This is a genomic window from Scandinavium sp. (genome assembly GCF_032012665.1).
Classification (GTDB): domain Bacteria; phylum Pseudomonadota; class Gammaproteobacteria; order Enterobacterales; family Enterobacteriaceae; genus Scandinavium.
On the sequence record NZ_DALZVG010000007.1, the window covers coordinates 56433 to 112430 of the forward strand.

The following is a 55998-nucleotide window of genomic DNA, read 5'->3' on the forward strand; positions in this document are numbered from 1 at the left end:
GTGCCCTGCACCAGACCTTCAGCGCTCAGGCCGAAGAGGTTGGTCACCAGCACGCCGACCAGCGCAGAAATCAGCGTGGTGAACAGCAGGGTGCCGATGGTCAGGAAGCTGATTTTACCCAGCTGGGACGCGTTATGCAGACGTGCCACCGCGCTAAGGATAGAGGCGAATACCAGCGGCATAACGATCATCTGCAGCAGCTGGACGTAGCCGTTACCCACAATGTTGAACCACTGAATTGAGTCTTTCAGTACTGCGCTGTCCGCACCGTAAACCAGCTGCAGCGCCAGGCCAAAGACCACGCCCATTGCCAGGCCGACCAGCACTTTTTTAGCCAGGCTCCAGTTTTTGTGTCGTGTCTGTGCCAGAGCAAAAAGTAATACCGCGAACACCACAACGTTCGCTATAAGTGGAAAATTCATCCCCGTTCTCCTGATGTCGTTATACGGCCCAGAATCAGGCCGACTGTAATGCCGCAAAGAGTAGCAGAAGTGTGATGCGCATCTTATATCCAAATGGAATGGGTTATGCCAAAACAGCCATGATTGCCGGTTTAGTGGCCGCTTTGCTGATTTATAAAGCGATCGAAGCGCCACTGCAGCGAACTGATAAGGCCAGATGACCAGCGTACGGCGCTGTTATCGGTGACCGACTGCGGCATCCAGACGGCATAAACGAACAGGACCATGCAGAGCACGCGCTCCAGCTGATTGCCTTTGCGTGGTGCGAGGATGGGCAGACGAAACCGCCAGCGGCAGGGCCACAGCAGCGGCACGCCCGCAGGCGTGAGCATGTCCGCAAGGATATGACTCAGGTAGCCGAGCACCATTCCCTGAATAGCATCGGCAGGAACAATCCAGCTTTCCGGAACTTTGAGATAAAACAGCGTCAGGCCGCCGAACACCGCCAGAAGGCTATGGGTAAAGCCACGATGGCCACACATTCGCGCTATGGGTTTGGCTATCCAGCTTAGCCGCTGACCAAGGAAGGACCTGGGGTGATCGATGTCCGGCAGCAGGCAGGTGAGTACCGCGGCGGGCACAATATGCCACCAGTCACCCTGTGCCAGAACCGGGGTCAGCTCGGCATTTTTGGCAAACACCGCACAGGCAATTGAAAAGAGCAGGTGACCTTCCGCCGTCATGATAACACCCGTAAAACTGTCAATTCATACAGTATAGGGTTTTTATACAGTAGGTGGAAGAGGTGACGGTGTAACTCTTTGTCACAACCCGACGTTCAGCCGGGTTGTGCGGGAGAGGATTCAGCCAAGAAGATGCGCGGAGGTGAGTTGTTCGAGAGAGGACAGTTTTGCCTCCGCCAGCACATAGCGCGGGTCGGCAAAATTCGTATGTTCGGGCACAACGATGGAGCGCATCCGCGCAGCCTTACTGGCGATCATGCCGTTAACAGAGTCTTCCAGCGCCACGCAGTTAAGCGGAGATACGCCAAGCTTCTGCGCGCAGTCGAGATACACCTGCGGATGCGGTTTGCTGTAGGGCAGCTTTTCCGCCGAGGCAAGGGCGTCAAATTGATCGCGCAGACCGAACATCGCCAGCACTTTTTCCAGCATATGCAGCGGAGAGGCCGAAGCCAGACCCACTTTCAACCCCTGAGCCTTGCACAGCGCAATGGCTTCACGTACGCCTGGCAGCAGCGGGCGTTCTGCTTCAACCAGGGAAATGGCGCGGTTGATTATCAGGTCGGTCACTTCCGTGCGGCTCGGGCCGCTCCAGGGTTGATGGGCGAACCACAGTTCGACGACCATATCGATACGCAGGCCAAGGGTATCCGGCAGTTCGCTACGGCGGCTGATGTCGACGCCGATTTCAGCTAAAACGCCCAGCTCAGCGCGATCCCACAGCGGCTCAGAGTCAATCAGCAATCCGTCCATATCGAAGATAGCGGCAACAATTTGTCGCGAGGCTGTCATAATGCAACTCCTGTAAGGTAATAGGCCAGCGCCAGGGGCTTCATCCTACATCATATCGCTGTTAAAACGCAGGCGAAAAGGGGTAACTCAGGGTAGACTTACGGCGAAACATCAGCGCGTCTGAACAAGGGGAATCCATGACGTATCAACAAGCTGGACGCATTGCCATACTAAAACGCATTCTGGGCTGGGTTATTTTCATCCCGGCGGTGATTTCAACACTTATCTCACTGTTCAAATTTATGTTTGAACACAGTGAAAAGCAGCCAGGTATCGACGCAGTGCTGCTGGATTTCGCCCACGTGATGATTGAAATGATCCGTTTCAATACGCCGTTCCTGAACGTGTTCTGGTTCAACTCACCGCTGCCGGATTTCCACCGCAGCCTGAATATCGGCTTCTGGATTATCTTTGCGCTGGTGTTTATTGGCATGGCGTTACAGGCTTCCGGGGCGCGAATGGGCCGCCAGGCGAAGTTTCTGCGTGAGGGCGTGCAGGATCAACTGATTCTGGAGCAGGCGAAAGGGCCCGAAGGATTAACCAAAGAGCAAATTGACGCGAAAATTGTGGTGCCGCACCACACTATCTTTTTGCAGATATTCCCGCTGTACGTGCTGCCCGCGATCGTGATTGTGGCGGGGTATTTCTTCTTTAAGCTGTTGGGCTTTCTTTGAAGCGTACCTGATGGCGCTGTGCTTACCCGGCCTGCTTGATTCGCAGGCCGGGTCAGGCGAAAGCCGCCACCCGGAAAGGGATTACGGCTTAGGGAAAGGTCTTGGTTTGCCTTCGCTGTCTACCGCGACATAGATAAACAGTGCTTCAGTGGCTTTATAGCGCTGCCCGATAGGTTCGGACGCCACTTTCTTCACCCAGACTTCAATGTTTACCGTAATCGACGTTGTGCCACGTTTGGTGCAGCGGGCATAGCAGCACACCACATCACCCACCGCGACCGGCCGCAGAAACGTCATGCCGTCCACTCGAACCGTGACAACGCGGCCCTGGGCAATCTCTTTGGCCATGATTGCGCCGCCGAGGTCCATCTGCGACATGATCCAGCCGCCAAAAATATCGCCGTTGGCATTAGTGTCAGCGGGCATAGCCAGCGTGCGAAGAACTAAATCGCCAACTGGCGCATCACTGCTCGTACTCATTTACTCTCGTCCTGCGGCATGTGGCGGTAGATGTATACGCCGCTCAGCAGCGTGAAAATCAGGGTCAGCGCGGTTAAACCAAACACTTTGAAGTTGACCCAGATGTTCTGCGGCAGCCAGAAAGCGATATAGATGTTTGCCAGCCCGCACAGGATAAAGAACAGCGCCCATGCGATGTTGAGACGAGACCACACGAACTGCGGCAGCGTTAACTCTTTGCCGAGCATGCGCTGGATCAGCGGCTTTTTCATCACCCACTGGCTGACCAGCAGGGCGATGGCAAACAGGCCGTAAATGACGGTGACTTTCCATTTGATAAATTCATCGTTGTGGAAGAACAGCGTCAGGCCGCCGAACACGGCAACGATGACAAAAGTGATCAGCGCCATCTTCTCGACTTTGCGATAGCGCACCCAGCTGTAAATCAGCACGATGGCGGTGGCAACGATCAGCGCCGTGGTCGCAGCGTAGATGTCGTAAAGCTTATAGAAAGCAAAGAACACCACCAGCGGTAAAAAATCCAGAAACTGCTTCATACATCGGTTCCGTATTTCAGTAAGGGCCCGGGCATGCCGGGCCTTGAGGGGATCAGTTACGAATAAGCATATACAGGCGGAATAAATAGATCAGCAACAATGCGGAAATGAGATTGCTGATGCAGTTCACCACCACCGCGCCAACGTTTGGCGTCAATACGGCAAAGTTCGGCGCGAACATCAGCAGCGCTGTTTTCGCCAGCAGCCAGGCCATCACCGGGGTGGCGACGAGGCGCATATTGCTCCACGTCAGGCGCATACTGTTACGCATTGAGGCAAAGATCCCCATTTTGTCCTGCACCAGCATGATCGGTGCAAAGGCCAGCACGATGGCCAGCAGCACGCCCGGAACGACCACCAGCATTACGCCCATCTGTACCAGGAAAGTGGTAATGAAGATGAGGAGTAACAGCTTCGGCAGGACCGGCGCACTGGCACCGATCGCACGCAGGGCGCTGACGCGCTGCCCGGCAGAGATCATCTGAATCATCAGCAGTACGCCGCCCGCGAGAATGGCGTTGCCAATCAGTCCGGAAAACGTGGACGCCGCCGACGCCCGTAGCAGGATTTGCTGCTGCTCTGGCGTCATGTTCTGCACCAGTTCAAACAGGCCCGCGCTGCCCGCGAGATTATCGCCTTCTTTCAGAACGGCGAGCTGCTCGTCGCTCGGTGAGAACGCATGGCCAAGCACCACCGTGATAAACGCACACAACAACGCAATCAGCAGTATCGTAACGAACTGATTGCGAAAAAAATTACCCGTGTCACGGTAAACCGACTTAGCCGTGATAGACATGCACTCTCCTTGAGTCTGGCTGGTATGAATAAGCCAGCAATTGTAACTCACCCGACGCCAAAGTGGCAGCATCAACACCTGTATGCAAAAGCATATCTTTGTAAAGAGGCGGTAAGCCGTAAAAGGTCAGGATTGGGTGAGTACTGCGTGCGCTGCTTATTTTGTCACGAAGAAAAGACAGAAAATTGATATGGATATGCTTTTCCCTTAATGCAATTGCTACGAAAAATTAATCCAGATCAATGAATGTTAAATCTCAGGATTGAATGTGATCTGAGTTGGATCGTTTTTACTCTTTTGTGGGTATATTCATCGCGCTTATAAAACCATAACGAAGGAGTGGATATGAAAAAGTTAGCAGTGGCAGCGCTGGTTTTAGGCAGTCTTTCTGGCGGAGCCTGGGCGCATGAAGCGGGTGAGTTCTTTATTCGTGCGGGTACGGCCACCGTCAGACCAACGGAAGGCGCGAACGGTACCCTCGGGAGCCTCAATGGCTTTAACGTCAGCAATAACACACAGCTCGGGCTGACCTTTACCTACATGGCGACCGATAATCTCGGTGTTGAACTGCTGGCAGCAACGCCGTTCCGCCATAAAATTGGCACCGGCGCGACCGGCGATATCGCCACGGTACACCAGCTTCCGCCAACGTTAATGGCGCAGTGGTACTTCGGTGAGGCTACCAGCAAATTCCGCCCTTATGTTGGGGTTGGGGTTAACTACACCACCTTTTTTGATGAGAAATTCAACGACAACGGTAAAGATGCAGGTCTTTCCGATCTGAGCCTGAAGGATTCCTGGGGCGTTGCCGGGCAGGTGGGCGTGGATTATCTCATTAACCGCGACTGGCTGCTCAACGCCTCCGTGTGGTACATGGATATCGACACCAAAGCGCGCTACAAGTCCGATGGTTCGGTTCTCCCGGCGCAGAGCTATAACGACAAAGTCCGTATCGATCCCTGGGTGTTTATGTTCTCCGCAGGCTATCGCTTCTGATAACGAGATGAGTGGCCGCTTTGCGGTCACTCTTTATAAACGATAAACACGCTATCCTGAAATTTATTATTAAATTTCCTATAGTTACGCCTATTGCTTCTCTCGCATCATTTTGCGCTCTGCCTAAACCAGGCCGCCCGAACACGGACCTCAATCGATAATTTTCCCGATGTCGACAACGCCGTCGTCGTTTTTTTGCTTCGCAGTCTTTCCCGTATTCATTATTGCTCAGCGGATCGTCTGATTTGCCTGCGCTTTACGCTTCTGTAAGTTTTGCCTGCTACCCTCAGGGGGCATATCAGCGAACGGAACAGGAGGTTCCATGAGCAAAAAACTCAATGAAATCGATAAACTGATTGGTGATTTGAACCTGGCCGTTGAGGCGCATTATCAGTGGCTGGTGGAGGTATTCCGCTATATTTCAGTGCGTGACAGGGAACAGCCAGCCATTACTTACCAGGCGTCGCATAATCTTTGTGCTTTCGGTAGCTGGATCAACGGTTAGCTGAGCGAAAACTCCGACACAGGGGATTCGTACTGGCCATACCTCAGCGCCATGAAGAGACGCATAACGTCTGCCGTGAGCTGGTCACTTCCATCGTCAATAGCGACTTAAGCTGGCTCTCTTTGATGTCCTCAAGCAAGCTTTGCAGCGGCTACGATGCGCTGACGGAGCTGCAACAGATGCCGCATTCTTGATGAATCCTTCGACAGCCATCTTCCCGAAGAAAACGGCGACAACGTGTATGTGCTGATCATCGACGTCGATCATTTCAAGCAGGTGAACGATACCTGGGGACACATGACGGGCGATGTGGTGCTGCGTGCACTGGCGTTAAAGCTGCGTGAATGTACCCGTAGCTATGAGCCACCGTACCGTTTTGGCGGTGAGGAGTTCATCACGCTGCTGAAGGCAAGAAACGACCGGGATGCCTGTCACGCAGGGTTGTGCATCAACGAAGCCATTGCGGCACACCGCATCCGATTTGGCGCAGAGCAGCTGTCGATAACCGTCACCTCAGGGCTGACGCGAGCCCATCAGGGCGAAACGCTGCATCGGGTGCTGGAGCGGGCAGATTGCGCTATGTATCGCGGAAAACAGAGCGGAAGAAATCGCTGCATGTTTGTAGACAGGGCACTGAACGTGAATCAGGTACAGTTCTGAGAGGCAAAAAAAGCCCGCGCAAGGCGGGCAAACAATACTGGAAGCAATGTGAGCAATGTCGTGCCGAATACCTGAGTGATTTGCTCAACTATTCGGTGTTGAGAAAGATAATACTTCTCATTAAGAAGTTCAACCCCTTCTTTTCTGGGGATGTTAGCCAATCTGGAAAACGGTACGATTCTGGCTGTCATCCAGTGGCCAGGCCTCCGCAACGTCGGCCAGCAGCGCCGTGCGGTGGGCGATGGAAAAGCTGCCTGCTACCGCCGCATTGAGCATCTCGCCGGTGGCTTTCACCAGCGCGGGCAGGGAAAGGCCCCCAATCCCGCTGCCCATCAGCTGAATGGGGGAGGATCGCAGCACGGCGCCCGGCAGCGTAATCTCCTGCCCGGCCAGCGATCCAACCTGGACATAGCGCACGGGAGCTGTACCCGGCACATGTTTTGCCAGCGCCTTCAGCAGCAGTTCGGCGCTGCGGCCCCACAGATAATCAATGACCACGTCAATTTGCCCGGCGGCATGTGTCGCGAGGGTTTGCGCCAGCACGCTTTCATCTTCGGTCAGCAAAACGGTGGCATCGGCGTTGAGCGAGGCCAGTGCCTGTGGGTTACGCCCGGTGGCGATGATCTTTTTAGCGCCAAGATGGCGGGCGATTTGTACCGCTAACCGTCCGGCGCTGCCCGTCGCACCGTTTATCAACACGGTTTCACCTGCCTTAAAGCCAGCACGGTTAACCAGCGCGGCCCAGGCCGACATACCAGGATTTGCCATTGCCGCAGCGGTGGCATCATCCAGCCCGTCCGGCAGCGGCAGGCAATGAGCAACATCGACAGGCGCAAGCTGCGCCATGCTGCCCCAGGGCGTTGGCGGGAATACGAAATAAACGCGCTGACCGTCCCGGGTGACGCCAGTGCCGTCGATCCCGGCGATAAACGGGAGCGTGCCGTCAAAACTGTAATGCTTACCGGATGCCCGGCTTTTCACCACGTGGCTGATTGCCGACGCGGTAACCTGAATCAACTGCTGATTTTCAGCGGCAACCGGTTCAGCAAAATCGGCATAAACCGGCCCCTGTGAGGGATCAAATACTACGGCTGCTTTCATCCTGTTTCTCCTTAATCGGTTTTATGTGTAAAATGCACATAATTAATAAGGCCACTCTACGCCGAAGAGAAATTATATGCAATATGCACATAAACAATATGACGTGACGGATTTTCACGGCGCTTTGCTCGACATCCTGAGCGTGATGAATCAGCCGAAGCGCGATGAAACGCTGCTGGCGGCGGCAGACGTCAAGCTGGATCAGGTGCTGTTCCCGCTATTGGTCACAATTGGCCGCTATGGGCCGGTGGGCGTGGTGGAACTGGCGGACAGCCTCGGGCGCGACTACACCACGGTCAGTCGTCAGGTGAAGAAGTTGCAGGAGCAGGGGCTGGCGCTAAAGCAGCCTGCCGAACGGGACAAGCGTATCAGCGAAGTGACGCTCTCAGAGCAGGGCAAAGCGCTGACGAACGCGATTGACGGCGCAAGACAAAAGCTGATGAATGCAATTTTTGCCGAGTGGCCGGAGGAAGACGTGAAGGCGTTATTTCGTCTGGTAAGGCAATATGCGGAAAGTGTGAAGGGAAAAACGCCGTCTGACTGCTAGCCAGACGGCGGAATGTTATGCGCTGTGGGTCGCGGCTTTCATGTTCTGCACGAACGTTTTCAGCTCTGCCAGCATTGCCGGGTGATTATCGACGTTCTTCTCGATAATTTTGACGATAGCCGAACCGGAAATTGCGCCTGCGGCACCCGCGCCAATGGCGGCGGTCACCTGATCTGGCGCGGAAATGCCAAAGCCCTGCAACGGCGGGGCGGCATGGTATTCACTCAGCTTCTCAATCAGATGATGCAGCGGCAGTGCTGCCTTGTTTTCCGCACCCGTTACGCCAGCACGGGAAAGCAGATAGGTATAACCGCGACCGTGGGAAGCTATCTGACGCAGCAGTTCATCATCGGCGTTCGGTGGGCAGATGAAGATCGGCGCCACGTTATGGCGCATTGCCGCCTGACGGAATTCGGCAGACTCTTCCACCGGCACATCTGCCACCAGAACGGAATCCACGCCCACGCGCTCGCATTCGGCATAGAAGCGATCGATGCCGCGGCTGAAGACCAGATTGGCATACATCAGCAGGCCAATCGGCATGGTCGGGTGCTTCTGGCGAATCGCCGCCAGCATTTCGAAACACTGGGTCACGGTAACGCCCGAGGCGAACGCACGCAGCGTCGCGCTTTGAATGGTCGGGCCGTCGGCCAGCGGATCGGAGAAGGGAATACCGAGCTCCAGGGCATCTGCGCCTGCTTCAATCAGCGTATCAATGATTTTTAGCGACTGTTCCGGGTTGGGATCGCCCAGCGTCACGAAGGGAACAAACGCGCCTTCCTTGCGGTTTTTCAGCTCAGCAAACAGGTTGTCATAGCGTTCCATCAGATTTCCCCTCGTGCTTTCAGGATGTCATGTACGGTGAAGATGTCTTTATCGCCGCGGCCGGAAAGGTTAACCACCAGCAGCTGCTCTTTATCCGGATTTTCGCGCATCATTTTCAGCGCGTGAGCGAGGGCGTGGGAAGACTCCAGCGCCGGGATGATCCCTTCATGGCGGCAGAGCGCCTTAAAGGCGTCCAGCGCTTCGTTGTCGGTGACAGAGACGTAGTCCGCACGGCCCGTGCTGTTCAAAAACGCGTGCTGTGGCCCAACGGACGGGAAATCCAGGCCCGCCGAAATGGAATAAGATTCTTCAATCTGGCCTTCATCGGTCTGCATCATCGGCGATTTCATGCCGAAATAGATGCCAACGCGACCGTGCTTAAGCGGCGCGCCGTGCTCGCCAGTTTCGATACCGTGTCCGGCGGGCTCTACGCCGATCAGGCCGACGGAGGTTTCATCAATAAAGTCCGCAAACATGCCGATGGCGTTGGATCCGCCGCCGACGCAAGCGATAACCGCATCCGGCAGACGGCCTTCTTTTTCCTGAATCTGCACTTTGGTTTCTTCGCCGATCATGCGCTGGAATTCACGCACGATGGTCGGGAACGGGTGAGGGCCTGCTGCGGTGCCGAGCATATAATGCGCGGTTTCGTAGCTGCCGGACCAGTCACGCAGCGCTTCGTTACAGGCATCTTTCAGCGTGGCGGAGCCGCTGTGTACCGGGATCACTTCCGCGCCCATCAGACGCATACGGAACACGTTTGGCGACTGGCGCTCAACGTCTTTTGCGCCCATATAGATGCGGCATTTCAGACCGAGCAGGGCGCTCGCCAGGGCGGAGGCTACGCCGTGCTGGCCTGCGCCGGTTTCGGCGATGATTTCAGTTTTGCCCATGCGCTTCGCCAGCAGCGCCTGGCCCAACACCTGGTTGGTTTTATGCGCGCCACCGTGGAGAAGATCTTCACGCTTAAGGTACAGCGTGGTTTTGGTGCCTGCGGTCAGGTTCTGGCATTTGGTCAGCGCGGTCGGACGACCCGCATAGTTCTTCAGTAAATCGGTAAACTGGGTCTGGAACTCAGGATCTTTCTGCGCGCTTACGAACGCTTCTTCCAGCTGGCGCAGGGCGGGCATCAGGATCTGCGGCACGTACATGCCGCCAAATTCACCAAAATAGGGGTTCAGTAATGTCTTCATGTCCATTTCCTTAATATGCACGCAGCGTCTGAAAAACCGAGGCCAGCTTGCCGGCGTCTTTGATACCCGGTTCAGATTCTACGCCTGAATTGAAATCGAGCCCCGCGCAGCCGCTTTTCGCCGCTGCCACACAATTATCCGGGCTAAGGCCACCTGCCAGCAGGACGTTGCTTAAGTCCTGTCCATTCAGCAGTGACCAGTCGAAGCTTTGGCCTGTGCCGCCCTGGCCGTTGTCGAACACGTATTTGTCGACATGATTCAGCGTGCGGGCAGGCAGCGTCTCTTTTACGCTCAGCGCTTTCCATATTTGCACGTTCTCAGGCAGGGCAACGCGAAGCGCGTCGATATACGCCTGATCTTCATTGCCGTGCAGCTGTACCGCCGCCAGCTTCAGGCTTTCTGCTTTGGCGACGATATCCGCCAGGTCAGTATCCCGGAACACGCCAACGTAGCTTAGCGGTGCGCTGTTGATGACGTCGCGGGCCTGCGCTTCATTGACGTAGCGGGGAGAGGAAGGCACAAAAATCAGCCCGCCATAAAGAGCGCCAGACTCGAAGGCGGCCTGCGCATCCTGGCTGCGCGTCAGCCCGCATACTTTGTTTTCGCCAAGCAGCACGCGACGCACGGCAGCATTAAGATCGTCGTGCGCCATCATCGCTGAGCCAATCAGGAAGCCGTTGGCGAAATGACTCAGTTCACGGACCTGACCATAGGTGTTAATGCCGGATTCGCTGATCACCGTGACGCCTGCGCCCAAACGCGGGGCGAGCTGGCGGGTACGATTGAGATCGATTGAGAGATCGCGCAGGTCGCGGTTATTGATGCCGACGACTTTTGCGCCGAGCGCAATAGCGCGCTCCAGCTCTTCTTCATTGCTGACTTCCGTCAGCACGCCCATGCTCAGGCTGTGCGCCACGGCTGAGAGCTGACGATATTCGTCATCATCCAGCACCGACAGCATCAGCAGGCAGGCGTCGGCCTGATAGTAGCGGGCCAGGTAAATCTGATACGGATCGACGATAAAGTCTTTGCACAGAATAGGCTGCGGCGCGATTTGGCTGACGATGGGCAGAAAATCGAAGCTGCCCTGGAAGTATTTCTCGTCCGTCAGCACGGAGATAGCGGACGCATAGTGTTTGTACACCCCGGCGATACGCGCCGGGTCAAAATCTTCACGAATGACGCCTTTCGACGGCGACGCTTTTTTGCATTCGAGGATGAATGCGGTGCGTGCACCCTGTAGCGCATCATAGAAATGGCGCTGGCTCGGCTGAACCTCATTCTGGAAGCTGGCTAACGGTTGCTGCGCTTTGCGGTCTTCAACCCAGATACGCTTATCGGCAACAATTTTGGCTAAAACGGTCTGCATTTCTTATCCTCTTGCCGCTAATGCGGTTACGCGATCGTAGGCTGCACCGCTGTGCAGAACATCCATTACCTTTTTCACGTTGGCTTTTAAATCTTCATGGCCGTGAAGGCGCATCAGCATGGCGACGTTGGCAGAGACTGCCGCCTCGTGGGCACTCTCACCTTTACCCTGGAGTAAACGGGAAAGAATGTCACGGTTTTCTTCCGGGGTGCCGCCTGCCAGCTGCTCCTGACGATATGGCGTCAGGCCAAAGTCCTCGGCGGTCAGCTGATAGCTGTGAATTTCGCCGTCTTTCAGTTCCGCCACCACGGTTGGCGCATGCAGGGAAACTTCATCCATTCCGCCGCTGTGTACCACGGCGGCACGCTGATAGCCGAGCACGCGCAGGGTTTCAGCTATCGGCAGCACCAGCTCCGGGCTGTAGACGCCAATCAGCGCCAGCGGTGGGTGCGCCGGGTTGATCAGCGGCCCGAGCACGTTGAACAGCGTGCGGGTTTTCAGCTGCTGACGAACCGGCATCGCGTGGCGGAATCCGGTGTGGTATTTCGGCGCGAACAGGAAGCAGACGCCAAGCTCATCCAGCGCTTCCCGGGATTTATCGGCGTTCATGTCCAGATTAATGCCGAAGGCCGCGAGTAAATCGGAGGAACCGGACTTGCTCGATACGCTGCGGTTGCCGTGTTTCGCCACTTTCATTCCACAGGCCGCCGCCACAAAGGCGCTGGCGGTAGAGATATTGATGCTGTTGCTGCCGTCGCCGCCGGTGCCGACGATATCGGCAAACGCATATTCAGGGCGCGGGAACGGCGCGGCGTTTTCCAGCAGCGCGGTGGCGGCCCCGGCAATTTCCTGCGGCTGCTCACCACGCACTTTCATGCTGACCAGCGCGGCGGCCAGCTGCTCCGGCTTCACCTCACCACGCACAACGGCGGAGAAGAGCTGGTGGCTTTCCTGCTGGGTCAGGGTTTGCGCCTGATACAGCTTTTCCAGAATCGGCTGCAGCAGATTGGCCGGCTCCAGCTTTTTCAGCGCCCATTCCAGAGTCTGTTCCAGCAGGCGTGCACCGTGGCTGGTCAGAATAGATTCCGGATGGAACTGGAAGCCAACCACGCGATCGGCATCGTGACGGACGGCCATCACCATGCCGTTAAAGCTGGCGTTGATCGTCAGCCCGGCCGGAATATTGCTGCCGACCAGCGAGTGATAGCGCGCAACCGGCAGCGGGTTCGCCAGCCCGGCGAACATTGCCTGACCGTCGTGTTCAATGCTGGAGGCTTTGCCGTGGAGGATCTCACCTGCCTGACCGACGTAGCCGCCGTAGGCTTCAACAATCGCCTGATGGCCGAGGCAGATGCCGATGATAGGCAGCTTGCCGCGCATGCGGGTCAGAAGCTCTGGCATGCAGCCTGCTTCAGATGGCGCACCCGGACCCGGTGAGAGCATCAACACCGGATTATCCATGGTGGCCAGACGTTCAATCAGCGTCTGTGCCGGTACATGGTTGCGGTAGATGACCACGTTATGCCCGCTGGCGCGCAGCTGGTCGGCCAGGTTGTAGGTAAAGGAATCAATATTGTCGAGCAGCAGAATGTCAGCCATCAGAAAATCTCCTCTGCGTGGTGGGCCTGAGCAATGGCGCGCAGCACCGCGCGAGCTTTATTACGGGTTTCATCGGCTTCGGACTGCGGTACGGAGTCAAGCACCACGCCAGCACCGGCCTGGACGGTGGCAATGCCGTTTTCAACAAAGGCAGAGCGGATCACGATGCAGGTATCAAGGTCGCCGTGAGCGGTGAAGTAGCCCACCGCACCACCGTAGCTGCCACGGCGTTTGCCTTCGGCGGCTGCAATCAGCTGCATCGCGCGTACTTTCGGTGCGCCGCTCAGCGTGCCCATATTCATGCAGGCGCGATAGGCGTGCAGCACATCAAGATCCTGGCGCAGCTCGCCAACCACGCGGGAGACCAGATGCATCACGAAGGAGTAGCGGTCCACTTTGGTGAGGTCTGCCACGTAGCGGCTGCCCGGCGTACAAATACGCGCCAGATCGTTACGCGCCAGGTCAACCAGCATCAGGTGCTCCGACATCTCTTTCTGGTCGGTACGCATTTCCAGCTCGATACGGCTGTCGAGGTCGCGATCGAGAGAACCGTCGGCCCGGCGGCCGCGCGGACGCGTACCGGCAATTGGGTAAATTTCAATCTGGCGGTTGCCGGCATCGTACTTCAGCGAGCTTTCCGGCGAGGCACCGAACAGGCTGAAGTCGTTATCCTGCATAAAGAACATGTACGGGCTCGGGTTACTTTTCTTCAGCACGTCGTAGGCCGCCAGCGGCGAAGGGCAAGGCAGCGAGAAGCGGCGGGAAGGCACGACCTGGAAAATTTCCCCGGCGCGAATCGCGCGCTGCATTTTGCGCACCACGGCACCGAACTCGTCATCGCTCTGGTTCACCTCGGTGTGCATTTTCTCTACCCGTGTAACCGGCAGCGGCATTGGCGGTTCGTTCATCTGCTGACGAATTTGCGCCAGGCGCTGGGTCAGGCGCTGCTTTTCCGCTTCCAGCGGGGTAAAGAGGCTTGCCTGAATGCGGGAGGATTTGGTCTGGTGGTCGATAACCAGCAGCGTTTCGGCCAGGTAGAAGCAGTAATCCGGGCAGGCGGTGTCGCTGTCTAACTGAGGTAAATCTTCGAAGCCTGCGACCAGATCATAAGCAAACAGGCCACCGAAGAACATCGCTTCGCGTTCGGTTTCCGGCACCGTTACCAGCGTTTGCAACAGGCGAAAGGCATCAAAAACGGACAATGAGCAAAGGCGAGCGTCTTCATCCAGCAGCGTGCTCACCGCCGGGAAATGAAGGATACGGCCATTCGGCTGGCGTTGGTTCTCCACGCCTGCGGGCAGGGCAACATCAAGCAAATCCAACAGGGCTGCGCCGTTGTCAGAGAGAGCCTGAATGGTGACAGTGTCACCTAAAGCGGTAATGCGCAGTGCACTGTCGACTAACAGCAGGCTTTTCAAATCATCTTTGCTGTCGATATCTGCGGACTCCAGCAACAGCGTCGCCGGACGCGCGCCGCACAGCTGGTGGAACAGCGCCGTCGGATTTTCGCGATAGATGGCGTCACTGGTCAGAAGCTCGAGTTTCGGTGTTGAGTTTTGCATTCTTGTTCTCGCTCAATCTGTTATCTGTGGTTCAAAAAAAAGCCCGCTCACTGGCGGGCCTGGTATCTGTTGGTCTTGTGCAGACGCGATCGTACAGCCCGATTTCAGGTTGTACGCCACCAGCTATGAAAAGTAACGGTAAAGTGGGTCATCGCAGATACCTCGTTGTGTGAACTTGTGTACTAGTTAACTAGTCCGAGAGGGTAAAGTCAACCCCTGATTTCAGAAATTCATTCACAACGGCTATGATGGACGCCGACATAAGCCTGACCTGATTGCATAACTGAACTCCGGAGTGATTTTGAGCGACCATCCCTACGCCCTGATTTACGACCTGCACAGCCACACAACCGCCTCCGATGGACGCCTGACGCCCGAAGCGCTGGTGCACCGTGCGGCTTCAATGCGCGTGGGTACGCTTGCGATAACCGATCATGATACCGTAGCGGCCATTCCTGCCGCCCGGGCTGAAATCGCCCGCGCGGGGCTGCCGCTGAATTTAATTTCAGGCGTGGAGATTTCGACCGTCTGGGAAAATCATGAGATCCACATCGTTGGGCTGAACATTGATATCGGGCATCCGGCAATGACTGCGTTTCTGGCGCAGCAGACTGAACGTCGCCAGCAGCGCGCGAAGCTGATTGCTGAACGACTGGAAAAAGCGCAGATCCCCGGCGCATGGGAAGGCGCGCTGGCGTTTGCCGACGGCGGCGTGGTCACGCGCGGCCATTTTGCCCGTTTCCTGGTTGAAGCGGGCAAGGCCAGCAACTTCAACGACGTCTTTAAAAAATACCTCGCCCGCGGTAAAACCGGATACGTTCCGCCACAGTGGTGTACAATAGATCAAGCTATTGATGTGATTCACCATTCTGGTGGTAAAGCGGTGATTGCCCATCCGGGACGCTACCAGCTCTCCGCCAAGTGGCTGAAAAGACTGCTGGCGTTCTTCAGTGAATGCGGTGGCGACGCCATGGAGGTCGCCCAGTGCCAGCAGGCCCCCCACGAGCGAACGCAGCTTGCCGCTTATGCACGTCAGTATGGATTACTGGCGTCACAGGGGTCTGATTTTCATCAGCCTTGCCCGTGGATCGAACTTGGCCGGAAGCTGTGGCTTCCCGCCGGGGCGGAAGGCGTGTGGCAGAGCTGGGAAGCGCCCCAGGATAAACGAGAGGAAGTATGAGTCAGTTTTTTTATATTCACCCGGAAAACCCGCAGCAGCGCCTGATCAACCAGGCGGTGGAAATCGTGCGTAAAGGCGGCGTTATCGTCTATCCCACGGATTCTGGCTATGCGCTTGGCTGTAAAATTGAAGACAAGGGCGCGATGGAGCGGATCTGCCGTATCCGTCAGTTGCCGGACGGCCACAACTTCACCCTGATGTGTCGTGACCTGTCGGAGCTGTCGACCTATGCCTATGTGGACAACGTGGCCTTCAGGCTGATCAAGAACAACACGCCGGGTAACTACACGTTTATTCTCAAAGGCACCAAAGAGGTGCCGCGCCGTCTGTTGCAGGAAAAACGCAAAACCATCGGCATGCGCGTACCGTCAAACCCGATTGCCCAGATGCTGCTGGAAGCGCTTGGTGAACCCATGCTCTCCACGTCCCTGATGCTGCCGGGCAGTGAATTCACCGAATCCGATCCGGAAGAGATCAAAGACCGACTCGAGAAGCAGGTAGATCTGATCATTCACGGCGGCTATCTCGGCCAGCAGCCCACCACGGTTATCGACATTACCGAAGATTCTCCGGTGGTGCTGCGCGAAGGCGTGGGCGACGTGAAACCGTTCCTGTAATCTCTGCGAGTGGTACCTTGTGCCACTCCGTTTCACCCTGTAGCGCCAGCGAAGCGCTTCCGTCATCTGATGAAGTCCTGAGCCCAAAACGTTGCTGCTGCGGTCAATCCGCTCTTTGAGCGTTATCCCTGGATGTCAGGAAAACAGAGCCGTTTAATCTGGCGGCGCGAAAAAGCGCTGTCGGAGCGCGTGTGGCGATATCCAGCGCTAATGAGATGAACCTTTTCACCGAAAATTCATGTATTATGTGCGGTCACGCAACGCCGGGCGGGTGAAAACACGCCGCTGACGGCGCAAGAATCACTCTGTCGACAGGTTCAGTTTTCGCTAACGTGTTGATTTTGCATGTATACCAGACGCCTGGGAAGGCGACACCTTAAGGATGCTCGATGAGCGAGAAATTACAGAAAGTGCTGGCTCGTGCCGGCCACGGCTCCCGCCGTGAAATCGAAACCATGATTCAGGCAGGTCGCGTCAGCGTCGATGGCAAAGTAGCCACGCTGGGCGATCGCGTTGAAGTGATCCCGGGTCTTAAAATTCGTATCGACGGTCATCTTATCTCCGTCAAAGAGTCCGTGGAGCAGATTTGCCGCGTGCTGGCGTACTACAAACCGGAAGGTGAGCTGTGTACCCGCAGCGATCCGGAAGGGCGCCCAACGGTGTTCGATCGTCTGCCAAAACTGCGCGGTGCGCGCTGGATTGCCGTCGGGCGTCTGGACGTGAACACCTGCGGTTTACTGCTGTTCACCACCGACGGCGAGCTGGCAAACCGTCTGATGCACCCAAGCCGCGAAGTTGAGCGTGAATACGCCGTGCGCGTGTTTGGCGAAGTTGACGACAACAAAGTGAAACAGCTCTCACGCGGCGTGCAGCTGGAAGATGGTCCGGCGGCGTTCAAAACGATTAAATTCACCGGCGGTGAAGGTATCAACCAATGGTACAACGTCACCCTGACCGAAGGCCGTAACCGCGAAGTCCGTCGTCTGTGGGAAGCCGTTGGCGTGCAGGTGAGCCGTCTGATTCGCGTTCGCTATGGCGATATTCCACTGCCAAAAGGCCTTCCGCGCGGCGGTTACACCGAGCTGGATCTGGCGCAGACTAACTACCTGCGTGAACTGGTGGAACTGAAGCCTGAAACCGAATCAAAAGTGGCGGTGGAAAAAGACCGTCGTCGCATGAAGGCGAATCAGATTCGGCGTGCGGTGAAACGCCATACGCAGGTGAGCGGTAAACCGGCGAAAAGCGGTGGGGCTCGTCGCTCCAGCAGCCGTAATAACGGCAGCGGTTCATAACCGCCGTTCGATGCAAAAAGGCCCCTCAGGGGCCTTTTTTGTCAGTAGTCGATGCCGATCTGCGCCTTGATGCCTGCGTCAAATGCGTGCTTCACCGGACGTAACTCACTCACCGTATCGGCCATCTCCAGAATATCCCTGTGGCAGCCGCGGCCCGTGACAATGACCGTCTGCTGGCGTGGACGCTGCTCGAGCGCTGTGAGCACCTCCTGCAGCGGCAAATAGTCATATGCCACCATGTAGGTCAGTTCGTCGAGAATGACCAGATCCAGGGTTTCATCCATCAGCATCCGTTTTGCGTGCTGCCAGACGGCGAGACAGGCGGTGGTATCGCCCGCTTTGTCCTGCGTGTCCCAGGTAAATCCTGTCGCCATCACCTGAAATTCGACGCCGTGCGGCTCCAGCAGGTTGCGCTCGCCGTTTGGCCATTCGCCCTTGATAAACTGGATCACGCCAACTTTTTTACCGTGGCCGACTGCGCGGGTGGCGGTGCCAAATGCTGCAGTGGTTTTCCCTTTTCCGTTGCCGGTGAGCACCAGCAGGATCCCGCGTTCCTGCCGGGCTTCCGCGACGCGGGCATCGACTTTCTCTTTTAGCCGCTGCTGACGCTCGCGATGTCTTTCGTCACTCATTGCGCAATACCTGGTTTGCGGCCCGGCTGAGCATCAAAAGTCATCCCGGTTTTGCGGCGGCTGTCGTCGCCCATCAGCCACAGGTAGAGCGGCATAATGTCGGCAGGGGTTTTCAGCTTCTGCGGATCTTCTGTAGGGAACGCGCTGGCGCGCATGCCGGTGCGGGTGCCGCCCGGGTTAATGCAGTTGACGCGAAGCTGACCCTGATACTCCTCTGCCAGCACCTGCATCATGCCTTCGGTGGCGAATTTAGAGACGGCGTAAGCCCCCCAGTTGGCGCGCCCCTGCTGGCCGACGCTTGAGGACGTAAAGACCAGCGAGCCGGAATCTGAACGAAGTAATAAAGGAAGCAGCGCCTGGGTCAGCATAAAGGTGCCGTTGACGTTGACCTGCATGACGTCCTGCCAGACGTCGATTTTCTGCTGATCCATTGGCGCCACGTCACCTAAAAGGCCGGCGTTATGCAGCACGCCGTCGAGCCGTGGCGTATGGATGCTGATTTTTTGCGCCAGCTGTTGACACTCTTCCGGCGTGCAGGTCAGCAGGTCGAGCAGGAACCAGTACGGCACCGTGCCGCTTTCCTGCTCAATTTCGCGGGCGACGGCCCGCAGCTTATCTTCATTACGGCCAAGTAAAATGACTCGGGCGCCGTAGCGCGAGTAGGTCAGGGCGGCTTCACGGCCGATGCCATCGCTGGCACCGGTAACAAGAATGATGCGATTTTGTAGCAAATCGCGCTGAGGTTGATAATGCACGGACTCTCTCCTGTGGTGCTCAAACGCGCCACGTCGCTGTTCTGCTTCTGTTTGTTCGCTTTTCGGCTTTATGCCCTAAACGGCGACCTATTTCAATCAGCCATGCGGAAAGCATGTTCATAATTAACATTTTGCAATCATTTCATCGGTGGAGAAAAAACGGGAAGCGCGCTCGCATCGTACAATTCAGGCGGGAGACGCACCGTCAGGGCTGTTGTACACTGTGCGCGATAACTGTGTGATTCTTTTCAAGGTGGAAGCGTGGAATTACTTGCTCAATACGGGTTGTTTTTGGCGAAAATCGCCACGGTTGTAGTTGCGATAGCGGTGGTTGCCACGCTAATCGTGAATCTTACCCAACGTAAGCGGCAGCGAGGGGAGCTGCGGATCACCAACCTCAGTGAACACTATAAAGAGATGCAGGAAGAGATGAGCGTGGCTCTGCTCGACGGACCACAGCAAAAGCTCTGGCACAAGGCGCAAAAGAAGAAGCACAAGCTTGAAGCGAAAACGGCGAAGGCGAATGCAAAGAAAGCCCTGAAAGATCCGCAAGAGAAACCGAAGGCCTGGGTACTCGATTTTAAAGGCAGCATGGATGCTCACGAGGTCACCGGGCTCCGTGAAGAAGTAACGGCGGTGCTCGCGGTCGTCAAGCCTCAGGATCAGGTGGTGATTCGCTTAGAAAGTCCTGGTGGGGTGGTACACGGCTACGGCCTGGCGGCGTCTCAGCTTCAGCGTCTGCGGGAAAAAAACATCCCGCTGACTATTGCCGTCGATAAAGTAGCGGCCAGCGGTGGCTACATGATGGCGTGCGTGGGGAATAAAATTGTCTCTGCGCCGTTTGCGATTATCGGCTCTATTGGCGTTGTGGCGCAGATCCCGAACTTCAATCGTTTCCTGAAGAGCAAAGACATTGATATTGAGCTGCACACCGCCGGGCAGTACAAGCGCACGCTGACGCTGCTGGGGGAAAACACGGAAGAAGGACGGCAGAAATTCCGTGAAGATCTTAATGAAACCCATCTGCTGTTTAAAGATTTTGTACATCAGATGCGTCCACAGCTGGATATCGACGAGGTAGCAACGGGCGAACACTGGTACGGCCAACAGGCGAAAGCGAAAGGGCTGGTGGATGAAATTGGCACCAGCGACGATCTGCTGCTGGGGCTGATGGAGAGCCATGAAGTGCTGAACGTGCGCTATCTGCAACGCAAGAAGTTGATGGATCGTTTTACCGGCAGCGCGGCACAAAGCGCCGACCACCTGCTGATGCGCTGGTGGCAGCGTGGGCAGAAACCCATGATGTAAAAAAGAATGCGAGGCCTGGGCCTCGCATTTTTTTAATCGATCAGGTGGTACTTTTCAGACAGCTGATGGGCCAGATACTTGAACATATTGAAGACGGCGGTACTTTTCGGCGTCGGTAAGCCCTGTTCATCGAGATAGAACTCACCGCTGAATACCAGCACGCCGTTGCGCTGGGTGACGCCGGTGGCCTCAATGCCTTTCATGGTATCTTCATGTTCACGGATGAGACGGTTGGCTTCGGCCAGCAGGGACTGGCGATCGATAGGTTGGGATGTTTCTTGCATCTCTGACTCCTCTAAAACACTGGCGATAGTCTACGCCGGGCGCGCAACGTGGGCAAATTTTCCCTGAAAATCACAAGGACTTCCCGGCGGAGTGTCTGCTGGCGGGAATCACTTTTGCATGCTAATAAAGTTGCGTAACGGATTTTATCAGGTACAGTGTGACGCTTTCGCATTCTGGCAACAGATTTGCTTGACATTCGACCGAATATTCTTCGTGCTGTACCACCTGGCTGGAATTAGCCAGCAATCTCAACGTGCTGCCTCCGGCTTCTGGGGCCGATGCAGACCAGAGGGTTGAACTCCATTGACGCCGCCACCAGATTAGGCTCGTCGCCAGTGGAAGGTGAATTCAAGTGCGATATATGCGCCACACCCCGAGGCGGACGCGTATTTCTGGAAGAATCAAATTAGGTAAAGGTGAATATGGGTAAAGCTCTCGTTATCGTTGAGTCCCCGGCAAAAGCCAAAACGATCAATAAATACCTTGGCAATGACTACGTGGTGAAATCCAGCGTCGGTCATATCCGCGATCTGCCGACCAGCGGTTCAGCAAGCAAAAAAAGCGCTGACGCCACCGCCACCAAACCGGCCAAAAAGCCGAAGAAAGATGAGCGCGGCGCCCTGGTAAACCGTATGGGCGTGGATCCGTGGCACGGCTGGGCTGCCCAGTATGAAGTGCTGCCGGGTAAAGAAAAGGTGGTCGCGGAACTCAAACAGTTAGCTGAAAAAGCTGACCACATTTATCTCGCAACCGACCTTGACCGCGAAGGGGAAGCCATTGCATGGCACCTGCGGGAAGTGATCGGTGGTGATGACTCACGCTACAGTCGCGTGGTGTTTAACGAGATAACCAAGAATGCTATTCGTCAGGCGTTTGATACGCCGGGCGAACTGAATATCGACCGTGTTAACGCTCAGCAGGCGCGTCGCTTTGTCGACCGCGTGGTCGGGTACATGGTGTCGCCACTGCTGTGGAAAAAAATTGCTCGTGGTCTGTCCGCTGGCCGCGTGCAGTCCGTTGCGGTACGTCTGGTTGTCGAACGTGAACGTGAAATTAAAGCGTTTGTACCGGAAGAGTTCTGGGAAATCGACGCCAATACCACGACGCCGTCAGGCGAAGCGCTGCCGCTGGAAGTCAGCCACCATCACGACAAGCCGTTCCGTCCGGTCACCCGTGACGAAACCATGGCCGCGGTCAGCCTGCTTGAAAAAGCGCGCTACAGCGTGCTGGAGCGTGAAGACAAGCCAACCAGCAGCAAGCCGGGCGCGCCGTTTATCACCTCCACGCTGCAGCAGGCGGCAAGTACCCGTCTTGGCTACGGCGTGAAGAAAACCATGATGATGGCCCAGCGTCTCTATGAAGCGGGTTACATCACCTATATGCGTACTGACTCCACTAACCTGAGCCAGGACGCGGTGAATATGGTTCGTGGGTACATCAGCGACAACTTCGGCAAGAAATACCTGCCGGAAAATGCAAACCAGTACGCGAGCAAAGAGAACTCTCAGGAAGCGCACGAAGCAATTCGTCCTTCCGACGTTGCCGTGCTGGCGGAATCACTGAAGGACATGGAAGCGGATGCGCAGAAGCTGTATCAGCTGATCTGGCGTCAGTTCGTGGCCTGTCAGATGACGCCAGCCCAGTACGATTCCACCACGCTTACCGTAGGCGCGGGTGATTTCAAACTGAAGGCTCGCGGTCGCACGCTGCGCTTCGACGGCTGGACGAAAGTCATGCCTGCGCTGCGCAAAGGTGATGAAGACCGCACGCTGCCTCCGGTGAAAAAAGGCGACGATTTGGCGCTGGTTGAACTGCTGCCAGCTCAGCACTTTACCAAACCGCCGGCGCGCTTCAGCGAAGCATCACTGGTCAAAGAGCTTGAAAAACGTGGGATTGGTCGTCCGTCCACCTATGCGTCGATCATTTCGACCATTCAGGATCGTGGCTATGTTCGCGTTGAAAACCGCCGTTTCTACGCCGAAAAAATGGGTGAAATCGTCACCGATCGCCTGGAAGAAAACTTCCGCGAGCTGATGAACTACGACTTCACCGCGCAGATGGAAAACAGCCTCGATAAGGTGGCAAACCATCAGGCCGAGTGGAAAGCGGTGCTGAACGATTTCTTCGGCGATTTTACGCGTCAGCTGGAAACGGCAGATAAGGATCCGGAAGAGGGCGGCATGCAGCCTAACCCGATGATCCTGACCAGCATCGACTGCCCGACCTGCGGCCGTAAAATGGGGATTCGTACCGCCAGCACCGGCGTGTTCCTCGGCTGTTCTGGCTATGCGCTGCCGCCGAAAGAGCGCTGCAAAACCACCATTAACCTGGTGCCGGAAAACGAAGTGCTGAACGTGCTGGAAGGCGACGACGCGGAAACCAACGCGCTGCGCGCCAAGCGCCGTTGCGCCAAGTGCGGCACGGCGATGGACAGCTACCTGATCGATCCGAAGCGCAAGCTGCACGTCTGTGGTAATAACCCGACCTGCGATGGCTACGAAATCGAAGAGGGCGAGTTCCGCATCAAAGGTTATGACGGCCCGATCGTTGAGTGTGAAAAGTGCGGCTCTGAAATGCACCTGAAAATGGGGCGTTTCGGCAAGTACATGGCCTGCACCAACGACGAGTGTAAAAATACCCGTAAGATCCTGCGTAACGGTGAAGTGGCTCCGCCGAAGGAAGATCCGGTTCCATTGCCTGAGCTGCCGTGTGAAAAATCAGACGCGTATTTCGTGCTGCGCGACGGTGCTGCGGGCGTGTTCCTGGCCGCGAACACCTTCCCGAAATCGCGTGAAACCCGCGCGCCGCTGGTGGAGGAGCTGTATCGCTTCCGCGATCGCCTGCCGGAAAAACTGCGCTATCTTGCAGATGCGCCGCAGGAAGATTCGCAGGGGAACAAAACCATGGTTCGCTTCAGCCGTAAAACCAAGCAGCAGTATGTGGCTTCGGAGAAAGACGGAAAAGCAACCGGCTGGTCTGCCTTCTTCATCGACGGCAAATGGCAGGAAGTGGCGAAAAAGTAACGCATTTTCGTGACGATAAGTCTCCTCTGAAGGGCCGCACTGCGGCCCTTTCTTTTGCGATAAAACCCCACGTTATTATTTTTTCTTCGCATCTATACACATCCGGTATAAATGATATAGTGGTTATAGTTAACCACTTTCTTATTATTAAATCGTATTAGGCATCAGCGCCATACGCATATCGGATACCGGTCATGAAACTACAGCAACTCCGTTATATCGTTGAGGTTGTGAACCATAACCTCAACGTCTCCTCGACCGCTGAAGGGCTCTATACCTCTCAGCCGGGCATCAGTAAGCAGGTTCGTATGCTCGAGGATGAGCTGGGTATCCAGATATTCGCGCGAAGCGGCAAGCACCTGACGCAGGTGACGCCAGCCGGTCAGGAAATTATTCGTATTGCCAGGGAAGTGCTTTCCAAAGTGGATGCGATTAAGTCGGTTGCCGGCGAGCACACCTGGCCGGACAAAGGATCGCTGTACGTGGCGACGACCCATACCCAGGCCCGTTATGCGCTGCCGGGCGTCATTAAAGGTTTTATCGAACGCTATCCGCGCGTTTCGTTGCATATGCATCAGGGGTCGCCCACGCAAATTGCTGAGGCGGTTTCCAAAGGCAATGCCGACTTCGCCATCGCCACTGAAGCGTTGCATCTCTATGACGATCTGGTGATGCTGCCTTGCTACCACTGGAACCGTTCGATCGTAGTCACACCGGATCACCCGCTGGCGGGCAAAGGTTCCGTAACGATTGAAGAGCTGGCGCAGTATCCACTTGTTACCTATACCTTTGGTTTTACCGGACGTTCTGAGCTGGACACCGCCTTTAACCGCGCAGGGCTGACGCCACGCATCGTCTTTACCGCTACCGATGCCGATGTGATTAAAACCTATGTGCGTCTGGGATTAGGGGTAGGGGTGATTGCCAGCATGGCGGTTGATCCTGTTTCCGACCCGGATCTGATTAAGCTTGAAGCGGGCGACATCTTCAGCCATAGCACCACGAAAATTGGTTTCCGCCGTAGCACGTTCCTGCGTAGCTATATGTATGATTTTATTCAGCGCTTTGCGCCACACCTGACGCGTGATGTGGTCGACGCCGCCGTGGCGTTGCGTTCGAATGAAGATATTGAAGCGATGTTTAAAGATATTAAATTGCCAGAGAAATAATCCCTGCCGGTATTAATGGTATCCCCGGTGTCGGGGATATCGTGAAACCGATCACTTAATGGAAATTAAAATCCCCCTCATTTGCATTTCTCGCTTTTTTCACCTCTGCGTTTTTAGCCTGTCTGAATGTTTATATGCTGTGAAATGAAGGCAAAAGTAGAAACTATTTTGCCGCTACGCAAATTTTGTTTACCAATTATTTATTTTCCGTCAAAGATTCAGGATCTCACCCGCGACGATTCATAAAATCTCTGGATTTTTAGGGCGTTTTTTATTAGGATTTATCTCAATGATTATTAATTGTACCGATTGTTCGGTGCCAAACGATAAGTGATGCCGATTGTATGAGGTTAGCAATGCCGTCAGGACGAGATGAACCGCAGAGGGAGCCTGAGCTGAAGCGAAAAGCCTGGCGGGCGGTATTCCTGGGCTCCGCGCTGTTCTGGATAGTCGTGGCCATGCTCATCTGGAAATTTTGGGGGTAACTATGGCGGTGTCAGGCCAGAACGTCTCCGTGAAGCCAACATGTCAGTCTGGTGACAAACCACGGGTCCGTAAAAAAGGCAAAACGGCGGTGCCGGAGTCCTGGAAACTGACAGCGCAGCAGCAGGCTTTTATTGATTCCTTTGATGATAACGACGCTAAAAAACGCTAATTCGATGTCGTCAGGTTGTTAACTTTCGGTCTGTATTTTGGGTTTTGTACTCGTTAATAAATACACCACAGCAATAATCCGGCTGCCTGCTCAGGCAGTTAAAATGAATAATTATGGGTATTAAATAATGAATACGAACCGCAACGTGAAATACTGGTCATGGATTGGGGCGTTTTCACTTTCTCTCCTTTTCTGGTGCCAGCTGGTCTGGATGGTCCTTCAGTGAACCTCTGATAAACCCGACAATCCTCGTCGGGTTTTCTTTTTTGCCTTGTAAAGAACCTTCAGCTTTTTAGCGATTTGGGTTGTTATCAAAACGTTACGTTGCGCGTGTGTTATCTTTAAAGACAGACCCTGAGGAGAGTCGGGGTATCGCAATTCCCTGTCATTAAGGAGGAGCTATGTCGTCAACCCTACGAGAAGCGAGCCAGGACACGCTACAGGCCAAAACCAAAACGTACCACTATTACAGCCTGCCGCTCGCCGCAAAAACCCTGGGCGATATTTCTCGCCTGCCCAAATCGCTTAAAGTCCTGCTCGAAAACCTGCTGCGCTGGCAGGACGGTGATTCCGTCACCGAAGAAGATATTCATGCCCTGGCCGGATGGCTGAAAAATGCCCATGCCGACCGTGAAATTGCCTACAGGCCTGCCCGTGTGCTGATGCAGGACTTTACCGGCGTTCCGGCGGTGGTCGATCTGGCAGCAATGCGCGAGGCGGTGAAACGTCTCGGTGGCGATACCGCCAAAGTGAACCCGCTTTCCCCCGTCGATCTGGTTATCGACCATTCCGTGACCGTTGACCATTTCGGCGATGATGATGCCTTCGGCGAAAACGTGCGTCTGGAAATGGAGCGCAACCACGAACGTTATGTTTTCCTCCGCTGGGGCCAGCAGGCGTTCAGTCGCTTTAGCGTGGTGCCGCCAGGCACCGGCATCTGCCACCAGGTGAACCTCGAATACCTGGGCAAAGCGGTATGGAGCGAACAGCAGAACGGCAAGTGGGTCGCGTATCCGGACACGCTTGTCGGCACGGATTCTCACACCACCATGATTAACGGTCTCGGCGTGCTGGGATGGGGCGTCGGTGGGATTGAAGCGGAAGCCGCTATGTTGGGGCAGCCGGTTTCGATGCTGATCCCGGATGTGGTCGGCTTTAAGCTGACCGGAAAACTACGCGAAGGAATTACCGCCACTGACCTCGTGCTCACGGTCACCCAGATGCTGCGTAAGCACGGCGTGGTGGGCAAGTTTGTTGAATTTTATGGTGATGGACTGGATTCACTGCCGCTGGCGGACCGTGCCACCATTGCCAATATGTCGCCGGAATATGGCGCAACCTGTGGCTTCTTCCCGATTGATGGCGTCACCCTCGACTACATGCGCCTGAGCGGCCGCAGCGATGAACAAATTGAACTGGTAGAGGCTTATGCTAAAGCACAGGGCATGTGGCGTAATACCGGCGATGAACCGGTGTTTACCAGTACGCTCGCCCTGGACATGGGCGAGGTTGAAGCGAGCCTGGCCGGGCCAAAACGTCCACAGGACCGCGTGGCGCTGGGCGATGTGCCAAAAGCGTTCTCGCAAAGCGCGGAGCTTGAGTTGAACACCGCTCAAAAAGACCGGAACCCGGTGGACTACACGCTGAACGGGCATCAATATCAGCTGCCTGATGGCGCGGTGGTGATTGCCGCCATCACCTCCTGTACGAACACCTCGAATCCGAGCGTACTCATGGCCGCCGGGCTACTGGCGAAAAAGGCCGTCAAGCTCGGGCTGAAGCGCCAGCCCTGGGTAAAAGCCTCGCTTGCGCCTGGCTCGAAGGTGGTGTCCGACTATCTGGCTCACGCGAAGCTGACGCCCTGGCTGGATGAGCTGGGATTCAATCTGGTCGGCTACGGCTGCACCACCTGTATTGGTAACTCCGGCCCGTTGCCCGATCCGATTGAAACAGCGATTAAAAAAGGTGATTTGACCGTTGGCGCGGTGCTTTCCGGCAACCGAAACTTTGAAGGACGTATTCATCCGCTGGTGAAAACCAACTGGCTCGCCTCGCCACCGCTGGTGGTAGCATACGCGCTGGCGGGGAATATGAATATCAACCTGATGACCGATCCTCTGGGACACGACAAGAAAGGGGACCCGGTTTACCTCAAAGATATCTGGCCGAGCGGGGCTGAAATCGCCCGGGCGGTGGAAGAGGTGTCGACCGAGATGTTCCACAAAGAGTATGCCGAAGTATTTGAAGGCACGCCGGAGTGGAAAGCGATTAAAACCGAACAGTCGGACACTTACGGCTGGCAGCAGGATTCCACCTATATTCGTTTATCGCCGTTCTTTGATGAGATGGGCGCGGAGCCGGATCCGGTGGAGGACATACACGGCGCACGGATCCTCGCGATGCTGGGCGACTCCGTCACCACCGATCATATTTCGCCTGCGGGCAGTATCAAGCCAGACAGTCCGGCTGGCCGCTATCTGCAAAATCATGGCGTCGAGCGGGGTGATTTCAACTCTTACGGTTCAAGGCGCGGTAACCACGAAGTGATGATGCGCGGGACTTTCGCCAATATCCGTATCCGCAACGAAATGGTGCCAGGCGTTGAGGGCGGTATGACTCGCCATCTGCCCGGTTCAGAGGTGATTTCCATTTATGACGCAGCCATGCGCTATCAGGAGCAGGGCACGCCGCTGGCGGTGATTGCCGGGAAAGAATACGGCTCTGGCTCCAGCCGTGACTGGGCGGCGAAAGGACCTCGTCTGCTGGGCGTGCGGGTGGTCATCTCCGAATCCTTCGAGCGAATTCACCGCTCGAACCTCATTGGAATGGGGATTTTGCCGCTCGAGTTCCCTGCAGGGGTCACGCGTAAAACGCTGGGGCTAACGGGCGAAGAGCAGATTGATATCGCCAACCTACAGAGTCTTAAACCGGGGGCCACGGTTCCCGTTACGCTGACCCGCGCTGACGGTAAGCAAGAGGTCATTGACTGCCGCTGCCGTATAGATACCGCGACAGAGCTGACCTATTACCAGAACGACGGGATCCTGCATTATGTAATCCGCAATATGCTTCACTAAAACATAAGGGCCTGCATGCAGGCCCTTTTTTTAGAACATCACTGGTAATCCCAGCCCACGTTTGACCGCATGCAGCGTCTTTTGTGTGCGCTCATGCGCCCTCTCGCTGCCTTGCTTTAGCATCGCCAGCAGCGCACTTTTATCAGCAATCACTTCTTTACGGCGTTCGCGAATCGGCGCCAACAGCGTTTGCAGGCATTGTTCCAGCTCAAGCTTGCACTGTCGATCGCCCAGGCCGCCCTGTTGATAGTGCGCTTTCATCGCCGCAATCTTTTCCTTATCGGGGTGGAACGCATCCAGATAGGTAAACACGACGTTGCCTTCGATGTTTCCCGGATCGCTGATGCGCAAATGGTGTGGATCGGTGTACATCGCGCTAACGGCTTTATGAATCTCTTCCTCAGTGGCCGACAGCGTGAGCGTGTTCCCCAGCGATTTCGACATTTTGGCATTACCATCAATACCCGGCAGGCGGCCGACCGGACTCAACAGCGCCTTGCAGCGGCGTAGTACGGGCTTCTCCAGCAGGCTATTCATCTTCTGAACTATTTCATTGGTCTGTTCAATCATCGGCAACTGGTCGTCTCCTACGGGCACCCTGTCGGCGCCAAATGCGGTAATGTCAGCGGCCTGGCTTATCGGATAAACCAGAAAACCTGTCGGGAGAGAACGGGAAAAGCCCTTTTGTTGAATTTCGTTTTTAACGGTGGGATTTCGTTCTACCCGCGAGACGGTAACGATATTCATATACAGCATCGTCAGTTCCGTCAGCGCGGGCAGCGCGGACTGCAGACAGATTGTCGAATGGAGTGGATCGATGCCGACGGCCAGATAATCGGCCATTACTTCCAGTACGTTGCTGGCGATTTTCTGCGGCTGCGAACCATTGTCGGTCAGCCCTTGTAAATCGGCGATCAGAATGTACTGAGGGTATTGCGTTTGCAAGGCGACGCGCTGGCGCAGCGAGCCGGCATAGTGACCTAAATGCAGCTGGCCGGTAGGACGATCGCCGGTGAGGATCACGTGAGATTGTTCAGTTAACTCTGTCATCAGAAGCTCCTGTTGTGCGCCAGAAAGCGGTTCTGCAGACAGAGCGGACGCCTTCCGGCGGCCTGAGATAAAAAAAGAAAAGGGGAAATCAGGCGGCCTTGATTAAGGCTGCCACCAACGTAATGAGAGGTGAGAAGGGCAAGGGTTTTTGCTGTTCATGCGTTAACGGTACTGCAAAAGTCTCTACCGGACAATAAACCCGTGTTTAAAAGGTTACTGAAGAACTCGCCGTGCGGTCTCATAACGCGGTGCCCAGTAGGGATTGTCCAGCCGGGAAATGGTGACGCCTGCCTTTTGCGAGGCGTGAATAAACTGGCGATCGCCAATGTATACACCCACATGCTGTACGCGAGGTGAAGACTTAAAAAATACCAGGTCGCCGATGCGAAGCTCATGTTTTCCGACTTTCTTACCCCGTTTTTTTTGCTGATGAGTGGTTCGGGGCAGGCTTATGTACCGTGCAAAAACTTTCTGCATTAGTGCCGAGCAGTCGATGCCGCTGCGTCGGGTGCCGCCAAAATCATATGGCGTGCCTTTCCAAAGCGCATATTGCTGAAGCAGGGATGCTTTCAAATGGTGAGAGACTGATGGCTTCGGCGTCGTGAAACGATCGGGGAGATTGAGGGCGCTTGCTGAAAAAACAGACAGCATAGTAACGAGAAACAGCAGGGTGGTGAAACAGTATTTTGGCAAAGACATAACGAAAAATCAGGCTAATCAAAAAACATTCACAAGGGGCTTCTTGCGAGGTGTGAACATATCGTATCAGCTGATTATTTTTTGATCAGAAGGATAAGCGAACAGAACTGATGGCTATTCTTTGCGCAGCAACACTATTGCGACGGGCTGTTAACAGGAAGGAAACGAGAGGGAGTAAAAGAGGCAAAAATCGTCACGAAAGCGACACGAATGCAAGAAAACGGCGCATATAAAAATGCGCCGCGCGACGATTACTCTCCGAGCAAATGGCCCATTTTGGCCGCTTTTGTATCGAGGTAATGTTCGTTTTTCGGGTTACGGCCCACGATCAGCGGCACGCGTTCTACGATGTTGATTCCGGCTTCGGTCAGAATCTCTACTTTTTTCGGGTTGTTGGTCAGCAGGCGCACTTCGTCCACGCCCAGCAGCTTGAACATATCTGCGCAAAGCGTGAAGTCGCGTTCGTCAGCGGCAAAGCCTAACTGATGATTGGCTTCCACGGTGTCGTAGCCCTGATCCTGCAACGCATAGGCGCGGATTTTATTCAGCAGTCCGATGTTTCGTCCTTCCTGGCGGTGATAGAGCAGAATGCCGCGACCTTCCTCGGCGATGTGGGCGAGCGCCGCTTCTAACTGGAAACCGCAGTCGCAGCGCAGGCTGAACAACGCATCGCCGGTCAGGCATTCAGAATGAACGCGCGACAGTACAGGAGTTTTGCCAGAAATATCGCCGAACACCAGGGCAACGTGATCCTGCCCGGTTGCCAGTTCTTCAAAGCCCACCATCAGGAAATCGCCCCAGGGGGTTGGCAGTTTGGCTTCTGCCACACGTTTAAGCTGCATGTGATTCTCCAGATTCTTCGGCATCCCAATGCCTTCTGTTTCGTATTATTTTGCCACAATGGCGGAACTTCACCTAATGGCGGAAGGTTGTCTGCTGCTTAAGCGCACAATTCGGGCACTTTCACCGTTCTGGCTTTTTTCAGTTATGATTGTGATGTTTAAGGAAAAAGGAGAGACAATGCTTTCGATTGCCCGACGAACTGCAGCGGGCGCTGCGGTGTTACTTATTATGCCACTGGCGGTGTGGATCTCAGGCTGGACGTGGCAGCCGGGGCACAACGGCTGGTGGCTGAAGGCATTGTACTGGATGACCGAAACGGTGACTCAGCCCTGGGGCATCATCACTCACGTGGTGCTTTGCGGCTGGTTCCTGTGGTGCCTTCGCTTTCGGCTGAAGGCGGCAATCATGCTGTTTGCCATTCTGGCTGGTGCCATTCTTATCGGCCAGGCCGCGAAATCCTGGGTGAAGGATCGGGTCCAGGAGCCGCGCCCGTTTGTTATCTGGCTGGAAAAAACGCAGCAGGTGCCGGTCGAGGCGTTCTACACTTTAAAACGTAAGGAACGCACGCGTCTGGTGAAAGAGCAACTCTCGCACCGGGATGATTTACCAGCGTTTTTACGCCATCACTGGCAAAAAGAGACGGGTTTTGCGTTTCCTTCGGGCCACACGATGTTTGCCGCAAGTTGGGCGCTGTTGGCGGTCGGACTGCTGTGGCCTCGTCGGCGTACGGTGACTATTGTGATTCTGCTGGTCTGGGCAACGGCGGTGATGGGCAGCAGGCTGCTGCTGGGCATGCACTGGCCGCGGGATTTAGTCGTTGCCACACTGATGTCATGGCTGCTGGTGACGTTTGCCACCTGGCTTGCACAAAAAGTGTGTGGCCCGCTGACGCCGCCGGGAGAAGAGGCTCAGGATATCCGAAACCGCGAGTCTGATGAGAAGTAAAGCTTGATTTCGGTGCTTTCTGCCCACAAATCCTTATCAGGCGACCGGGTTGCCAGTTTCGCCGCTGCGGGGAAGATGGTACTTTATAAGGCTGGAAGCGAAAAATCGAACATGATTTATTCACATAAACCACATAACGGGAAGTAATGTGAAATATTTACTCATTTTCTTACTGGTGCTGGCAATTTTCGTTATTTCCGTCACCCTTGGCGCGCAAAACGATCAGCAGGTCACGTTCAACTACCTGCTGGCGCAAGGGGAGTTCCGTATCTCCACGCTGCTGGCCGTGCTGTTTGCCGCAGGGTTCGCCATTGGCTGGCTGATTTGCGGCATGTTCTGGTTGCGTACCCGCGTTTCGCTGCTTCGTGCTGAACGCAAAATTAAACGTCTCGAACAACAACTTGTGCCGGTGACGCCCGCTTCGACCGTGCCGATGCCACCGGCTGTGAAGGAATAACGCTTTATGCTGGAGTTGTTGTTTCTGCTTTTGCCCGTTGCCGCCGCGTATGGCTGGTACATGGGCCGCAGAAGTGCACAACAGTCCAAACAGGACGATGCCAACCGCCTTTCCCGTGATTACGTCGCAGGGGTAAACTTCCTGCTCAGCAATCAGCAGGACAAGGCGGTAGACCTGTTCCTCGACATGCTGAAAGAAGACACCGGCACCGTCGAGGCGCACCTCACGCTGGGCAACCTGTTCCGTTCACGTGGTGAGGTTGATCGCGCAATCCGCATTCACCAGACTCTCATGGAAAGCGCCTCTCTCACCTACGATCAGCGCCTGCTGGCCGTTCAGCAGTTGGGGCGCGACTACATGGCCGCAGGTCTGTATGACCGCGCCGAAGATATGTTTAGCCAGTTGGTGGACGAAACCGACTTCCGCATCAGCGCGCTTCAGCAGTTATTACAGATTTACCAGGCGACCAGCGACTGGCAAAAAGCCATCGACGTGGCTGAACGTCTCGTGAAGCTCGGTAAAGAAAAGCATCGTCCTGAAATCGCCCATTTCTGGTGTGAGCTTGCGTTGCAGCAAATGGGTAACGGCGACATGGACAAAGCCATGACGCTGTTGAAAAAGGGTGCGGCGGCGGATCGCAACAGTGCGCGTATCTCCATTATGATGGGCCGCGTATTTATGGCCAACGGTGATTACGCTAAAGCAGTGGAATCCCTGCAACGCGTTATCGACCAGGACCGCGAGCTGGTCAGCGAAACCCTCGAGATGCTGCAAACCTGCTACCTGCAGTTAGGGAAAGAAGCGGAGTGGGAACACTTCCTGCGCCGTGCGGTGGAGGAAAACACCGGCGCGACGGCCGAGCTGATGCTGGCACAAATCATGGAACAGCGAGAGGGCGCTGATACAGCGCAAACCTACATTACGCGCCAGCTCACGCGCCATCCAACTATGCGCGTCTTTCATAAGCTAATGGATTACCACCTCAATGAAGCGGAAGAAGGGCGTGCGAAAGAGAGCCTGATGGTTCTGCGCGATATGGTCGGCGAACAGGTGCGCAGTAAACCGCGCTATCGTTGCCAGAAGTGCGGCTTCACGGCCTACACCCTCTACTGGCACTGTCCTTCCTGCCGCGCGTGGTCAACGGTGAAACCTATCCGTGGTCTCGACGGCCAGTAATTTTTAAAAACAATTTAATTAGTTACAACATACTAATTGTTTTTTAAACCCATTGAGTGGCAACGTGCCCGTCTTTGCCTTGCAGGGAAAAGCGGGAAATGCAGCCTGTCAATTTGCGGATATCGCAGGTAGAATGCACGCCGTTTACCGATTTTTCGCCGGTTGCGGCTCACAACAAGAAGGTCTGGTCATGACGTCTCCATCCCGTAGTGTTACTTCCTCTCCCGTCGTTGTTGCTCTTGATTATAATAATCGCGATAAAGCACTGGCCTTCGTCGACCGCATCGATCCGCGTGACTGCCGTCTGAAAGTCGGGAAAGAGATGTTTACGCTGTTCGGGCCGCAGCTGGTGCGCGATTTGCAACAGCGCGGGTTCGACATCTTTCTGGATTTGAAATTCCACGATATTCCGAATACCACAGCACACGCCGTTGCCGCTGCAGCGGATTTGGGCGTGTGGATGGTGAACGTGCACGCCTCCGGTGGCGCGCGGATGATGACGGCGGCCCGTGAAGCGCTTCTGCCGTTTGGCAAAGATGCACCCCTGCTGATTGCCGTGACCGTATTAACCAGTATGGAAGCCAGTGACTTACAGGATCTGGGCATTACGCTCTCCCCGGCAGATCATGCGGCAAAACTCGCGACGCTGACCCAGCACTGCGGGCTTGACGGCGTCGTGTGTTCTGCGCAAGAAGCCGTGCGCTTCAAACAGGAACTGGGGCAGGCGTTTAAGCTGGTGACGCCAGGCATTCGCCCGTCAGGGAGCGATGCAGGCGATCAGCGTCGTATCATGACTCCCGAGCAGGCACAGGCGGCAGGCGTGGATTACATGGTGATTGGCCGCCCGGTGACCCAGTCTGCGGACCCGGCGCAAACGCTGCGCCAGATTAATGCATCCCTTGTGAAGGAGGTCTGATGAACGATTCCAACAGCCGTCTGGTGTATTCCACCGACAGCGGTCGTATCGATGAACCTAAAGCCACGGTCGAGCGCCCAAAAGGCGACGGCATTGTGCGCATTCAGCGCCAGACCAGCGGTCGAAAAGGTAAGGGTGTATGCCTGATAACCGGCATTGATGTCGACGATGCTGAACTGGCAAAAATTGCAGCAGAGCTGAAAAAAAAATGCGGCTGTGGTGGCGCGGTGAAAGAGGGCGTGATTGAAATTCAGGGCGATAAACGTGACCTGATTAAAACCCTGCTGGAAGCAAAAGGCATGAAGGTGAAACTGGCCGGCGGTTAATATTTCTTTTTGGCAGAAAATATATTCCATGTAAAAGGGCCACGCGAATGCGTGGCCCTGTCTTTTTGGTGCGTAAGTCTGCTGTAAATCTTATTTATTGTTATCTTTCCCTGGAGGATTATTTGCCTACCTGGTGACCGATAATACCACCGACTGCTGCACCGCCGAGGGTGCCCAGGGTGCTGCCATCGGTCAGTACTGCGCCACCGAGGGCACCGGCACCGGCACCGATAGCGGTGTTACGGTCACGTTTAGACCAATGTGAACATGCGCTCAGGGACATGGCCAGGGTGACAGCCAGAACGGCTGCAGTCATTTTTTTGCTCATTGAAGTCATAAAGTATTCTCCTGAATAATTCGTCCACGCCGCGTCTACAATCATTATTTCCGCAGAAATAAAGCTGGCACTCGTGGAGTAGGTTGCGCAGGCGTTACTAAAATCACGCAAGTGATAGTCACTTCCTGTTATATCGCTAACATTAATTTTACGACACGGGAAAGAATGAGGCAGGTAAATTGTCTTAATTGGCGGGTCAGAACAATCTTATATGTGTCTGAATGTTGAAAAATGAGACAAAATCAAGATGATAGTTAAATTGCAGCCCCCAATTGGGGGCCGTCATTATGGGCGAGGCACAATATTGACCGTCAGACCTGACATTTCCAGCTGCTGTCGCTGGCTGGCGGAGAGGTTGTCGTCAGTGATCACACGATTAAATTTATGGGAAGGGCCCAGCGGATAGGGGTGTACCGCGCCAAATTTTGAGCTGTCGCTAAGCACGATAGACTCGCACCCTTTATCCAGCACCGCGCTAACCACGTCAGCGCGCATCATGTCGCGGCCGGTAAATCCGGTTTCATACTGCCAGCCATCAACGCCAATAAACGCCTTACTGAAATGGACCTGTTGAATGTACTGGCGGGTCAGTGGACCGACCATGCTTTCACTTTTCTTCTGATAAATGCCGCCGAGGAGAATCACTTCGCCGGGCGTCTCTTTCAGCAGATGGGCAATATAGCTGCTGACGGTGATGATCGTGACGCCTGGTTGCTCGGAGAGCGCGCGTGCGAGCAGGGCATTGCTGCTGCCGTTCTCAATAAACACCGTTTCCCCCGGGCTCACGAGATTGGCTGCAAACGCCGCCAGCTCACGCTTCAGAGCGAAGTTGTTCATCATACGGGTTTCGACGTCTTCGCTGTCCAGCGGAACGGCAAATCCATGCATGCGGCGTAAGTAGCTTTGTTTTTCGAGCAGGTTCAGGTCCTGACGGATAGTCACTTCTGAAACCCCGGTCATTCGGGCGAGATCGCCAACGCTCATGCGGCCTTGGTCGATTACCATTTGTAAAATAGATTGTTGTCGGGCGTTCATATCAGGGTCGTCGTATCTTCAAATTTCCCAGGGAGATTTTGGCTGAGAAGAGGAGGCCTCTTCTTCGCCGGACGCCTGGGCCAGTAACTCTGCCTTCAGAATTTCCAGATTGTTAATGGCGGAAGTGTCATCACCCGCCACCAGAATATCCAGCACGGTATCAATACGTTGAGCTAACTGACGTGCATCAAGCTTGGGCATAGGCCATCTCTGAAAGAAAAGTAAGAAAAATCAATGATGCAAAAATTAGAAAGAAAAGAGAAGAGGAAATTGAGCCGGGACTGAAACACATAACATAAAATTATAAATTACTACTGCCACATATCCGCAGTAAATGGCCTGGATTAGTCTGATCAGGCGCGCAACGCGCTTTTATCTATGAGGAATAGATTATGACCGTGATTAATCAGCCTACCTGTAAATTGTTTACCGACACTGAACGATTCACCCAGCTCTCCGCCTACTACGAGGAAGAACGGCGCACCGTGTGGATGATGTTACGCGCACAGCCTCGGCCGTGCTTTAACCACGCGTTGATAGAAGAGATCATGAACCTCTCCTGGCTCGTCAGGCAGCAGGGGTTTGCGGTTGATTTTTGGGTAACCGGCTCGCTGGTGTCGGGGATCTACAACACCGGCGGCGATCTGCGCTATTTTGTGGAGTGCATTCGCAACGGGCGGCGCGAAGCGCTTCGTGCTTATGCCCGTGCCTGCGTGGACTGTGTGCATGCGGCCTCCCGGGCGTTTGATACGGGTGCTATCAGTATTGCGATGGTAGAGGGGAGTGCACTCGGCGGCGGCTTTGAAGCGGCGCTGGCGCATCACTTTATTCTTGCTCAGCGGGATGCCCGGATGGGCTTCCCGGAGATTGCGTTTAATCTCTTTCCGGGCATGGGTGGGTACTCGCTGGTCAGCCGTCGCTCGGGCATGAAGCTTGCCGAGCAGCTGATTTATCGGGGAGAAGCGCATACGGCTGAGTGGCATGAACAACGAGGATTAGTGGACGTGTTGTTTGAACCGGGTAACAGCTACGTGGCGACCCGCACGTTTATCGACACCCTGCTGCCGAAGCTGAACGGCGTCCGCGCGATGCTGCGGGCCCGCCAGCGGGTACTGACGCTGCCGCGAAGCGAACTGATGGACATCACCGAAGACTGGGTCGATGCCGCGTTCTGCCTTCAGGAGAAAGACATTGCCTATATGGAACGACTGGTCATGTTGCAGAACCGACACACGCAGGTTGCGTTGCGTAAGGCCAGCTAGCCATGGGTTATACCTTCTCATGCTTACTGCGGCCGGGATCGCGAAAGTAAGCCAATAAATCGCCGTTCGCTGACGCCATTGCTGCTAATAATGGTTCAATGGCGTCTTTTTAAACTTGAGCGTTATTTAACTGTTCAGACACGGTGAAGACATGTCCCGGTTTTAATTATGTTTGTGCCACCCATCTGACCCGTAAAATAAAACTTTTACTATATTCTTCGCTGAGGGAGGAGGTTAGACTTTATATCACCAATCCAGCAGTGAAAGATCAATTTTGATGCTGAGATGGTGGTTGATAAAACTATTTTACAAGGAAAGAAATCATGCGTGAATTATCTAATACCGAACTGTCTAATGTTGCAGGTGGCGATTTGGCTGGTGCAATTTTCGGCCTGTTTGATGGCGCGTCTACCGGTATGTCTATCGGCGGTAAGTGGGGCGGTGCAGGCGGCTTCGGCTTCGGTGCGCTCTCTCAGCTGGTTGGTCTGATCGTGCCTACCGCAATGGGTGGCATCTTTGGCTTTGTTACCGGTGCGATGAGCGATACCCAGACCGTCAGCGCAATCCTTAGCGATTATCGTCACAGCTTTGGTCCAGGCGACGTTAACCACGGCGGTACTATCGGCTAATTACTGCTGATTAATAATGAAAGAGAGGTGCGTATCCTGTTGCTTTAAATTAGCGACAGTGGCTCATACGTACCTCTTTTTTATTCACAATACGAACAGGATAAGGAAATAAATATGAGAGAATTAGCGTTAAATGAAATGAATGAAGTGAGCGGTGCCGGTACTTTTACTCCGGAGATCTTCCAGCGCATGGATCAAATTTTCTCTAATACCCTGGACGGGATGTCGACAGGTATGTCTATCGGTGGCAAATATGGCGGCGCGGGCGGATTTGGCTTTGGCGCGCTTTCGCAGTTGGTGGGACTGATTGTGCCGACGATCATGGGCGGCGCCCTTGGCTTTGTCTCAGGCGTCATTCTGGGTTACGACAACACGTCAGCGCTGCTGGCGGACTATCGCCACCAGTTTGGCCAGGGAAGCGTAGGCTAAAAGCTGGCTGAGATTGACCTGTTATCCCTCAAGGCTGCATTACGATTAGCGCGCCATTTTGCGCGCCTGGCGCCGTTTGAACCAGCGCTCGAATACGGCAGCGGGCATCGGCTTTGCAAATAAGAAACCTTGCCGTTCGTTGACGCCGTTCTTGGTAAGAAAGGCGTCTTCTTTTGCGCTTTCAACGCCTTCGGCAATGACCTGTAAATTAAGCGCCTGCGCCACCGCGACAATCGCACGCACCAGGGATTGCGAGACGGATTGCTTGTGCACATCTCGTACGAAAATCTGATCGAGCTTGATGGCGTCTATCGGGAAGCGGGCAAGCTGCGACAGTGATGAATAGCCCGTACCAAAGTCATCAAGATGCACCTGGGCGCCCAGCGCGCTGAACTGCTGGATAACCGAATGAGCAAGTTCTTCATTCTCAATCAGGCAGCTTTCCGTCAGCTCTACGTCAATCGGGCAGTACTCAAAATTCAGATTGCGCAACGCCTGCTTCAGGTCACTGAAAATGGTCTGATCCGCCAGCTGGCGAGCCGAAACGTTCACCGCTACCCGCAGATTAATGCCCTTATCACGCCACAGCGCAACCTGGCGCACCACGTCGAGCATGACCCAACGTCCGAGCGGAACAATCAGGCCAGACTCTTCGGCATAAGAGATAAATTCGGTTGGCGGAATAAGCCCGCGCTCGGGCGATTCCCAGCGCACCAGCGCTTCGAGGCTGCGCACTTCACCGCGCCAGGTGATCTTCGGCTGATAGTGAATGACCAGTTGATTGTTATCCAGCGCCTTGCGCAGATTGGTGTCGAGCCACAGGTATTCGAACACTCGCTGGTTCATCTCGGGTGAAAACACGCAGAACTTACCGCGACCGCCTTCCTTGGCGGTGTACATCGCGGTATCGGCATTGCGAATCAGGCTTTCGCGATCGTTACCATGCTGCGGGGCGAGGGAGATCCCCAGTGAACAGCCGGTATAGACTTCAATCAGCCCGATGCGGAAAGGATCGCGCAGTCGGGTCAGAATGCGCGAAGCCATCGCCTCCAGGCTTCCCTGAGAGGTGTTCGTTGCCAGGATGATAAACTCATCGCCGCCGAGGCGTGCCAGCGTCTGACCCTCTTCAAGGCAGCTCAAAATCGATAAGGCTACGGACTGTAACAGCTGATCGCCAAACATATGCCCGTAGGCATCGTTCACTTTCTTAAAGTTGTCGAGATCGAGATAGACGATGCCAACCTGATTCTCACCCCGCCCGGTAATCTCTTCGGCTATCATATCGTTGATGGCGTTACGGTTGGGAAGTCCGGTAATAGTGTCCGTATTGGCCAGCACGCGCAGGCGTTCCTGAGCGCGGCGTTCCTCGGTGATGTCGGTACCGGAGCAGATCAAATAAATTTCGTTTTTGCCGCTGCCACTGTGCACAAATTTATTGCGGAACAGAAACAAACGCTGACCTTTGCGGGTTTTGATCCAGCGCTCCACTTCATAGGAGCTGCCGTTTTTAAAGAAACCGCTGATGTTACGGCGCGATGCCGCCGCTTCCGCCGGGCTCATGAACAATTTGAACACGTTCTGGCCGATGACTTCCTGCTCCTTCATCCCGGTATACTCTTCGCTCAGGCGGTTAAAGCGCTGAATATTTCCATGGCTATCGAGGATAACGATAACGGAGTTGGCTTCGGAAACGACCTGTTCGGCAAAGGAGAGGCCCTGCACCAGGTCGCGGGCGACGGAACCGGTATCATCCCAGGCGGAGGCGCTGCCTGCCCACTGTGATTTGTTGATTTTACGGCCAACCAGATGTACCGGCACGGCGTTGCCGTACAGATTGAGGCTGAGCGTCAGGCTGGAGGTGATCACCGTCATCTCGCGAATGTTGTTCGCCTGTTCGGCGCTCAGCGCGACGACCTGGCTTGTGTCGGTGTCCTCGCTGGTAGCCAGATGCAGCGCGTTGCTGTCTGCTGACAATCGCCAGTAGGGACTCGTGGTTCCCAGATACCGGAAGAGCAGATTTTGCTCCAGTTCCTCAGCCATCTTTTCTCCAAAACCTGGTTAAGCGCATCCTGAAATCATGAATCAATTGGTCCGGCCAGCTCATACGAAAGTCTTAGCCAGCGACGGAGCCTGGTGGTTCTCAATGGTATATCCGTTCCCGGAAGCTAAAAAAGAGCACCGATCAGGCGGGTCATTATTTTGCGTTGCGATACACCACTTTATTGTGATCGCTTTTGATGGAATGTGGGGAAAAACAGGAAAAAAATTGTGGATGGAATCGCATTGCAGAAAGAGAAGGGCGACTAAGCAATGATTAGTCGCCCTTAAGTATTACGCCTGGAACGGACGCGCGATGACGCTGCGGGTTTCCATGCGCACTTCGGCGATCGTCACGTCAATCACGTCGGTGACTTTATAGACGGTTTCGCCTTTGATTTGCACGGTGCCATTTTCCTGGCTGCAAACCATCTCATCACGAACTGCATGCAGGAATGGTGCGGGAATAAAGGCAACTGCGCCATTGTCTACCAGGCGCACGCGCATGCCGCCGCGGCTGATATCAATGATTTCAGCCGCGAAGCGGGTGTCGGTCCCGGCTTTATCATTCAGGAAACGGGCGTATAACCAGTCCGCCACGTCGCGTTCCGCCATGCGGTTCAGGCGGCGACGCTCGGCCATCTGGACGGTGGCCTCATCCTGCGGACGCGCCGGCGTTTCGCCTTTAACGATCGCTTTCAGCAGACGATGGTTCACCATGTCGCCGTACTTACGGATCGGGGAAGTCCAGGTGGCGTAAGCCTCGAGGCCAAGGCCAAAGTGTGGGCCCGGTTCGATGCTGATTTCTGCAAAGGACTGGAAGCGGCGAATGCGGCTGTCGAGGAAGCCCGTTGGCATCGCATCGAGCTCGCGGCGCAGCTTGCAGAAACCTTCCAGCGTCAGTACTTCCTGCGGATCGACGTGCACGTCGTGGGTTTTCATCAGCTCAGAAAGCTGCTCGGTTTTCGCCGGATCGAAGCCAGTGTGCACGTTATAGATGCCGAAGCCGAGCTTATCGCGCAGCACGCGGGCAGCGCAGATATTAGCGGCAATCATCGATTCTTCAACGATACGGTTGGCGATGCGGCGCGGTTCCGCCACGATGTTCAGCACTTCGCCTTTTTCACCGAGTACAAAGCGATAATCCGGACGGTCTTTAAACACCAGAGCGTGGTTGTGACGCCACTCGCCGCGCAGGGCACAGATACGCTCCAAAAGTTTGATCTGCGCAGCGATTGCTTCGCTCTGCGGCTGCCAGCTGCCGTTGCCTTCCAGCCAGTCGGAAACGTCGTCGTAAGCCAGCTTGGCTTTTGATTCGATGGTGGCGGCGAAGAATTCGATATCGTCTTCAATAGCACCGTCCTCGGCGAGGATCATGCGGCAGGCCAGAACAGGACGTACAACGTCCGGGCGCAGCGAGCAGAGGTCGTCTGAGAGTTCACGAGGCAGCATCGGGATGTTAAAGCCCGGCAGGTAGTTGGTGAACGCGCGGATTTTTGCAGCGTTGTCGAGCTTGCTGCCCTCGACGATCCACGCGGTCGGGTCGGCGATAGCAACGGTCAGATGCAGTTTGCCGTCTTCGGCGACTTCAGCAAACAGCGCATCGTCCATATCTTCGGTGCTGGCGCTGTCGATGGTGACGAAGTTCAGCGCAGTCAGGTCGCGACGCTCAAGGCCTTCGTCCTGCATTTCGGTGGCAGCACCATCCGGTGCGACTTTCTCAAGATTGTGGCGTGCCAGCGTCACCCACCACGGAACAAAGTGGTCGTCGCCAAAAGTGATGAACTGGGTGAGTTCGGCGTAGAAGCTGCGGTCGCCTTTCAGCGGATGACGGCGCATTTCTGCCACGGCCCAGTCACCCTCTTTAAAATCGTGCTCCAGGCTGCGCACCGGGCGGCACTGGATGGCGTCTTTCAGAAGCGGATGGTCAGGAACAATCGACAGGCGATCGTCTTTTTTCTGCACCCGGCCAACAAAACGCGTCAGAAATGGCTCAACCAGTTCTTCTGGTTCAGCGCTCTCTTTGCCTTTATCGCTGTGGATGGTGGCGATAATACGATCGCCATGCATCACTTTTTTCATCTGCGGAGGCGGAATGAAATAGCTTTTCTGAGCATCGACCTCGAGAAAACCAAAGCCTTTTTCCGTGCCTTTCACCACCCCTTCAGCGCGAGGGGTCTGGGAATGAAGTTGCTGTTTTAGCTGCGCAAGCAGCGGATTGTCCTGAAACATAATAATGTATTTTCGTGGCCAAAAGAGCGGCTGACAGTTTTACGCGAATATGCCATTCGCAGCAAGCGAACTTTAAGGCTTTTACGCATCCGCCAGCACCTCGCCAAGACCGATTTTCAGGCGGTTTATCCACCCGCAAACGCCGCTCCATGCCAGCAGCGCAAAGGCCTGCTCGACGGAAAGCCCATGCCCGGTGAGGGGAGAAAACTGTGCGGCGCTGAAGCGGTCTGGCGCCCGTATTATCAGCAGCACGGCCTGAATGACGGCGTGGGCGAGGTGATTATCCGGTAGCCACAGTTTTAATGCCCGTTCTCCCGTCAGCGTGGCGGCTTTCAGCAGTTCGTCGGCAGCGTTGAGCTGAAAACAGCTGACGCTGCCGTTAACACGCGCGTTAAGCAGTGCCACAAGCGTTGCAAGCGTTTGATCAACCTCCAGCGACGGTATCAGTTCGGCCTGCATGTCACGCAGCGATTCGTCCCATGCGAGCAGGGCGGTAAGCGCTTGTGGGAGTTCGTCTGATAGTTGATGAGCTTCCGTGGCTTCACGGCAGGCCAGTCCCGGCCGCCAGCTCCCCTTTGGCGAGTCAAAGCAGCTGGCAGGGGCATCGTCCTGCATCGGCATGCCGGGGAGCCAGCGCACCGGTAATCCCATTAACGCCTGCCCGGCGGCTACCACACGTGCCTGATAGCCGATAAATCCAACAATCTGGGTTATCAGCACAATATCAGGCGCCGTCAGCCCAACGGCATCAAGCTGCAGGCGTGACTGAGTGCAGATAATCGACGGCGAAGCGGCCAGCTGGCGCGCATACTGCGTAATCTGCGCCAGCCGGTGATTGCTTTCGCGTGAGGAGTCCGGGCCGGGCAGCGGCGCGAGACGTGCCGCGTAGTGATTACATAAGCGCTGGACGCCAAAAACCTGCGCCACGGTGAGCGCGGTACTCAGGCGTTCATAGGCGCTAAAGGTATTCAGGCGATTGACGTCAACGGCATCCGGAAAAAGATGTGCCGAAATTTGCCGCGAAAGTTCAAGCCAGCGTCGCGTTTGGGCAGAAAAGGGAGGAAGAGTCAGATCCAGCAAAAAGCGGTCTGCAACGTGGGCCGCTTCCGGAACCAGGGGAAGCACGTCGGCTGCCTGATTTCTTGCTTGCGTTTCATGATACCAATGGCTTTTGCCGTGAGCGCGGCTTTGCTCCATGGAATGTCCTTCGGGATGTCGTATCGATAGAACGCTATCCTGACGTAAGGCGTGGGCAGGTAAAAATATTGAAGCGTGATAACAAATAACGGAGTGGAATAACGGCGGGAAATCCGCCCCGCGAAAGCAGGGCGGAAGAAGAACTTATTTCAGTTCCAGTTCGTTCATTGCGGCGATGCTGAAGCCACCGTCAACGTGAACAACTTCACCGGAAATACCGGCAGACAGGTCAGAGCACAGGAATGCTGCGCTGTTGCCCACGTCTTCGATAGTGACGGTGCGACGAATCGGGGTAACCGCTTCGCAGTGTGCCAGCATCTTACGGAAGTCTTTAATGCCGGAGGCCGCCAGCGTACGGATTGGACCTGCGGAGATACCGTTAACGCGCACGCCTTCAGGACCCATCGCGTTCGCCATGTAGCGCACGTTTGCTTCCAGAGAGGCTTTAGCCAGGCCCATTACGTTGTAGTTAGGGATGGCACGTTCTGCACCCAGGTAGGACAGGGTCAGCAGCGCAGAACCCGGGTTCAGCATTTCGCGGCAGGCTTTTGCCATCGCAACGAAGCTGTAGGAGCTAATGTCGTGTGCGATTTTGAAGCCTTCACGGGTGACGGCATTTACGTAGTCACCGTCCAGCTGGTCGCCCGGCGCGAAGCCGATGGAGTGAACGAAACCGTCAAATTTCGGCCACACTTTGCCCAGTTCAGTGAACAGGCTATCGATGCTTTCGTCCTGCGCAACATCGCATTCCAGAACAATGCTGGAACCCAGCTGTGCAGCGAACTCTTCAACGCGGCCTTTCAGTTTTTCGTTCTGATAGGTGAAGGCGAGCTCAGCGCCTTCGCGATGCATAGCCTGTGCGATACCGTAGGCGATGGAGAGTTTGCTGGCAACGCCAGTCACCAGAATGCGCTTACCGGAAAGAAAACCCATAGCTTTTAATCCTTATGTTATTGCTTGTTTTTGGCTTTGTATTCAGTAAGTTACTGTTATCAAAGCCAGAACAGAGAGACAGCAGGCCGAAATTATAGCTCACTACACGCCTGAATTGTCACGTGATTTTTACATTGCGCCCGGCAGGCAGGGCGGCAAAACGAAGAAAAACGATACCTTTCTATTATATCAGGAGTCGTGAAGAGGACTGATCCAACCTCACCGCCACTGGAGAGGCCAATCTCACGGGGGAGGGAACCGGACGATGCTGACCTTACTGGCCTTAGTGAAACTAACGCACCTTGCGGTGCCCCCGTCCGGCCCGCCATTGTAGCGTAGCCGTACGCACGACACAAAAATGGCGCAGACGCGCCAGCGTGTCGTCACTTAAGGTTTCCAGAAACTCAATCCCGGCATCTGATTTTGCAGATGCGAGAAAAAGAATAAGGGGTCAGCGTTATTACGACAAGCGCTATTCCCGGAAGCGGTCTCACATTATTAAATGCAAGTATGGCGGGCTTATTACATATTCAGAATCAATAAAAAGCAATGGCGATATAAATAAAGCGTTCAGGAAATGTCTTCTTTAGTACGGGGTTGTTTTATTTGTTCTATTAACGATGCTGTATTTATTGTTTGACGTGCTGTCTGTTTTGCTGATATTTGTTTTTATTGACGGTTTTAATCATTTCCGTTTTGAAACTGTAAGAGAATGAATAACAGGAACCCGTAATGCATCAGAATAGCGCCATTATCAGCTATCTCCAGGCGAATAACATTCTTGCCAAAAAACTCGATCGCGCCGTTTCAGCCGTCAGAAAAGAAGTAGTGGAACAGGTAAAAAGCGCAGGGTTGGGGGCAACCCGTGCCCTGAATTATATCTCCTGCTTTACCGAGGAATATAATGATGTTTGCAAGAAGCAGGGGTGGGAGGATGCTCGTTTCTTTAATGGGGTCGTCCGATTGCTGCGCCGCGAAGATATTGTTGGTGAGATGCTCAGGATCTATTTTGATGAAGTCTTCAGGCACAGAACAAACGAACAGTTAGAGCATATCAAGCAAGGACTGATGGCGGTAAACGTGCATATTGCTTCCAGTTCTCTTACGAACGCAGGTTTTGCTCTCGCCACTGCCATTTTAGTCAAGGGAGGATTAAATCTCAGCATGCAACTCAGCGTCCTCCAAGGTAAAAGGGTTGGCACTGCCATTTTTTTCTCTACGCTTTACAGCGTACTTCAGAAAGCGGCCGATAGCGCCCATAGATTACATATCCAGTTTCCAGCCTATTACTCAGCCTTATACAGGCATGAACTGGAAATGATGTATTTTGTCATTGAACCGGTACTTCAGAATGCAGGAGCCACTCAGGGGCAATGGGCCTCTGATTCAGAAATTGTAGATATCATTCGCAGAATGGTCCGGTAATTATGCTGAGATTTATTAAATGGGTATTGTGCTCACTCGGTTGGTCATTGGTCTGGATGTATGCTCCATCATTTTTAATTATCGTCTATGCTTTGCTTCAGGTGTGTTTTTTTCCAAATGCTCCACTTTGGCTGATAGGTATCGTTGCTTTGCTGGCAATAATTATTGTGCCAAAGTACACTAAATGAAAATTAAAATAATAAAGTGCATCTTAAAGTTTTTGTTCTCGCCATTGCTGCACATTTGGCAGGAAATGTATCTTGTCATTCCAGCCATTATATTCATGTTGGTTCAGGAGCATTTCATTCCACATGGACCAATGTGGAATGTAGGTCTTGTTTTCCTGCTCACCTTGGCGGTTAGCATCTGGCTCGATTACAGAAAATTCAAGAAGTGAACAAATAACATTTACCCTTAACGCTCATCAATAAGGAATCACTATGTCCGCACCGGCCCATTTATGGCTTGAGGATGAAAATGGATCACCGATTGTCGGCAGTTGTATAATGCCTCTGCGAGCCGGTTCCATTGAATTAAAATCCTTCTCCCATGGCGTCACTATTCCTGTCGATCCTCAGTGGGGCAAACTGACCGGCACGCGCGTTCATTGCCCAATTGTTGTCGTGAAAGAGTTCGACCGGACCACGCCGATTCTCTATCGTGCTGTTTGTCAGGGACGTCCGTTCAAAAAGGCGATTATCAGGATGTACCGTATTCTGGAATCAGGTATTGAGGTGGAGTATTTCAGTATTGAACTGGAAAACGTCAAGCTGACAACGGTATCGCCGCTGCTGACGCCTGGCGGCCAGAGCAGCACGCATCTTGAAACGCTTGAGCTCCGCTATGAAGCGATTACCTGGAAATACACGGAAGGGAATATCCTCTATCGCGATTCGTGGAACGATCGCTGCTGTGCCTGAAAATGCGCAAAAAAAACGGCTGAATGATTCAGCCGCTCGAGTTTTTACCGATCCTTCCGCCACGCGTCTGCCGTCAACGCTTCGCCAAAATGCCCGGCAATTAAGCGTTTGGTCAGGTCGTGGAGCGGGGAGGAGAGCACGTCGGCGGTGCTGCCGCGCTCGACCACTTCCCCCTGGTGCATCACCAGCACCTGGTCGCTGATGTGCTTCATCATCCCCAGATGCTGCGTGACGTAAATATACGAAATGCCCTGTTTTTCCTGGAGCTCCAGCATCAGGTTAATCAGCTGCGAGCGCATCGACATATCCAGCGAGGCCAGCGCCTCGTCGCAGACGATCACCTTCGGGCGCAGAATCAGCGCACGGGCAAGGCCAAGACGCTGCTTTTGCCCTGGCGCGAGCATATGCGGATAGTAGCTGACATGATCGGGCAGCAGACCGACAAGGCGCAGCGTGTCAATAATCTGCTTTTGCCGTTCCTCTGGCTCCAGATCGGTATTCAGGCGCAGCGGAAAATCCAGAATCTGCGAGATACGCTGACGCGGGTTGAGCGACGTCGACGGGTCCTGAAAAATCATGCGGATACGCTGGCTGCGAAACGAGTAGTCGCCAAAGGCCAGCGGATGATCGTCAATCAGCAGCTCGCCGGTTGTGGGTTCGATCATACCCGCCAGCATTTTGGCCAGCGTCGATTTTCCGGAGCCGTTCTCGCCGATGATCGCCAGAGTCTGCTTTTCACGTAATGTGAAGCTCAGCGGTTTAACCGCCTCAACCGTCTGGCGATGGAACAACCCGGTGCGATAGCGAAAGGTTTTACTCAGGTTGCGGACTTCGAGCAGGGTCTCGACCATGTCACTCTTTCTCCATGTTCAGCGGGAAATGACAGGCAAACAGGTGGTTCTTCGCCCCGGTCAGCCGCGGTCGTTCAATGCATTTGCGCTGGGCGTAAGGGCAGCGCGGCCCCAGACGGCAGCCAATCGGCAGCGACTCCAGCAGTGGGATCGCGCCCGGCAGGGTGTTCAGGCGGCTTTTATGCGGCATTGAACGGCCAAAGTCCGGCATCGCGCGAATCAGCGCCTGAGTATAAGGATGATGCGGCGTGCTGACCAGGTCTTCGCTCAGCGCGCTTTCCACGGTTTGTCCGCAGTACATCACGTTAATTTTATCGGCCCACTGGCTCAGCATTTGCAGGTCATGGCTGATCAGCAAAATAGTGGTGTTGTTGTTCTGGTTGAGCCTTGCGAGCAGGCGAAAGATCTGTGCCTGGGTCGTCGGCTCCATGGCGTTGGTCGGCTCATCGGCGATCAGCAGGCGTGGCTGGTTGGCGAGCGCGATGGCAATCATCACCTTCTGGCACTCGCCGTCTGTCAGCTCATAAGGAAAGCTGCGCATCGCATCTTTGTGATCCTTAATGCCGACGCGGTGCAGCAGCTCAATAGCGCGACGCTTGCGCCAGCCGAAGCGCTGCCACCAGCGGCCTTTATAGGTCCAGCCGGGAATGTTTTGCATCAGCTGTTTGCCGATGCGTTCCGACGGGTCGAGACACGACTGCGGCTCCTGGAAAATCATCGACACATTGTGGCCGACAAGTCTGCGTCGCTCGCGGCTCGACAGGCGCAGCAGGTCGATGTCGTCAAAGCGCATGCGGTCGGCGGTAACTCGCCAGTTGTCTTTGGTGACGCCGCAAATGGCTTTGGCGATCAGGCTTTTTCCCGAGCCGGACTCACCGACGAGCCCGCGAACTTCCCCTTCTGCGAGGGTCATACTGACGCGATCGACGGCTTTCACCCAGCCTTCGCTGGTGCGGAATTCGATGGTCAGGTTACGGATATCCAGTAACGGCATTATTGCACCCCCGCATTGATGGCGCGGCGAATGCCGTCGCCCAGCAGGTTAACCAGCAGTACGCTTATCATGATGGCGGCACCCGGCAGCATCACCGTCCACGGCGCCACATAAATCAGTTCCAGCGCATCGCCGAGCATCGCGCCCCATTCCGGGGAAGGAAGCTGCGCGCCGAGATCGAGAAAACCGAGTGCAGCAATGTCCAGAATCGCCATCGACAGGGCTCGGGTGATCTCCGTCACCAGCCCGGCGGCGATGTTTGGCAGCACCGCGAACCACAGAATATTGAGCGTGGTGGCGCCGTCCAGACGTGCGGCAACGACGTAATCCTTCTCTAATTCGTCATGCACCATGCTGTAGACCGAGCGCACCATGCGCGGCAGCAGTGCCAGCCAGACGGCGAACATTGCGTGCAGCAGATGCGGCCCGGAGAAGGCGACGACGATGATCGCCAGCAGCAGCGACGGAATCGAGAGCAGGGTGTCGAGAATGTGATTCAATATTGCTGAACGCAGGCCACGAGTGGAGCCGGCAAAAGCGCCCAGCGCCAGGCCGAACAGCGTTGCGCCAAGCGTGACGACAAAAGCGCCGCCAACGGTGGGTGCCGCACCGCTCAGCAGGCGGCTCAGCACGTCTCGGCCGAGGTCGTCGGTGCCGAGGAAGAACGACACTTCGCCGTAGCGCGACCACGAAGGCGGCAGCAGCTGATAACCGAGGAACTGCTGATCGAGGCCGTAAGGCGCGAACCAGCCGCCGAAAACGCACAGCACGGCCAGGCCAATGCAGCCGTACAGGCCGATCATCGCGGTGGTATCGCCGTAGAATTTACGCCACACGGTGCGCAGCACGCCGGGCGGGCGCTTCTCCAGATAGACGCTATCGTAAGGCATACCATTCCTTATGTTTCAGCGGGTTAGCCATGGCACCCAATATGTCAGAAATCACGTTCACAATGATCACCAGCGCGCCAATGACCATGACGCCTGCGGAAATCGCCGCGTAGTCCTGCTGGCGAATGGCGTTGATCATCCAGCGGCCGAGGCCCGGCCAGCTGAACACCATTTCGGTGATCATGGCGAGCGTCAGCATGGTGGAAAACTGTAGCCCAAGACGCGGGATCACCGGCGGCAGGGCGTTATGCAGCACGTGGCGGCGCAGAATCGTCAGGCGCGACACCCCGCGTGTAGCCGCAGCTTTAACATAGTTGGTGTCGTACACGTCGATGGTGCTCAGGCGCATCAGGCGTACAACTTCGGTGGTTGGTGCAACGGCGAGCGTCAGCACCGGCAAAATCATGTGGCGCACGGCGCTCACGATCATCTCATCCCGCCACGGTGAATCGGAAATCCAGGCGTCGATCAACGCAAAGCCAGTGACGTTTTTCACTTCATACAGCAGGTCGAAGCGCCCGGAGACCGGCAGCCAGCCGAGCGTCAGCGAGAAGAACAGCGTCAGTAAAAGCGCCAGCCAGAAGACCGGAATGGAGAAGCCGAGCAGGGCGAAGGCGCTGATGACGTTATCCTGCCATTTGTTGCGCATGATCCCGGCCAGCATGCCGACGGGAATGCCGACCAACAGCGCAAAGCCAAAGGCCAGAATGCACAGCTCCATGGTTGCCGGGAAAACCTCTTTCAGCTGTTCGGAAATCAGCTGCCCGTTAATGCTCGATACCCCGAAATCCCAGTGCAGCAGGCCTTTAAACCAGAACAGCCAGGCGTTCCAGAGTGAGGCACCCTGCAGCGGTGCGTGCGGCGTGAAGTAGCTCAGGCTGAAGCCAACGAAGGTCAGCAGGAACAGCGTCACCAGCAGTAAAAGCAGACGGCGAAGGGTAAAAATAATCATGGTTTTTTCACCTCTTCCTCTTTCTCACGGGACACGCCCGCGAACGACGCATTGCCGAACGGGCTCAGTACCAGACCTTTGATGTCATAGCGGTAGGCCTGAAGCCGCAGCGAAGAGGCCAGCGGCAGCACCGGCAGCTCTTTCGCGAGGATCTGCTGCGCTTCGTCATAGGCGTCGATGCGCGAGGCCAACTGCTGCGACGAGAGCGCATTTCGCAGCACTTCGTCAAACTCACGGTTACACCAGTGCGCAAAGTTGGTCTGCGAACCGATCGCCGCGCAGCTCAGCAGCGGGCGGAAGAAGCTGTCCGGATCGTTACTGTCCGTCGCCCAGCCGGTAAGGGTCAGGTCGTGATTCATGTCCATCAGGCGCGCCTCCTGGAAACGGCCCTCCACCGGCACGATGATCACCTTGACGCCGACCTGCGCCATGTCCGCCTGAATCAGCTCGGCGGTTTTCAGCGGGCTTGGGTTCCATGCCTGAGAGGTAGTGGGCACCCACAGGCGCAGGGTCATGTTTTCCAGCCCAAGGGCCTTCAGCTGTTGGCGCGATTTCGCCGGGTTATATTCGGTAATTTTAGCTTCATTATCGTAGGCCCACGATGCGCGCGGCAGAATCGACGCGGCGGTTTCGGCGGTGCCGTAATAAATGGACTGCATCAGGCGCTCGTTGTTGATCGACAGCGCCAGCGCGTGGCGAACGGCCGGGTTGTTCAGCGGCGGCTTGTCGGTGTTGAACGCCAGATAGGCGATGTTCATGCCAGGACGCAGCGTCAGGCGCAGGCGTGGGTCATCACGCAGAATGGAGAGCTGGCTGGCGGCAGGCCAGGCAAGCACGTCGCATTCGCCGGTCAGCAGCTTTGACAGGCGCCCGGTACCGCCGGAGCCCAAATCAACCACCACCTGCGGCATCAGCGGCTTGCCGCGCCAGAAGTTCGGGTGGCGCTGTAAGCGGATATATTGCCCGGTGCGATATTCATCCAGTTGATAAGGCCCGGTGCCGACCGGCTGGCGGTCGAGCTGTTCCTGACGATCGATTTTAGTGAGATTCGCCGCGTATTCGGCGGACATCACGGAGGCGTAGTGCGTCGCCAGGTGCCAGAGAAACGAGGCGTCCGGGCGTTTCAGACGAAATTCAACGGTGCGGTTATCGAGCTTGCGCACGCTCTCCACGCTGTCGGCAAACTGCAGACTGTCGAAATAGGGGAAGTTTGGCCCGTTGACGTTATGCCACGGATGGCTGCGGTTAAAGATGCGCTGGAAGGTGAACACGACGTCGTCGGCGTTGAGCGTCCGGGTGGGGGTAAACCAGGCGGTTTTCTGGAACTGCACGCCGTTGCGTAAATGGAAGCGGTAGGTTGCGCCGTTGTCCAGCACTTCCCAGCTCTCCGCCAGTTCCGGTACAAGCCGGTAAGTATACGGGTCCACGTCGAGCAGACGATCGTAAATCTGCGCCGCAAGGGTGTCGACGATCAGGCCGCTACCTGCCTTTTGCGGGTTAAAGGTATTGACCTGGCCGCTGACGCAGTAGACAAAACCGCTGTCGCGGATGTCGGCTTTTGGCGCCAGCGCAGGTGGCGTCACCGCCATCGCATTGCCGCACAGGCATCCCAGGAGTGCCAGTAAAGAGGAGAATTTCAGGCGCATATCTTCTTCAAATTTCAGACCGATCTGCAAAGTGTATCGCACTTAAGGCGGCGTCGTACAAACTTCGCGACTGACCGCTGTAAAAGTCGTCAATTCAGTGGGGGTAAGGGGGAGGCTTGCCCGGCGGCATTGGGCTTACGCGGGCCTGATGTTTTGTTGGTGGGATAAGCGAAGGCGCCACCCGGCAATTTCCCTCGGTTCCGATGTGGGATATATTGGGCGCACTTTCCTCAACCTTCTTTATTACAGGTAATATTTACCATGGCTCTGATCCCTAAAAACTATGCGCGGCTGGAAAGCGGCTACCGCGAAAAAGCCCTCAAAATTTATCCCTGGGTTTGCGGACGCTGCTCGCGAGAGTTTGTTTATTCGAACCTGCGTGAACTCACCGTGCACCATATCGACCACGATCATACCAACAACCCGGAAGACGGCAGCAACTGGGAGCTGTTGTGCCTGTATTGTCACGATCACGAGCACTCGAAATACACGGAGGCCGATCAGTACGGCACGCGAGTCGTCGCCGGGGAAGACGCGCAGAATGACGTTGAAGCCGCGACTTACAACCCGTTTGCTGATTTAAAGTCGATGCTCAATAAGAAGAAGTGAGTTTTGATAAAAGCAGCCCAGGGATACCGGGCTGCTGAATACATTAACGGGTTTCATCGAACTGCAGCAGACGCCCCGTATTGCCCAGGACCATTAGCGTACTCAAATTATGCAGCAACGCGGCAACCAGCGCGCCTGCGCCACCCAGCCAGCCGAGCGCCGCTGCGGTGACGATCGCGAGGGTCCAGCCAAGACCAATGAACACATTCACCATCAGGGTTCTTCGGCATTTGCGACTGAGCCTGATTGCCGAAGCGATACGTCGCAGGTCGCTGCCTGTCAGCACCACGTCTGCGGAAACCAGCGCGATATCCGCCCCGTTTGCCCCCATCGCCATGCCAACGGCCCCGGCCTTTAATGCTAAAGCATCATTGATGCCATCCCCCACGACCAGCGGTCTCCAGCCTTCGTTCACCGCTTTTTGCACTTCCTGCAACTTGGTGGCGGGGAGGGCCTGAGCGACAATTTCCTGAATGCCCAGTTCGCCGGCGACGCTTTGCGCGGCCGGAAGGCGATCTCCGGTAAGCAGCAGGTGCTTATCAATGCCCAATTGCTTTAATGCCTGGAGCGCTTCAGGGGCTTCAGGGCGCAGCGTGTCGGCCAGCAGCAGCCAGCCCAGGAACTGTCCCTGGTGCGCAACACCCACCATCGGCCCCTGATGATCCGGCTGTGGCAACATTGTGACGCCATGCTCCGTAAACAGATCGGCTCGCCCAAGCAGAGCGGTTCCTTTTTCGGTTTGCGCCACAATGCCTAAGCCCTGCTTCTCCTGCACGTCCAGTACCGGCAGACGGTTATCTGCACTTACATATTCAGCGAGGGCGTGGCTGACAGGGTGACTGCTGGTCGCTCCCAGAGTTGCCGCAAGCTGTACAACATCGTCATAGTCGGAACCCTGCGCCAGAACTGCATCAACCAGCTTCAGTCGACCTTGCGTCAACGTGCCCGTTTTATCGACGATCAGCGCATCGACATCTGCCAGCTCCTCAAGAAACGCCGCGTTGCGGATCAGTATGCCGTGGCGAGCCGCAACCGCAATGCCCGCCATAGCCGTTGCTGGTGCGGAAAGGACCAGCGCACAGGGGCAGGCGGCAACCAGCACCGCCAGCATTGCCTGGCTATCGTAGGTAAAAAACCAGGTGCTGGCGGCGATTAACAGCACCAGTACCAGATAGTGTGAGGCATAGCGTTCGAGTAAGCGCGTAATGGGCGGTTTTGCCTGTTCGGCATCCTTCATCAGAGCGATGACTTTTCCGAGCGTGGAGCGATCGCCGGTGTACATTACCTCCATGCGCAGCAGCCCGTTGAGGTTGATGGCGCCGCCAAAAATAAGCGATCCTGGCCCGGCTTCCTGCGGAACCGACTCCCCGGTGATGGAAGCCACATCCAGGCTGGCATAGCCGCTCAAAATTTTACCGTCTGCCGGGACATTATCCCCGGCGCGGATTTCCACAATGTCGCCTTGTCGGATCATGGCGCTGTCGACCGATTCGAATGAGCCATCTTCGCAGATACGTCGCGTTGTGCTGCGGGTCAGCTTCGTCAGTCCGGCAATGGCTTGACGTGTTCCCATGACGCTGCGCTCCTCAAGGATATGGCCGAAAATCATGAGCACCGGCAGCAGGGCGGCGGTGATCAAGTCTCCCAAAGCCCACGCGCCAAGCATTGCCAGTACAATCAATAAATCGGTCACGCCGTGCAGGTCCGGATGACGAAGGCTGTACAGACCTGCCCGAAAAACAGGCATAGCGACAATGAACCAGGCAACGCCCGCGAGCAGATCGCTAATTGCGGTTTGTTCAGGGGCCAGCGACCGCCAAAGCAAACTGAGCAAAATCAGACCGATAGTTGTCATAGCCAGGGCCAGTTGCACGGTCATCCGCCGTTGCTCCTCGGGCGTCAGAAGCGCCTGGCTAAAGTTGGGATGAATATGACCGTGGCTGCATTGATGGCTCATCGCAGATCTCCAAATACATCAGACAGAGTGGTGGAGGCGCTTGATGCTGGCGTCGTGGCTGAAGATGACGCAGAAGAACCGCCTGAAGTATTGCCAGCGGATTCACCTGAGCGGCCAGATGCTGGTAGACGGGCTCCCTCATCCTCAGGCCCTGAAAGCACGAGACGACTTTGAGTCTCAGGCGTAACGGTTAACACCTGTCCGGCATGGGAGAAGATGGTTGAAATCCGATCGCGCCAAATGCGTGACAGCATGCCGGGATCGCTACCTGTGGCGCGTACCTGAGCGAGTTTGGTCATGGACTTTGTCACCACTTCGGCGTGCGCGAGCATTTCCCGGTTGTCAGCTTCCGCCTGCTGAATCACCCGATCGGCCTGCTGCCGGGCTTTTTGTAAACGGATCGTCGCGTCATTGCGGGCCTGCGCGACGCTTTGCTCCGCGCGCTGGCTGGCTGTCAGAACGGCATTAAAAGCGTCCACCGC

58 protein-coding genes, 1 pseudogene and 1 other annotated feature (2 of these 60 running past the window's edge) are annotated in these 55998 nt (G+C 55.3%); of the genes and pseudogenes, 26 read left to right on the top strand and 33 right to left on the bottom strand.

The window, feature by feature from the left end; translation table 11 throughout:
* The 3 genes from RTU33_RS08310 to hxpB all read right to left on the bottom strand — a co-directional run.
* Positions 1-422 carry the 5' end (the start) of an L-cystine transporter gene (locus RTU33_RS08310; protein ID WP_312626579.1) on the bottom strand. The gene continues 970 nt to the left of window position 1, outside the view, so the window shows 422 of its 1392 coding nt (coding positions 1-422); the start codon lies at positions 420-422; the stop codon falls past the left edge of the window.
* Between the two features lie 131 nt (positions 423-553).
* Positions 554-1144 carry a metal-dependent hydrolase gene (locus RTU33_RS08315; RefSeq protein WP_312626581.1) on the bottom strand — a complete coding sequence of 197 codons (591 nt, stop codon included), beginning with the start codon at positions 1142-1144 and terminating at the stop codon, positions 554-556.
* Positions 1145-1264: 120 nt separating this feature from the next.
* Positions 1265-1933 carry a hexitol phosphatase HxpB gene (gene hxpB / locus RTU33_RS08320; protein WP_312626583.1) on the bottom strand — a complete coding sequence of 223 codons (669 nt, stop codon included), beginning with the start codon at positions 1931-1933 and terminating at the stop codon, positions 1265-1267.
* Between the two features lie 137 nt (positions 1934-2070).
* On the opposite strand from hxpB, the gene RTU33_RS08325 reads away from it, so the two are divergent.
* Positions 2071-2607: a YniB family protein gene (locus RTU33_RS08325; RefSeq protein ID WP_312626584.1), complete on the top strand. Its 537-nt coding sequence runs from the start codon at positions 2071-2073 to the stop codon at positions 2605-2607.
* A gap of 81 nt (positions 2608-2688) precedes the next feature.
* Here RTU33_RS08325 and yciA read toward each other — a convergent pair whose 3' ends face one another.
* The 4 genes and pseudogenes from yciA to RTU33_RS21865 all read right to left on the bottom strand — a co-directional run.
* On the bottom strand, positions 2689-3087 hold the full coding sequence (yciA, locus tag RTU33_RS08330; RefSeq protein WP_312626585.1) for an acyl-CoA thioester hydrolase YciA: 399 nt from the start codon (positions 3085-3087) through the stop codon (positions 2689-2691).
* Entirely contained in the window at positions 3084-3623 is a 540-nt protein-coding gene (locus RTU33_RS08335; protein WP_312626586.1) for a septation protein A, read from the bottom strand. Before RTU33_RS08335 ends, yciA begins: the two co-directional genes overlap by 4 nt.
* Before the next feature lie 52 nt (positions 3624-3675).
* Entirely contained in the window at positions 3676-4419 is a 744-nt protein-coding gene (locus RTU33_RS08340) for a YciC family protein (protein WP_312626588.1), read from the bottom strand.
* Positions 4403-4540: pseudogene (locus RTU33_RS21865) on the bottom strand (hypothetical protein); the annotation flags it as partial. The pseudogene RTU33_RS21865 and the gene RTU33_RS08340, both read right to left, overlap by 17 nt.
* 224 nt (positions 4541-4764) lie before the next feature.
* Between RTU33_RS21865 and ompW the strand changes: the two are divergent.
* The 3 genes from ompW (at position 4765) to RTU33_RS08355 (ending at position 6580) form a co-directional block, all read left to right on the top strand.
* A complete protein-coding gene (gene ompW / locus RTU33_RS08345) occupies positions 4765-5415 on the top strand; it encodes an outer membrane protein OmpW (RefSeq protein ID WP_312626590.1) in 651 nt (216 codons plus the stop codon).
* A 322-nt stretch (positions 5416-5737) separates the two neighbouring features.
* Positions 5738-5920 carry a hypothetical protein gene (locus tag RTU33_RS08350; RefSeq protein ID WP_312626592.1) on the top strand — a complete coding sequence of 61 codons (183 nt, stop codon included), beginning with the start codon at positions 5738-5740 and terminating at the stop codon, positions 5918-5920.
* Between the two features lie 237 nt (positions 5921-6157).
* Positions 6158-6580: a diguanylate cyclase domain-containing protein gene (locus RTU33_RS08355; protein ID WP_409438235.1), complete on the top strand. Its 423-nt coding sequence runs from the start codon at positions 6158-6160 to the stop codon at positions 6578-6580.
* 153 nt (positions 6581-6733) lie between these two features.
* Here RTU33_RS08355 and RTU33_RS08360 read toward each other — a convergent pair whose 3' ends face one another.
* A complete protein-coding gene (locus tag RTU33_RS08360; protein ID WP_312626594.1) occupies positions 6734-7681 on the bottom strand; it encodes a zinc-binding alcohol dehydrogenase family protein in 948 nt (315 codons plus the stop codon).
* Positions 7682-7757: 76 nt separating this feature from the next.
* Between RTU33_RS08360 and RTU33_RS08365 the strand changes: the two genes are divergently transcribed.
* On the top strand, positions 7758-8228 hold the full coding sequence (locus RTU33_RS08365) for a MarR family transcriptional regulator (protein WP_312626596.1): 471 nt from the start codon (positions 7758-7760) through the stop codon (positions 8226-8228).
* A 15-nt stretch (positions 8229-8243) separates the two neighbouring features.
* Here the strand turns inward: RTU33_RS08365 and trpA are convergent, their stop codons facing one another.
* From trpA to RTU33_RS08390, 5 genes are read right to left on the bottom strand one after another with little or no spacing between them, the layout of a single operon-like run.
* A complete protein-coding gene (gene trpA, locus RTU33_RS08370) occupies positions 8244-9053 on the bottom strand; it encodes a tryptophan synthase subunit alpha (RefSeq protein WP_312626598.1) in 810 nt (269 codons plus the stop codon).
* Positions 9053-10246: a tryptophan synthase subunit beta gene (gene trpB, locus RTU33_RS08375; protein WP_312626600.1), complete on the bottom strand. Its 1194-nt coding sequence runs from the start codon at positions 10244-10246 to the stop codon at positions 9053-9055. The genes trpA and trpB overlap by 1 nt, the downstream gene beginning before the upstream one ends.
* Positions 10247-10256: 10 nt before the next feature.
* Positions 10257-11615 (bottom strand): bifunctional indole-3-glycerol-phosphate synthase TrpC/phosphoribosylanthranilate isomerase TrpF, encoded by a 1359-nt coding sequence (trpCF, locus tag RTU33_RS08380; RefSeq protein WP_312626602.1) that lies wholly within the window; start codon positions 11613-11615, stop codon positions 10257-10259.
* Between the two features lie 3 nt (positions 11616-11618).
* Positions 11619-13214: a bifunctional anthranilate synthase glutamate amidotransferase component TrpG/anthranilate phosphoribosyltransferase TrpD gene (gene trpD, locus RTU33_RS08385; RefSeq protein WP_312626604.1), complete on the bottom strand. Its 1596-nt coding sequence runs from the start codon at positions 13212-13214 to the stop codon at positions 11619-11621.
* On the bottom strand, positions 13214-14776 hold the full coding sequence (locus RTU33_RS08390) for an anthranilate synthase component 1 (RefSeq protein ID WP_312626606.1): 1563 nt from the start codon (positions 14774-14776) through the stop codon (positions 13214-13216). Before RTU33_RS08390 ends, trpD begins: the two co-directional genes overlap by 1 nt.
* Before the next feature lie 33 nt (positions 14777-14809).
* Positions 14810-14904: a sequence feature (Trp leader region), on the bottom strand.
* 173 nt (positions 14905-15077) lie between these two features.
* Here RTU33_RS08390 and rnm point away from each other — a divergent pair.
* The 3 genes from rnm (at position 15078) to rluB (ending at position 17865) form a co-directional block, all read left to right on the top strand.
* On the top strand, positions 15078-15956 hold the full coding sequence (gene rnm, locus RTU33_RS08395; protein ID WP_312626608.1) for an RNase RNM: 879 nt from the start codon (positions 15078-15080) through the stop codon (positions 15954-15956).
* Positions 15953-16573, top strand: coding sequence for an L-threonylcarbamoyladenylate synthase (locus tag RTU33_RS08400; protein ID WP_312626610.1), 621 nt, complete (start codon positions 15953-15955; stop codon positions 16571-16573). The genes rnm and RTU33_RS08400 overlap by 4 nt, the downstream gene beginning before the upstream one ends.
* A 389-nt stretch (positions 16574-16962) precedes the next feature.
* Complete coding sequence (gene rluB, locus RTU33_RS08405) at positions 16963-17865, top strand: 23S rRNA pseudouridine(2605) synthase RluB (RefSeq protein WP_312626612.1); 903 nt, start codon at positions 16963-16965, stop codon at positions 17863-17865.
* Positions 17866-17906: 41 nt separating this feature from the next.
* Here rluB and cobO read toward each other — a convergent pair whose 3' ends face one another.
* Together cobO and RTU33_RS08415 are read right to left on the bottom strand one after the other, a co-directional pair.
* On the bottom strand, positions 17907-18497 hold the full coding sequence (gene cobO, locus RTU33_RS08410) for a cob(I)yrinic acid a,c-diamide adenosyltransferase (protein ID WP_312626614.1): 591 nt from the start codon (positions 18495-18497) through the stop codon (positions 17907-17909).
* Positions 18494-19252: a YciK family oxidoreductase gene (locus RTU33_RS08415; RefSeq protein WP_312626616.1), complete on the bottom strand. Its 759-nt coding sequence runs from the start codon at positions 19250-19252 to the stop codon at positions 18494-18496. Before RTU33_RS08415 ends, cobO begins: the two co-directional genes overlap by 4 nt.
* A gap of 261 nt (positions 19253-19513) precedes the next feature.
* Between RTU33_RS08415 and sohB the strand changes: the two genes are divergently transcribed.
* Positions 19514-20560 (top strand): protease SohB, encoded by a 1047-nt coding sequence (sohB, locus tag RTU33_RS08420; RefSeq protein WP_312626618.1) that lies wholly within the window; start codon positions 19514-19516, stop codon positions 20558-20560.
* A gap of 32 nt (positions 20561-20592) precedes the next feature.
* On the opposite strand, the gene RTU33_RS08425 is transcribed toward sohB, so the two are convergent.
* Positions 20593-20844 (bottom strand): YciN family protein, encoded by a 252-nt coding sequence (locus RTU33_RS08425; RefSeq protein ID WP_312626620.1) that lies wholly within the window; start codon positions 20842-20844, stop codon positions 20593-20595.
* Positions 20845-21267: 423 nt separating this feature from the next.
* Here RTU33_RS08425 and topA point away from each other — a divergent pair, with 423 nt between their 5' ends.
* The 6 genes from topA to acnA all read left to right on the top strand — a co-directional run bounded on the left by topA (position 21268) and on the right by acnA (position 28769).
* Positions 21268-23868 carry a type I DNA topoisomerase gene (gene topA / locus RTU33_RS08430; protein WP_312626622.1) on the top strand — a complete coding sequence of 867 codons (2601 nt, stop codon included), beginning with the start codon at positions 21268-21270 and terminating at the stop codon, positions 23866-23868.
* Positions 23869-24062: 194 nt separating this feature from the next.
* Entirely contained in the window at positions 24063-25037 is a 975-nt protein-coding gene (cysB, locus tag RTU33_RS08435; RefSeq protein WP_312626624.1) for an HTH-type transcriptional regulator CysB, read from the top strand.
* A gap of 344 nt (positions 25038-25381) precedes the next feature.
* Positions 25382-25522 carry a YmiA family putative membrane protein gene (locus RTU33_RS08440; RefSeq protein ID WP_312626626.1) on the top strand — a complete coding sequence of 47 codons (141 nt, stop codon included), beginning with the start codon at positions 25382-25384 and terminating at the stop codon, positions 25520-25522.
* Between the two features lie 2 nt (positions 25523-25524).
* Positions 25525-25692 carry a hypothetical protein gene (locus RTU33_RS08445; protein WP_312626628.1) on the top strand — a complete coding sequence of 56 codons (168 nt, stop codon included), beginning with the start codon at positions 25525-25527 and terminating at the stop codon, positions 25690-25692.
* A 127-nt stretch (positions 25693-25819) separates the two neighbouring features.
* Positions 25820-25918 carry a small membrane protein YmiC gene (gene ymiC / locus RTU33_RS08450; protein ID WP_312626630.1) on the top strand — a complete coding sequence of 33 codons (99 nt, stop codon included), beginning with the start codon at positions 25820-25822 and terminating at the stop codon, positions 25916-25918.
* A 175-nt stretch (positions 25919-26093) separates the two neighbouring features.
* Entirely contained in the window at positions 26094-28769 is a 2676-nt protein-coding gene (acnA, locus tag RTU33_RS08455; RefSeq protein WP_312626632.1) for an aconitate hydratase AcnA, read from the top strand.
* Between the two features lie 30 nt (positions 28770-28799).
* Here the strand turns inward: acnA and trpS are convergent, their stop codons facing one another.
* The 3 genes from trpS to ribA form a co-directional block, all read right to left on the bottom strand.
* On the bottom strand, positions 28800-29819 hold the full coding sequence (gene trpS / locus RTU33_RS08460; protein ID WP_312626634.1) for a tryptophan--tRNA ligase: 1020 nt from the start codon (positions 29817-29819) through the stop codon (positions 28800-28802).
* A gap of 213 nt (positions 29820-30032) precedes the next feature.
* Entirely contained in the window at positions 30033-30518 is a 486-nt protein-coding gene (locus RTU33_RS08465; RefSeq protein WP_312626636.1) for an NlpC/P60 family protein, read from the bottom strand.
* Positions 30519-30769: 251 nt separating this feature from the next.
* Positions 30770-31360, bottom strand: a complete 591-nt coding sequence (ribA, locus tag RTU33_RS08470; RefSeq protein WP_312626638.1) for a GTP cyclohydrolase II — start codon at positions 31358-31360, stop codon at positions 30770-30772.
* A 178-nt stretch (positions 31361-31538) separates the two neighbouring features.
* On the opposite strand from ribA, the gene pgpB reads away from it, so the two are divergent.
* The 5 genes from pgpB (at position 31539) to yciH (ending at position 35181) form a co-directional block, all read left to right on the top strand.
* Positions 31539-32306, top strand: coding sequence for a phosphatidylglycerophosphatase B (gene pgpB / locus RTU33_RS08475; RefSeq protein ID WP_312626640.1), 768 nt, complete (start codon positions 31539-31541; stop codon positions 32304-32306).
* Positions 32307-32454: 148 nt separating this feature from the next.
* Entirely contained in the window at positions 32455-32763 is a 309-nt protein-coding gene (locus RTU33_RS08480) for a LapA family protein (RefSeq protein ID WP_312626642.1), read from the top strand.
* 6 nt (positions 32764-32769) lie between these two features.
* The gene (gene lapB, locus RTU33_RS08485) at positions 32770-33939 is read left to right on the top strand and encodes a lipopolysaccharide assembly protein LapB (protein ID WP_312626643.1); all 1170 of its coding nucleotides are present in this window, start codon (positions 32770-32772) and stop codon (positions 33937-33939) included.
* A gap of 190 nt (positions 33940-34129) precedes the next feature.
* Positions 34130-34855, top strand: a complete 726-nt coding sequence (gene pyrF, locus RTU33_RS08490) for an orotidine-5'-phosphate decarboxylase (protein WP_312626644.1) — start codon at positions 34130-34132, stop codon at positions 34853-34855.
* Positions 34855-35181 carry a stress response translation initiation inhibitor YciH gene (yciH, locus tag RTU33_RS08495; RefSeq protein ID WP_312626645.1) on the top strand — a complete coding sequence of 109 codons (327 nt, stop codon included), beginning with the start codon at positions 34855-34857 and terminating at the stop codon, positions 35179-35181. The genes pyrF and yciH overlap by 1 nt, the downstream gene beginning before the upstream one ends.
* A gap of 118 nt (positions 35182-35299) precedes the next feature.
* On the opposite strand, the gene osmB is transcribed toward yciH, so the two are convergent.
* The 3 genes from osmB to RTU33_RS08510 all read right to left on the bottom strand — a co-directional run bounded on the left by osmB (position 35300) and on the right by RTU33_RS08510 (position 36754).
* On the bottom strand, positions 35300-35518 hold the full coding sequence (gene osmB / locus RTU33_RS08500; protein WP_312626646.1) for an osmotically-inducible lipoprotein OsmB: 219 nt from the start codon (positions 35516-35518) through the stop codon (positions 35300-35302).
* Positions 35519-35803: 285 nt separating this feature from the next.
* Entirely contained in the window at positions 35804-36553 is a 750-nt protein-coding gene (locus tag RTU33_RS08505) for a DNA-binding transcriptional regulator YciT (protein ID WP_312626647.1), read from the bottom strand.
* 18 nt (positions 36554-36571) lie between these two features.
* Positions 36572-36754 (bottom strand): hypothetical protein, encoded by a 183-nt coding sequence (locus tag RTU33_RS08510; RefSeq protein WP_312626648.1) that lies wholly within the window; start codon positions 36752-36754, stop codon positions 36572-36574.
* A 191-nt stretch (positions 36755-36945) separates the two neighbouring features.
* On the opposite strand from RTU33_RS08510, the gene RTU33_RS08515 reads away from it, so the two are divergent.
* The 3 genes from RTU33_RS08515 to RTU33_RS08525 all read left to right on the top strand — a co-directional run bounded on the left by RTU33_RS08515 (position 36946) and on the right by RTU33_RS08525 (position 38873).
* Positions 36946-37815, top strand: coding sequence for a crotonase/enoyl-CoA hydratase family protein (locus tag RTU33_RS08515; RefSeq protein ID WP_312626649.1), 870 nt, complete (start codon positions 36946-36948; stop codon positions 37813-37815).
* A 323-nt stretch (positions 37816-38138) separates the two neighbouring features.
* Entirely contained in the window at positions 38139-38444 is a 306-nt protein-coding gene (locus RTU33_RS08520) for a hypothetical protein (protein WP_312626650.1), read from the top strand.
* 114 nt (positions 38445-38558) lie between these two features.
* Positions 38559-38873 carry a hypothetical protein gene (locus tag RTU33_RS08525; RefSeq protein ID WP_312626651.1) on the top strand — a complete coding sequence of 105 codons (315 nt, stop codon included), beginning with the start codon at positions 38559-38561 and terminating at the stop codon, positions 38871-38873.
* Positions 38874-38918: 45 nt separating this feature from the next.
* Here the strand turns inward: RTU33_RS08525 and pdeR are convergent, their stop codons facing one another.
* The 4 genes from pdeR to fabI all read right to left on the bottom strand — a co-directional run bounded on the left by pdeR (position 38919) and on the right by fabI (position 45272).
* Positions 38919-40913, bottom strand: a complete 1995-nt coding sequence (gene pdeR, locus RTU33_RS08530) for a cyclic di-GMP phosphodiesterase (RefSeq protein ID WP_312626652.1) — start codon at positions 40911-40913, stop codon at positions 38919-38921.
* A gap of 291 nt (positions 40914-41204) precedes the next feature.
* Positions 41205-43142, bottom strand: a complete 1938-nt coding sequence (locus tag RTU33_RS08535; protein ID WP_312626653.1) for an exoribonuclease II — start codon at positions 43140-43142, stop codon at positions 41205-41207.
* 81 nt (positions 43143-43223) lie between these two features.
* Positions 43224-44339 (bottom strand): CMD domain-containing protein, encoded by a 1116-nt coding sequence (locus RTU33_RS08540; protein WP_312626654.1) that lies wholly within the window; start codon positions 44337-44339, stop codon positions 43224-43226.
* Between the two features lie 144 nt (positions 44340-44483).
* A complete protein-coding gene (gene fabI, locus RTU33_RS08545) occupies positions 44484-45272 on the bottom strand; it encodes an enoyl-ACP reductase FabI (RefSeq protein WP_097161073.1) in 789 nt (262 codons plus the stop codon).
* 732 nt (positions 45273-46004) lie between these two features.
* Between fabI and RTU33_RS08550 the strand changes: the two genes are divergently transcribed.
* Positions 46005-46697, top strand: coding sequence for a hypothetical protein (locus RTU33_RS08550; RefSeq protein ID WP_312626658.1), 693 nt, complete (start codon positions 46005-46007; stop codon positions 46695-46697).
* Positions 46698-47137: 440 nt separating this feature from the next.
* Entirely contained in the window at positions 47138-47617 is a 480-nt protein-coding gene (locus RTU33_RS08555; RefSeq protein WP_312626660.1) for a type VI secretion system tube protein Hcp, read from the top strand.
* A gap of 44 nt (positions 47618-47661) precedes the next feature.
* Here RTU33_RS08555 and sapF read toward each other — a convergent pair whose 3' ends face one another.
* From sapF to sapA, 5 genes are read right to left on the bottom strand one after another with little or no spacing between them, the layout of a single operon-like run.
* Complete coding sequence (gene sapF, locus RTU33_RS08560; RefSeq protein WP_312626662.1) at positions 47662-48468, bottom strand: putrescine export ABC transporter ATP-binding protein SapF; 807 nt, start codon at positions 48466-48468, stop codon at positions 47662-47664.
* A 1-nt stretch (position 48469) separates the two neighbouring features.
* The gene (gene sapD / locus RTU33_RS08565) at positions 48470-49462 is read right to left on the bottom strand and encodes a putrescine export ABC transporter ATP-binding protein SapD (RefSeq protein WP_312626663.1); all 993 of its coding nucleotides are present in this window, start codon (positions 49460-49462) and stop codon (positions 48470-48472) included.
* Positions 49462-50352: a putrescine export ABC transporter permease SapC gene (gene sapC / locus RTU33_RS08570; RefSeq protein WP_312626664.1), complete on the bottom strand. Its 891-nt coding sequence runs from the start codon at positions 50350-50352 to the stop codon at positions 49462-49464. Before sapC ends, sapD begins: the two co-directional genes overlap by 1 nt.
* Positions 50339-51304, bottom strand: a complete 966-nt coding sequence (gene sapB / locus RTU33_RS08575) for a putrescine export ABC transporter permease SapB (RefSeq protein ID WP_312626665.1) — start codon at positions 51302-51304, stop codon at positions 50339-50341. Before sapB ends, sapC begins: the two co-directional genes overlap by 14 nt.
* Positions 51301-52950 (bottom strand): ABC transporter substrate-binding protein SapA, encoded by a 1650-nt coding sequence (gene sapA / locus RTU33_RS08580; protein WP_312626772.1) that lies wholly within the window; start codon positions 52948-52950, stop codon positions 51301-51303. The genes sapB and sapA overlap by 4 nt, the downstream gene beginning before the upstream one ends.
* Positions 52951-53211: 261 nt before the next feature.
* Between sapA and yajD the strand changes: the two genes are divergently transcribed.
* Positions 53212-53559 carry an HNH nuclease YajD gene (gene yajD / locus RTU33_RS08585; RefSeq protein ID WP_312626666.1) on the top strand — a complete coding sequence of 116 codons (348 nt, stop codon included), beginning with the start codon at positions 53212-53214 and terminating at the stop codon, positions 53557-53559.
* A 43-nt stretch (positions 53560-53602) separates the two neighbouring features.
* On the opposite strand, the gene RTU33_RS08590 is transcribed toward yajD, so the two are convergent.
* A complete protein-coding gene (locus tag RTU33_RS08590) occupies positions 53603-55516 on the bottom strand; it encodes a heavy metal translocating P-type ATPase (protein WP_409438236.1) in 1914 nt (637 codons plus the stop codon).
* Positions 55513-55998: the 3' portion of a protease modulator HflK gene (locus tag RTU33_RS08595; RefSeq protein ID WP_312626667.1), read on the bottom strand. The gene runs 690 nt beyond the window's last position; only the last 486 of its 1176 coding nucleotides appear in the window; its start codon lies off the right edge, out of view; its stop codon occupies positions 55513-55515. Before RTU33_RS08595 ends, RTU33_RS08590 begins: the two co-directional genes overlap by 4 nt.

Bases quoted from the DNA above. Each gene is read 5' to 3' on its own strand.
- RTU33_RS08505 (WP_312626647.1), bottom strand. From the start codon at position 36,553: ATGAACGCCCGACAACAATCTATTTTACAAATGGTAATCGACCAAGGC.
- sapA (WP_312626772.1), bottom strand. From the start codon at position 52,950: ATGCGCCTGAAATTCTCCTCTTTACTGGCACTCCTGGGATGCCTGTGC.
- fabI (WP_097161073.1), bottom strand. From the start codon at position 45,272: ATGGGTTTTCTTTCCGGTAAGCGCATTCTGGTGACTGGCGTTGCCAGC.
- ompW (WP_312626590.1), top strand. From the start codon at position 4,765: ATGAAAAAGTTAGCAGTGGCAGCGCTGGTTTTAGGCAGTCTTTCTGGC.
- sapF (WP_312626662.1), bottom strand. From the start codon at position 48,468: ATGGTCGAGACCCTGCTCGAAGTCCGCAACCTGAGTAAAACCTTTCGC.
- RTU33_RS08425 (WP_312626620.1), bottom strand. From the start codon at position 20,844: ATGCAAGAAACATCCCAACCTATCGATCGCCAGTCCCTGCTGGCCGAA.
- sapD (WP_312626663.1), bottom strand. From the start codon at position 49,462: ATGCCGTTACTGGATATCCGTAACCTGACCATCGAATTCCGCACCAGC.
- sapB (WP_312626665.1), bottom strand. From the start codon at position 51,304: ATGATTATTTTTACCCTTCGCCGTCTGCTTTTACTGCTGGTGACGCTG.
- pgpB (WP_312626640.1), top strand. From the start codon at position 31,539: ATGCTTTCGATTGCCCGACGAACTGCAGCGGGCGCTGCGGTGTTACTT.
- topA (WP_312626622.1), top strand. From the start codon at position 21,268: ATGGGTAAAGCTCTCGTTATCGTTGAGTCCCCGGCAAAAGCCAAAACG.
- RTU33_RS08400 (WP_312626610.1), top strand. From the start codon at position 15,953: ATGAGTCAGTTTTTTTATATTCACCCGGAAAACCCGCAGCAGCGCCTG.
- RTU33_RS08390 (WP_312626606.1), bottom strand. From the start codon at position 14,776: ATGCAAAACTCAACACCGAAACTCGAGCTTCTGACCAGTGACGCCATC.
- RTU33_RS08540 (WP_312626654.1), bottom strand. From the start codon at position 44,339: ATGGAGCAAAGCCGCGCTCACGGCAAAAGCCATTGGTATCATGAAACG.
- pyrF (WP_312626644.1), top strand. From the start codon at position 34,130: ATGACGTCTCCATCCCGTAGTGTTACTTCCTCTCCCGTCGTTGTTGCT.
- RTU33_RS08445 (WP_312626628.1), top strand. From the start codon at position 25,525: ATGGCGGTGTCAGGCCAGAACGTCTCCGTGAAGCCAACATGTCAGTCT.
- RTU33_RS08555 (WP_312626660.1), top strand. From the start codon at position 47,138: ATGTCCGCACCGGCCCATTTATGGCTTGAGGATGAAAATGGATCACCG.
- RTU33_RS08590 (WP_409438236.1), bottom strand. From the start codon at position 55,516: ATGAGCCATCAATGCAGCCACGGTCATATTCATCCCAACTTTAGCCAG.
- RTU33_RS08550 (WP_312626658.1), top strand. From the start codon at position 46,005: ATGCATCAGAATAGCGCCATTATCAGCTATCTCCAGGCGAATAACATT.
- rluB (WP_312626612.1), top strand. From the start codon at position 16,963: ATGAGCGAGAAATTACAGAAAGTGCTGGCTCGTGCCGGCCACGGCTCC.
- ymiC (WP_312626630.1), top strand. From the start codon at position 25,820: ATGAATACGAACCGCAACGTGAAATACTGGTCATGGATTGGGGCGTTT.
- yciH (WP_312626645.1), top strand. From the start codon at position 34,855: ATGAACGATTCCAACAGCCGTCTGGTGTATTCCACCGACAGCGGTCGT.
- cobO (WP_312626614.1), bottom strand. From the start codon at position 18,497: ATGAGTGACGAAAGACATCGCGAGCGTCAGCAGCGGCTAAAAGAGAAA.
- RTU33_RS08520 (WP_312626650.1), top strand. From the start codon at position 38,139: ATGCGTGAATTATCTAATACCGAACTGTCTAATGTTGCAGGTGGCGAT.
- yajD (WP_312626666.1), top strand. From the start codon at position 53,212: ATGGCTCTGATCCCTAAAAACTATGCGCGGCTGGAAAGCGGCTACCGC.
- acnA (WP_312626632.1), top strand. From the start codon at position 26,094: ATGTCGTCAACCCTACGAGAAGCGAGCCAGGACACGCTACAGGCCAAA.
- trpB (WP_312626600.1), bottom strand. From the start codon at position 10,246: ATGAAGACATTACTGAACCCCTATTTTGGTGAATTTGGCGGCATGTAC.
- pdeR (WP_312626652.1), bottom strand. From the start codon at position 40,913: ATGGCTGAGGAACTGGAGCAAAATCTGCTCTTCCGGTATCTGGGAACC.
- osmB (WP_312626646.1), bottom strand. From the start codon at position 35,518: ATGACTTCAATGAGCAAAAAAATGACTGCAGCCGTTCTGGCTGTCACC.
- RTU33_RS08315 (WP_312626581.1), bottom strand. From the start codon at position 1,144: ATGACGGCGGAAGGTCACCTGCTCTTTTCAATTGCCTGTGCGGTGTTT.
- lapB (WP_312626643.1), top strand. From the start codon at position 32,770: ATGCTGGAGTTGTTGTTTCTGCTTTTGCCCGTTGCCGCCGCGTATGGC.
- hxpB (WP_312626583.1), bottom strand. From the start codon at position 1,933: ATGACAGCCTCGCGACAAATTGTTGCCGCTATCTTCGATATGGACGGA.
- RTU33_RS08350 (WP_312626592.1), top strand. From the start codon at position 5,738: ATGAGCAAAAAACTCAATGAAATCGATAAACTGATTGGTGATTTGAAC.
- trpS (WP_312626634.1), bottom strand. From the start codon at position 29,819: ATGACAGAGTTAACTGAACAATCTCACGTGATCCTCACCGGCGATCGT.
- trpD (WP_312626604.1), bottom strand. From the start codon at position 13,214: ATGGCTGACATTCTGCTGCTCGACAATATTGATTCCTTTACCTACAAC.
- RTU33_RS08515 (WP_312626649.1), top strand. From the start codon at position 36,946: ATGACCGTGATTAATCAGCCTACCTGTAAATTGTTTACCGACACTGAA.
- yciA (WP_312626585.1), bottom strand. From the start codon at position 3,087: ATGAGTACGAGCAGTGATGCGCCAGTTGGCGATTTAGTTCTTCGCACG.
- RTU33_RS08340 (WP_312626588.1), bottom strand. From the start codon at position 4,419: ATGTCTATCACGGCTAAGTCGGTTTACCGTGACACGGGTAATTTTTTT.
- RTU33_RS08510 (WP_312626648.1), bottom strand. From the start codon at position 36,754: ATGCCCAAGCTTGATGCACGTCAGTTAGCTCAACGTATTGATACCGTG.
- RTU33_RS08325 (WP_312626584.1), top strand. From the start codon at position 2,071: ATGACGTATCAACAAGCTGGACGCATTGCCATACTAAAACGCATTCTG.
- trpA (WP_312626598.1), bottom strand. From the start codon at position 9,053: ATGGAACGCTATGACAACCTGTTTGCTGAGCTGAAAAACCGCAAGGAA.
- cysB (WP_312626624.1), top strand. From the start codon at position 24,063: ATGAAACTACAGCAACTCCGTTATATCGTTGAGGTTGTGAACCATAAC.
- ribA (WP_312626638.1), bottom strand. From the start codon at position 31,360: ATGCAGCTTAAACGTGTGGCAGAAGCCAAACTGCCAACCCCCTGGGGC.
- RTU33_RS08535 (WP_312626653.1), bottom strand. From the start codon at position 43,142: ATGTTTCAGGACAATCCGCTGCTTGCGCAGCTAAAACAGCAACTTCAT.
- sapC (WP_312626664.1), bottom strand. From the start codon at position 50,352: ATGCCTTACGATAGCGTCTATCTGGAGAAGCGCCCGCCCGGCGTGCTG.
- RTU33_RS08440 (WP_312626626.1), top strand. From the start codon at position 25,382: ATGAGGTTAGCAATGCCGTCAGGACGAGATGAACCGCAGAGGGAGCCT.
- RTU33_RS08465 (WP_312626636.1), bottom strand. From the start codon at position 30,518: ATGTCTTTGCCAAAATACTGTTTCACCACCCTGCTGTTTCTCGTTACT.
- trpCF (WP_312626602.1), bottom strand. From the start codon at position 11,615: ATGCAGACCGTTTTAGCCAAAATTGTTGCCGATAAGCGTATCTGGGTT.
- RTU33_RS08335 (WP_312626586.1), bottom strand. From the start codon at position 3,623: ATGAAGCAGTTTCTGGATTTTTTACCGCTGGTGGTGTTCTTTGCTTTC.
- RTU33_RS08525 (WP_312626651.1), top strand. From the start codon at position 38,559: ATGAGAGAATTAGCGTTAAATGAAATGAATGAAGTGAGCGGTGCCGGT.
- RTU33_RS08365 (WP_312626596.1), top strand. From the start codon at position 7,758: ATGCAATATGCACATAAACAATATGACGTGACGGATTTTCACGGCGCT.
- RTU33_RS08360 (WP_312626594.1), bottom strand. From the start codon at position 7,681: ATGAAAGCAGCCGTAGTATTTGATCCCTCACAGGGGCCGGTTTATGCC.